Annotated in this window: 34 protein-coding genes and 1 pseudogene (1 of these 35 running past the window's edge); 23 read left to right on the plus strand and 12 right to left on the minus strand. The window is 64.4% G+C overall.

Annotation, left to right across the window (positions count from 1 at the left end):
* On the minus strand, positions 1-165 hold the start of the coding sequence (locus GEV06_05130; protein MPZ17281.1) for a hypothetical protein. Its footprint begins 846 nt before the window's first position; only the first 165 of its 1,011 coding nucleotides appear in the window; it begins with the start codon at positions 163-165; its stop codon lies beyond the left edge, outside the window.
* Between the two features lie 61 nt (positions 166-226).
* Positions 227-2,314, minus strand: a complete 2,088-nt coding sequence (locus GEV06_05135; protein MPZ17282.1) for a hypothetical protein — start codon at positions 2,312-2,314, stop codon at positions 227-229.
* Positions 2,315-2,600: 286 nt separating this feature from the next.
* On the opposite strand from GEV06_05135, the gene GEV06_05140 reads away from it, so the two are divergent.
* Positions 2,601-3,599, plus strand: coding sequence for a dihydrodipicolinate reductase (locus GEV06_05140; protein MPZ17283.1), 999 nt, complete (start codon positions 2,601-2,603; stop codon positions 3,597-3,599).
* Positions 3,600-3,766: 167 nt separating this feature from the next.
* Here GEV06_05140 and GEV06_05145 read toward each other — a convergent pair whose 3' ends face one another.
* Positions 3,767-5,347 (minus strand): thiol oxidoreductase, encoded by a 1,581-nt coding sequence (locus GEV06_05145; GenBank protein MPZ17284.1) that lies wholly within the window; start codon positions 5,345-5,347, stop codon positions 3,767-3,769.
* Positions 5,348-5,492: 145 nt separating this feature from the next.
* On the opposite strand from GEV06_05145, the gene GEV06_05150 reads away from it, so the two are divergent.
* The 3 genes from GEV06_05150 to GEV06_05160 all read left to right on the plus strand — a co-directional run bounded on the left by GEV06_05150 (position 5,493) and on the right by GEV06_05160 (position 7,071).
* Entirely contained in the window at positions 5,493-5,738 is a 246-nt protein-coding gene (locus tag GEV06_05150) for an AbrB/MazE/SpoVT family DNA-binding domain-containing protein (GenBank protein ID MPZ17285.1), read from the plus strand.
* On the plus strand, positions 5,735-6,121 hold the full coding sequence (locus GEV06_05155) for a type II toxin-antitoxin system death-on-curing family toxin (protein MPZ17286.1): 387 nt from the start codon (positions 5,735-5,737) through the stop codon (positions 6,119-6,121). Before GEV06_05150 ends, GEV06_05155 begins: the two co-directional genes overlap by 4 nt.
* Before the next feature lie 113 nt (positions 6,122-6,234).
* Positions 6,235-7,071, plus strand: a complete 837-nt coding sequence (locus GEV06_05160) for a phytanoyl-CoA dioxygenase family protein (protein ID MPZ17287.1) — start codon at positions 6,235-6,237, stop codon at positions 7,069-7,071.
* A 43-nt stretch (positions 7,072-7,114) separates the two neighbouring features.
* On the opposite strand, the gene GEV06_05165 is transcribed toward GEV06_05160, so the two are convergent.
* Complete coding sequence (locus GEV06_05165; protein ID MPZ17288.1) at positions 7,115-10,762, minus strand: hypothetical protein; 3,648 nt, start codon at positions 10,760-10,762, stop codon at positions 7,115-7,117.
* 37 nt (positions 10,763-10,799) lie between these two features.
* On the opposite strand from GEV06_05165, the gene GEV06_05170 reads away from it, so the two are divergent.
* The gene (locus GEV06_05170; GenBank protein ID MPZ17289.1) at positions 10,800-13,709 is read left to right on the plus strand and encodes a hypothetical protein; all 2,910 of its coding nucleotides are present in this window, start codon (positions 10,800-10,802) and stop codon (positions 13,707-13,709) included.
* Here GEV06_05170 and GEV06_05175 read toward each other — a convergent pair.
* Positions 13,655-13,945, minus strand: coding sequence for a hypothetical protein (locus GEV06_05175; protein ID MPZ17290.1), 291 nt, complete (start codon positions 13,943-13,945; stop codon positions 13,655-13,657). The two genes, GEV06_05170 and GEV06_05175, sit on opposite strands and share 55 nt — an antisense overlap.
* 31 nt (positions 13,946-13,976) lie before the next feature.
* On the opposite strand from GEV06_05175, the pseudogene GEV06_05180 reads away from it, so the two are divergent.
* The 3 genes and pseudogenes from GEV06_05180 (at position 13,977) to GEV06_05190 (ending at position 18,180) form a co-directional block, all read left to right on the plus strand.
* Positions 13,977-14,610: pseudogene (locus GEV06_05180) on the plus strand (DUF2278 family protein).
* 889 nt (positions 14,611-15,499) lie between these two features.
* Entirely contained in the window at positions 15,500-15,985 is a 486-nt protein-coding gene (locus tag GEV06_05185; GenBank protein MPZ17291.1) for a hypothetical protein, read from the plus strand.
* Positions 15,986-16,137: 152 nt separating this feature from the next.
* On the plus strand, positions 16,138-18,180 hold the full coding sequence (locus GEV06_05190; protein MPZ17292.1) for a hypothetical protein: 2,043 nt from the start codon (positions 16,138-16,140) through the stop codon (positions 18,178-18,180).
* A gap of 41 nt (positions 18,181-18,221) precedes the next feature.
* On the opposite strand, the gene GEV06_05195 is transcribed toward GEV06_05190, so the two are convergent.
* Positions 18,222-19,457, minus strand: a complete 1,236-nt coding sequence (locus GEV06_05195; GenBank protein MPZ17293.1) for a DUF1343 domain-containing protein — start codon at positions 19,455-19,457, stop codon at positions 18,222-18,224.
* A 90-nt stretch (positions 19,458-19,547) separates the two neighbouring features.
* Here GEV06_05195 and GEV06_05200 point away from each other — a divergent pair, with 90 nt between their 5' ends.
* A complete protein-coding gene (locus tag GEV06_05200; GenBank protein ID MPZ17294.1) occupies positions 19,548-21,371 on the plus strand; it encodes an amidohydrolase family protein in 1,824 nt (607 codons plus the stop codon).
* A gap of 236 nt (positions 21,372-21,607) precedes the next feature.
* Here GEV06_05200 and GEV06_05205 read toward each other — a convergent pair whose 3' ends face one another.
* A complete protein-coding gene (locus tag GEV06_05205) occupies positions 21,608-23,914 on the minus strand; it encodes an AAA domain-containing protein (GenBank protein ID MPZ17295.1) in 2,307 nt (768 codons plus the stop codon).
* Between the two features lie 740 nt (positions 23,915-24,654).
* A complete protein-coding gene (locus GEV06_05210) occupies positions 24,655-26,385 on the minus strand; it encodes a S8 family serine peptidase (protein ID MPZ17296.1) in 1,731 nt (576 codons plus the stop codon).
* A gap of 266 nt (positions 26,386-26,651) precedes the next feature.
* Between GEV06_05210 and GEV06_05215 the strand changes: the two genes are divergently transcribed.
* The 4 genes from GEV06_05215 (at position 26,652) to GEV06_05230 (ending at position 31,639) form a co-directional block, all read left to right on the plus strand.
* Positions 26,652-28,346, plus strand: a complete 1,695-nt coding sequence (locus GEV06_05215; GenBank protein MPZ17297.1) for a hypothetical protein — start codon at positions 26,652-26,654, stop codon at positions 28,344-28,346.
* The gene (locus GEV06_05220) at positions 28,343-29,305 is read left to right on the plus strand and encodes an ABC transporter permease subunit (protein ID MPZ17298.1); all 963 of its coding nucleotides are present in this window, start codon (positions 28,343-28,345) and stop codon (positions 29,303-29,305) included. Before GEV06_05215 ends, GEV06_05220 begins: the two co-directional genes overlap by 4 nt.
* Before the next feature lie 60 nt (positions 29,306-29,365).
* Positions 29,366-30,340: an ABC transporter permease subunit gene (locus GEV06_05225; protein MPZ17299.1), complete on the plus strand. Its 975-nt coding sequence runs from the start codon at positions 29,366-29,368 to the stop codon at positions 30,338-30,340.
* Between the two features lie 129 nt (positions 30,341-30,469).
* Positions 30,470-31,639 (plus strand): aminotransferase class V-fold PLP-dependent enzyme, encoded by a 1,170-nt coding sequence (locus GEV06_05230; GenBank protein ID MPZ17300.1) that lies wholly within the window; start codon positions 30,470-30,472, stop codon positions 31,637-31,639.
* Positions 31,640-31,698: 59 nt separating this feature from the next.
* Here GEV06_05230 and GEV06_05235 read toward each other — a convergent pair whose 3' ends face one another.
* From GEV06_05235 to GEV06_05245, 3 genes are all read right to left on the minus strand, one after another.
* The gene (locus tag GEV06_05235) at positions 31,699-34,068 is read right to left on the minus strand and encodes a ScyD/ScyE family protein (GenBank protein MPZ17301.1); all 2,370 of its coding nucleotides are present in this window, start codon (positions 34,066-34,068) and stop codon (positions 31,699-31,701) included.
* Positions 34,069-34,536: 468 nt separating this feature from the next.
* Positions 34,537-35,157, minus strand: coding sequence for a sigma-70 family RNA polymerase sigma factor (locus tag GEV06_05240; protein MPZ17302.1), 621 nt, complete (start codon positions 35,155-35,157; stop codon positions 34,537-34,539).
* Positions 35,158-35,176: 19 nt separating this feature from the next.
* On the minus strand, positions 35,177-36,589 hold the full coding sequence (locus tag GEV06_05245) for a hypothetical protein (protein MPZ17303.1): 1,413 nt from the start codon (positions 36,587-36,589) through the stop codon (positions 35,177-35,179).
* Positions 36,590-37,207: 618 nt separating this feature from the next.
* Between GEV06_05245 and GEV06_05250 the strand changes: the two genes are divergently transcribed.
* The 9 genes from GEV06_05250 to GEV06_05290 all read left to right on the plus strand — a co-directional run bounded on the left by GEV06_05250 (position 37,208) and on the right by GEV06_05290 (position 46,662).
* Positions 37,208-37,999, plus strand: a complete 792-nt coding sequence (locus GEV06_05250; protein MPZ17304.1) for a hypothetical protein — start codon at positions 37,208-37,210, stop codon at positions 37,997-37,999.
* The gene (locus GEV06_05255) at positions 37,977-39,107 is read left to right on the plus strand and encodes a matrixin family metalloprotease (protein MPZ17305.1); all 1,131 of its coding nucleotides are present in this window, start codon (positions 37,977-37,979) and stop codon (positions 39,105-39,107) included. Before GEV06_05250 ends, GEV06_05255 begins: the two co-directional genes overlap by 23 nt.
* 128 nt (positions 39,108-39,235) lie before the next feature.
* Entirely contained in the window at positions 39,236-40,249 is a 1,014-nt protein-coding gene (locus GEV06_05260) for a hypothetical protein (GenBank protein MPZ17306.1), read from the plus strand.
* Positions 40,221-41,732, plus strand: coding sequence for a sodium:proton antiporter (locus GEV06_05265; protein ID MPZ17307.1), 1,512 nt, complete (start codon positions 40,221-40,223; stop codon positions 41,730-41,732). The genes GEV06_05260 and GEV06_05265 overlap by 29 nt, the downstream gene beginning before the upstream one ends.
* Before the next feature lie 199 nt (positions 41,733-41,931).
* Entirely contained in the window at positions 41,932-42,288 is a 357-nt protein-coding gene (locus GEV06_05270; protein ID MPZ17308.1) for a hypothetical protein, read from the plus strand.
* Complete coding sequence (locus GEV06_05275) at positions 42,285-42,833, plus strand: hypothetical protein (protein MPZ17309.1); 549 nt, start codon at positions 42,285-42,287, stop codon at positions 42,831-42,833. The genes GEV06_05270 and GEV06_05275 overlap by 4 nt, the downstream gene beginning before the upstream one ends.
* Positions 42,805-44,427 carry a helix-turn-helix transcriptional regulator gene (locus GEV06_05280; GenBank protein MPZ17310.1) on the plus strand — a complete coding sequence of 541 codons (1,623 nt, stop codon included), beginning with the start codon at positions 42,805-42,807 and terminating at the stop codon, positions 44,425-44,427. The genes GEV06_05275 and GEV06_05280 overlap by 29 nt, the downstream gene beginning before the upstream one ends.
* Positions 44,428-44,557: 130 nt before the next feature.
* On the plus strand, positions 44,558-45,499 hold the full coding sequence (locus GEV06_05285; GenBank protein ID MPZ17311.1) for an alpha/beta fold hydrolase: 942 nt from the start codon (positions 44,558-44,560) through the stop codon (positions 45,497-45,499).
* Positions 45,500-45,519: 20 nt separating this feature from the next.
* On the plus strand, positions 45,520-46,662 hold the full coding sequence (locus tag GEV06_05290; protein ID MPZ17312.1) for a hydroxylase: 1,143 nt from the start codon (positions 45,520-45,522) through the stop codon (positions 46,660-46,662).
* 81 nt (positions 46,663-46,743) lie between these two features.
* Here the strand turns inward: GEV06_05290 and GEV06_05295 are convergent, their stop codons facing one another.
* Positions 46,744-50,049: a hypothetical protein gene (locus tag GEV06_05295; GenBank protein MPZ17313.1), complete on the minus strand. Its 3,306-nt coding sequence runs from the start codon at positions 50,047-50,049 to the stop codon at positions 46,744-46,746.
* A gap of 176 nt (positions 50,050-50,225) precedes the next feature.
* On the opposite strand from GEV06_05295, the gene GEV06_05300 reads away from it, so the two are divergent.
* On the plus strand, positions 50,226-50,947 hold a 722-nt coding region (locus GEV06_05300; protein ID MPZ17314.1), incomplete at its 3' end, for an FAD-binding protein.

The following is a 50,947-nucleotide window of genomic DNA, read 5'->3' on the forward strand; positions in this document are numbered from 1 at the left end:
CACCTCCGAGATCAGGCTATCTCCGAGCTGGTTCTGAATCTGGCGGTCGATCTCGGCGGCGAGCGGAATGCCCACGACGAGCGTCAGCAGCCACGCGCCCACGAGAACGGCCGGCGCGTCCGCCACCCGTTTCAAACCGTCGAGACATACGCCCCAGACAGACATATCTATTCCCAGACAGCCTGCGCTACGACGAATTCTTCACACGCTCCAAAGCCGCGCGTACCTACACGAAGAACCCGTACGTAAGCAACAGATCCTGCAGCCATGTCAGCCAGGTGAGCGACCAGCGTCGCGCAGCGGCTTCGGCCTGCGGCTCGGCCGACCATGAGTTGTTCGTGTAGTTCACATCCAGCGCGAGCACCCGCTCCGGGTCGACCCGCACGGATACCACCTGGCTGGGCCGCGCATATACGTAAGCGCGCCAGCGATCACGGCCATCCCACTGCTCGCGCACACGCTGGTCATCAGCGAACGTGACGACGACATCTACGGGAAAGATCCCCTCACCGTACCGTCGAACGACCACGCGCGTTCGATATCGCCCGCGGGGGTCAGGAGGCTCCTCTTGGAACGCGAGGCCTTGTGGTCCCTCGACGAAGCCTCGCTTGGGATCCGCCTCCGACTGGACGTCTTGCACCCCATAGTCGAACACGTTCGACGAGCGATACACCTGATCGAAGAACCAGCCCAGGTTGCGGCCGCTCACCTCGTTCGCGACGGCGAAGAAGTCCGCAGGTGTCGGGTGCTTGAAGCTATAGCGCGAGAAGTACGTGGACAGGATCTTCTGCAGCGTCGGCCAGCCGAGATAGCGCTCCAGCGTTTCGAGCCATAGCGCCGTCTTGCTGTATGTAATCGTCGCGTGCGTCGCGGGAAAGTACCGCCAGGTTGGCGTCTCCGGCACATCCGATTCGGCGTCGGTCCGATAGCGATCCAGTCCGTGAGCGCCGAGACGAGAGATCGGGAGATCGCGAATCAACCACGGGACGAAACTGCCGAAGAACCGCAGCGTTTCGTATCGCGGAAAGGCGATGGTCATCACCCGCGACGTCGAAAACGTGTTGAGTCCCTCGTCGAGCCAGGCATCCTCGAACTCGTTACTGCCGACCACGCCGTACCAGAACTGATGACCGCACTCGTGCACGGTCACCCCCTCGGGGCTGCCCGATCTCTGCGGCTGGAGCCAGCGAGTACCAGATGTGAACAGGGTTGGGTACTCCATGCCACCGCTACCACTCTCCCACGCGGGGTCGACAATCGTGAGGTGGTCATACGGGTACGGACCGTACCACTCGCCGTAGTAACGAAGTGCCGCACGAGTCGCCGCGAAGTGCCGGTCCGCCTGGTGGACGTGTTCCGGTTGCAGCAGCAGTCGCATCTCGACGGGGGGCAGCCTCGCGTGTTCGAACCGTGCTCGACGTTCCACGAAGTCGGGGCTCGTCGTCCACGCGAAGTCGTGCACATCCTCACCGAGGAATCGATGCGTCGTCGTCTCTCCGTTCTCCCGCACGCCGATCGCCCGGCCCGTCGCACCGACGGCCCAACCACGGGGAGCCCGCACACGAACATCGTAGGTGCCGTAGTCGGCGAAGAACTCCGTTGTGGAATGGAACTGGTGCGCGTTCCAGCCGTCCTCCGTGAGCACGCCGATCTTGGGGAACCAGTGCGACAGGAAGAAATAGTTACCGCGCGCACCCGTTCTCGCGAACGTGCGCGAAACCTGCGCGCGCCATTCGACCTCGAGGTTGACCGTGCCGCCCGGCGCGACCGGCGCTGGCAACGGCACACGCAGCAGCGTCCGATCCTCTCGATTGCCATCATCTGGCGAGATGAAGGTGATCTGGCGCGTGAGGTCGACCGGCGGCGCCGCTCCGAACAGGCGAACGGCGCGGACATCGCTCCACCCCCACTCGTCCGCCGTCAGATCGGCGAGGTCGGACGGCTCGATCAAGTCTCCAAGCTCACGCTCCCGCAACCAGCTCGAACGCGTGTTGCGCCACGCGTTGTAGTAGAGATGCAAGCGCAGCTCGGAGGTTGGCGAGCTCGTGATGTTGCGCCAGGTAATGACTTCGCGACCCTCCAGCAGCCGACGCGAGGGGAGAAGTGTGACGTCGATCGCATAGCTGGCGTTCCGAGGCGAGCGGGCGTGGCCTTCTCGTGTCTGGGCGCGGATCGTTGCCGACGAGGCACCACCTGGTTGGGGCTGCGCCCGCGCGGATGGACTTCCACCAGGGGGGACGAGCGACAAGGACGCGAGCATGCCGGCTGCGAGACCCGCTCCGATGATGACGCGAAGGGCGAGGCGATGTGCCATCTTGATACACAACCGGCGCCCTGCGCGGCACGACGCGCGGGGGCGCGAGTGTGTGACAGAGTATAATCCGCGTTTCGCGTCTGCCTACGCGCTTCGGCGGACAAGTCCGCCTCGAGTTTCTACATTTGGTGCTTCAACGTACGTAGCGAGGAGCCTTCAGGCCCCTCGCCCGCCGCAAGAACCCGTGCGGCGCTGAGGACTTGACTCTTGAGTCAAGTTCCAGTGCGTCAAGTGAACGTCGGGGAGCGCGGCCCTGGCCGCGGTCCGCAAGAACCTGAGGAGATAGATGCCGATTCGTGTTCTTCATGTGGGGCTCGGTCCCATTGGTAATGCCATTATTCGTCAGTGCGTATCGCGTCGCCGTGTGAAGGTTGTCGGCGCGGTCGATATCGACGCCACCAAGGTAGGGCGTGACCTTGCCGAGGTGGTCGGGCTCGACCGCAAGCTCAACGTGACCGTGGCGCCGGAGATTGTGCCGGCAATCCGTAAAGCGAAGCCTGACGTCGTCCTGCTCTGCACGAGCTCGTCGCTCAAGAAAATCGTTCCCCAGATCCAAGCTATCTTGTCCTGCCGTGTCCCGATCGTCTCGACGACCGAGGAGCTCGCCTATCCGTTCTACTCCAACAAGCGCCTCGCGACTCAGGTCGACCAGATGGCAAAGCGCGCCAAGGCCGCCGTCCTGGGAACCGGCGTGAATCCCGGCTTCACCATGGACGCCCTTCCCATCGCGCTGAGCTGCGCCTGCGAGCGTGTCGACAAGATTCTCGTGGAGCGTATTCAAGATGCTTCGACGCGACGCTTGCCGTTCCAGCAGAAAATCGGCGCCGGGCTCACCGAGGCGCAGTTCCAGGCACGCGTCGATGAGGGGAGCGTCCGTCACGTGGGCCTGACCGAATCGATTGCCATGATCGCAGATGCCATGGCGTGGAAGCTCGACAAGATTACCGATGTCATCAAGCCGAAGCTCGCCGTACGGCCCGTGAAGAGCGCCTTCCTGGCCGTCAAGAGGGGGCAAGTGGCGGGGATCATTCAGGATGGCGTCGGGCACCGCCGCGGCGAGCCGCTCATCACTCTCCACATGGAGGCGTATCTCGGCGCGCCGGAATCGTACGACGCGGTCACCATCACGGGCGTGCCCAATCTCTACTCGAAAATCCCCGGCGGCGTGCCGGGCGACATCGCAACGGCGTCGGTCACCGTGAACGCGATTCCCAAGGTCATCGCCGCCCCGCCCGGCCTGCACACCATGCGCACGCTGCCACTCCCATCCTGGTTCGGCGGGTAGGGACACGCGTTTGCAAGCTGTGCGATGGTAGGGACGCCTCGCCGAGGCGTCCTGGCCTTGCCGAGGTCAGGGACGGCGCGTTCCGCCTTCGCACTTAGCGCTACGGCGGACGAGTCGGCGAACGCGCCCTACCATGCTGAGGCCGAGAGCCATCGACGTACAGCCCACTAGGAGCGTCCTAGGCCACCGAGCGCCAGCCGCGGCATGCCGCGCTCGTCGACGACGAGGAATCGCGTGCCTGGCGGCAACACCTGCAGCGTCTTGAGGAACTCGATGAGCGCATCCTGCTCATTGGGCGGCAGCGCCTTGAAAAGCGCCCGCGTCCCCGCCGCTTCGCCGCCGTGGGCGAGCACCGCTTCGCGGAGCGTCGTGTATTGGCCGTGATGGAAGTAGGGCGGCTCGTTCGCCGCCCCCCAGAGCTTCCGCGTGAGGAACAGGCGATTCCCCTCGAAAAAGCCAGCCGACCCGTGTGGCTGGTTCATGTCGAGTGGCTCGATATTCGGGTCCTCCGGACCGTCGCAGATGTCGTGCAGCTTGAGGTCTGTGTAGGCGGGCACGTGCACGACGCCTCTCACCGGCCTGAGGCGGGGTTGGGGCAGCCGAGGATCGGTCAGGTCGACCGAGAGCGTCGGCGCGTCGCCAGGGCCGACGGTGTCGTCCGGATTGAACGGGTTCGGCTCGGTGAAGATCCAGCCCTCGTCGTCCAGCGGAAGGCTCGGACGATGACACGTCGCGCAACCAATCGCTTCGAACCGTTCCTCACCCAGCGCCACCGCCGCCTCGATTGCTCGGTCGCGCGGGATGACGCGGCCGGGGACGGCCATCGTCGCTTGGAAGATGGTCGCGGCGGTGATGTCCGCTCTGGTGAGCTCGTTCACGAAGGCGTCGCCGTCCGGGTCCGCCCCATCGCCAAAGCGCTCGGTGGCTTGCATCCCATGATGGTGGTTGAACGCTGTCACGGTGAACTGGCGGAGAGACACGACGTTGCCGGCCTGATGAAACGGCCGAATCAACAGGCTGGGCGGTTCGTCGGGTCCGGAGGTCGCCAAGCTCGCCGCTGGAAGCCCCTCAACGGCTGTCGTATCCCAGCTGCCATCCGGGTGCCTGGAGATGACCCCGTAGCTGATGCCCTTCGACGTCAAGTGGCTGCTGCCGCCCGGCGGCGTGGCATCCCGGATCCGCTGGAGGTCGATCGATACCTGACGCGCCAGCATCTCGATGAAGCCAGACCCGAACATGCCGAGCGTCGCGCGTGAGTTGGCGACCGATTGGAGCGTGGTCTGCTTACCGCTTTCGTCCACACTGCTGCCCGTCGTTGTCCCGTCGTTCGTATCGAACATCGCGAAATCGAAGCGCTGGCCGAGCACGAACACGTTTGCCACCACATCACCACCGCCGCCCGCCATGCCGAACGGCGCATTGTGACACCCGGCGCAGCCGTTGGCGTCCGGCGCCGACACACGATTGAAGTTGCGCGGGAAAACGAGCGGCCGCGTCGGATCCGACAGCGGTGCGCCCGTGCCCTTCACGAGCGGCCGGCCCGCGCCCTCCTGAATCGTCCAGTTGGCCCGAAACAACTGCTCCCCGAACTCGATGAGCCTCGTCAGCGGCACCCCTAGCTCCTCGCCATCCTCGAGATGGCGAGCGATGGCAACCTCACGACCAATCGGCGACTGGGCGAGGCCGGATGCGGTCAACACGATCGTGGCAAGCGCAAGACAGATGAAGGCACGCGCACACATAGACATCCTCCAGTTCTGCATATCGGCTAAGCATCACTAAATGTTAAAAATAGTCGATACTACAATCGCACTATGGGGGGGATCACCTCAGGCCGTGCAGCCATCGAGCCGGGGCCTTGACTAGATCGCTCCGTCAGTATTGAATATTGATATGAAGCGGAAAGTCGTTCAGACAGGAAGCTCGCTGGCGGTGACGCTGCCAGCCGAAGTCGTCGAGGCCTTTCGTCTGAAGAAGGGGCAGGAGGTCGACGTCACGATCCATCCGGTCACTGGCGCGATCGTCATCCGTGCGGGGATCAAGTACTTCGACGATGGGAAGGTGACCAAGCGGTTTCGGGAGCTCATGGAGGAGCTCCTGGAGCGGCGTGCGGACCTTTACAAATCCCTAGCTCAATGACGGTCTATCTCGCCACAGCGCAGGTGCGAGCGCTGCACGAAGCCCTTGTCCGCCAGTTCGGTGGTAGCCAGGGCATTCGCGATGCAGGCGCCTTGGAAGCTGCTCTCGCCAGGCCGGCCATGACGTTTGGCGGGGAGGATCTCTATCCCGACGTTCACACGAAGGCCGGCGCGCTCCTCCACTCGCTCGTCCTCAATCACGCGTTCGTCGATGGTAACAAGCGCGCCGGAGTGGCGGCGGCCGAGTTGTTTCTCCAACTCAACGGGTGGCTGCTCGACGCGACTGACGAGGAGTTCGAGGTGCTCACGCTCGACACCGCCCAGGGTAACATCGAGCCCGAGGCGCTTGCGATCTGGTTTCGTCAGCACAGCCGTCCGATGTAGGTCATACCTTAAGGTCGGGGCAGCCAACGATCCAAAGTCCAGCACACGCCGGTAGACTTGCCAGCATTGGCGTTTTGACAGCGCGCATGCCCTTTGGGTAGCATGCGCGTACTGTGCCCGAAGCACCCCGGTTTGCCATCACGCCCGATGAGCAACAGCTCGCCGCGGTCGAGCGTGACCTTCGCTTTCATCCGTCGCCCGTCACCGCGCCGCGCACGCTGACGGCCGCGCAGCTGGAATCGTTCGATCGCGAGGGCTATCTCAGGCCCATTCGTATCTTCGAGGATGAAGAGATCACCGCGATTCGGCGGTACTTCGACGATCTGCTCGCCCGCACCGTCGCGGCCGGCGGCGACAGCTACTCCATCAGTTCGGCCCACCTCCGCTACGGCCGTGTCTACGACCTGTTGACCGACGCACGTATCGTTGCCTGTGTGCGGGATCTGCTGGGCGAGAGTGTCGTGGGGTGGGGCTCACATTTCTTCTGCAAGATGCCGGGAGATGGCAAGGCGGTGGCCTGGCACCAAGACGCGAGCTACTGGCCGTTGACGCCATCGAAGACCGTGACGGTCTGGCTCGCCATCGATCGAGCGGATCGCCAGAACGGCTGCATGCGCTTCATTGCCAGCTCACACTGGGTCGGGCATCTCACGTACCGGCCGAGCGATGCGGCGGAGCACAATGTCCTCACGCAGACCATCGAGAATCCGGAGCAGTACGGCGCGATCGTGAACGACGAGCTGGAGGCGGGCGAGATCTCGATTCACGCAGATCTCCTTCTGCACGGCTCTGAGGCGAACGAATCGAATCGGCGACGGTGTGGCTTGACGCTGCGCTACTGCACGGCCGACGTCCGCGCCCACAATGGCTGGAACGCGAAAGGCGTCGTTCTCGTTGGCACCGACGCCGACGGGCATTGGGCGAACCCGCCCCGTCCGGCTGTTGACTAATCCCGGCACGCTGTTTCGCTACGCACCGGTAACGGGTTCCGCTTCACTGAGCGCCCGCGACGTCGAGCGTCAGGATCCCTTGGGGAGGTACCGCATCGTTGGGGCGCTTGCCTTTCACGGGCTCACCGTTTGCGTTTACCACGGTAACGGTGCGCGGAGACGTCCGCCAATCGAGTGAGGGCCGTACGGGTGCCGTTCCGGCGTTGAAGAGACGCACGCGCAGAGATCCGCCATCTGGGGCTCTCTTCACCGACGTAACAACGAGGGTCGTGCCGCTCTCGCGACCTTGCACCTCGCCGCGGACCGTGACCAACGGCTCCGGCTTTCGGCTGGTCGGGCTCACTGCCGCTGTCAGCAGCGGGTGTCGGACCTCGGCGGCCGCACGATAGGCCGCCGCGCTATCGAAGGAGCCGTGCGGCACGATCGTATAGCGGAACGAAACCGCCCCCGATTGGCTGGCCTTGTAGTTGGTGCTCCAGAAGTTGTTCATCACCCATGAGTAGAGGAGTGGCGAGCTCTCGAGAGTCGACTTCCAGCCGACTGCGTTCGCGTCCGTGGCGATCGCGCCCACCTGAACCATGAGCGCGTCGGGGGTCACGAGCGTGACGCCCCGATCCTGAGTCGAGACGTCGACCCAGTCGCGCGCTGTGAGGTAGTTCATCGACGAGCCTGGTATTTGCTCTTCGCCGACCTGATAGTGTCCCCACGCCGTACCGACGCGTGTGACGGCGCCAGACAGATTGAATGGGAACGCGAAGGAGACGGATTCTGGCTGGCGGACATCCAGTTTGACGATCTTGTCGGTGATCGACACACGAGGCTGATCCCGAACCAGCCGGATACGCTGTTGCAGCGCGCTCGCGCCGGGCACCTGGTCGCTCGACACCACGAGCGTCCAGACGAGCGGTCCGGCATCCTCCACCACGATTCGCGGCGATTTGTCTGGGATCCTCGAGTTGCCCCCTTCTGGCTTGCGCCCTTCCTGATAGATATAAGTGTTGAGCCCCGGCCAGCGCGAGTGGTCCACCCAGTTGCCGTCCGCGCCCTGCATGCGCAGCTGCCGAATGGCGCCACTCTGCGGGTCGACATCCACAGAGATAGAACCGTTGTAAATGCCATGTGCTGACGTGTCGCCGACGACCGTAGTGACTGCGGGGTTGACCTGCAGTGGCTGTGTGGCCGTTTGATCGGGGCCAACCCGATGGTTCGCCTCATCGTCCTCCCGCGCTGCGACCGTTGCTCGACCGATGCGATAACGCGAGACGCCGAGTCCCGGCACGTTCTCGGCGAGGAAGGCGAGCTCGCCGGATGCGAGGCGCTGGGATGGCGCTTGCCGTCCATCGTCGTCGACGATCAGGTCGTTGGGCACGAGCAGACTGGCCGGAAGCAGAACCAGCTCCGTGCGTGGCCATGAGAGCGTGTTGTAGACGTCGATGGTCGTGGCTGAAGCACCAGGAGGCTCATCTGGGCTCGACGATGGCGCGGCAGTCTGCCCATCGCTGCCATTGGTGGCCAGCGCGCCCCCATCATCAGCGCTCAGGTCAGCCCCTCCGAGCGCCTGAGTCAGCAGCGCGCGAGACTGTGCGTCGGCTGCCTCCGCGAAGGCGCGCTTTCCCGCCCATTGCTCGTGAACGGACGGCTCGTCCGGCTGGCTGATGCTGTTCCACGCGCCCCATGTGTGCTCGTTGTACAGCAGCACATTCCGCCATGCGGAGCTGAAGTCCACACCCTCGGCTGGCCCAGAGGCATCGGGCGCGCTCGCTTCCTCACAAGCCTTCGCGCCACAGCGGATTGCGCCGACGGTCGCCGCCTGCACGAGCCGCGCAGACGAGGCGAGGTTCGTCACGGTTTCTGCGGCGGTGGAGTACGCGCCGTCCTCCCAGTAGGGCGTGAGCTCGCCGCGCCGTACCGGCAGCGACTTGCCGTACCGCGCCTCGAACGCTTCAAAGGCCTGCGAGGCCGTGGCAATCACGAGGCGCGGTGTCTCGTGCGTGGCGTTCCAGTTGTACACGGCGTTCGACAAGGTCTCGTCCGGCGGTCCATTGTCCGAGCCGATGTTGTAGCGAAGCAGCGTCAGATCGTACGGGAATTCCCTGCTCGTCAGCCCGTCGATGTAGTCCAGCAGTCGGCGCTCGTCCAGCCGCATGGCCTCCCGATAGCGAAGGCCGGTATGAAAGAGCGAGTACCCCGCAAGGTGCACCCACGCCAGCACGCGCTCCTCTCCAGATGGCGATTCCCAATAGAACGGTCGATCGCCGAGCGCGTTGATGATGTGCCCGATACGGTCTCCGCGGTTCGTGCCCATCGAGAAGTACTTCACACCGCGGCTGGCCAGAGTGGGCACCATGCCCCACGTGTAACCGGGCACGTCGCTAATCCACGCTGTTTGCAGCGGAACCTCGAGTGAGCTCGTCAGTCGGTGCGCTGCCTCGGTCATCTCCACCAGTTCCTCGCCGTTTGCGAGGCCTGTCAGCTGATTCGCGTAGAGCGCCGGGATTTCAATCAAACCGGATCGCACCATCGCTTCGAACTGCTGACGCTCTTCCGGAGAAGCGCGGCTCAAAAACGCCTCGATCGGCCAGATGCCCTCTTGCACCCAATGGAAGCGTGAGTCCGGCGAAGCGCCCGTCGACTGTGCCGCGAGCCGTGTCGCGCGCCGCAGGTTCTCGACTTGAATGTCCTCGACTTCGCGCTGCCGGTGCGTGTAGCCAATGTCCAGGTGCGAATGATGTAGCAGGTAGACGGTCATCCGCCGGACGGGCTCCATCCGCAGCGCCTCGTCCAGCACCAGCGTGTTATCGATAGCCACTCGCACCGGGAGCGTGGTCTCCGTCGTCGCCTCGGGCACTTGCAAGCGGATCTCGGAGTAGCCGCGCGGCACGCGTTGCCCCAGGCGAGCTTCACCGGCATCGATCGTCACGCTCTTCGATCTGCCAAAGTGCGCGACCTCCACGCGTAGCTCTTGCCGCGTGCCGTCCAGTCGCCGGATGATGCTCGGCAACCGACGAACGCGCGCGTGCGGCTGGACGTCGTAAGGGAACAACATCAGCCATCGGTCGCTCGCACCCGATTCGCCGGCCAGACGAAGGGTGATCGGAGCGCCCGGCCGATACGCGCCGGCGGGCAGCCGGAGCAGCCCGTGGCCCGAGAGGTCCCCGTTGCGATCGGTGTGAAAGAGGTCGACGATCAGCTCGGCCCCATTCGACGCGGTGAGAGCGATCTCGCGCTGCGACTCGCTCGCCGGGCTCTGCAGCTCGAACCGCGTCGTCGGCCCGGCCTCGAGCTGCCACTTGTGGACATCTTCATCGACGTCGACGCTCAGCAGAAAGGCGAGGGTCAGCCCGCGAGTCATCTCGAATGGGATCGTCGCGGACTCGCACGTGGCGACGTTCTCCCCCTTCGTGGCGCGTGAGACGATCGCCATCGTGGAGTCGCGGTGTGCCGACTCGTAGCGCTGGAGTCTCTGACCCTCCTGCGGACGAATACAGCCGCTGACGAGCGGCCGCTGGTCGCCTCCCCACAGCGAGTCGCTGACGTTCTGACCGCCGTCACCGGCTGCATGGAGAGGAGAGGCTGCCTGCTGCGTGTGAGCGAGCGTGATGACCGACGCGAGGGCGAGGATTCGTATGAAGAGCGCCCACGCGACACGCGCGGCGGGCCGGCTACCGGTCGTAGAGCCTCGAGCGACCATGCTTCGTATGCTACCGCAACCTAGCTACACTTCTACTGTGATCGCTTCAATCCGTTTTCTCGCGCCAGGGTTGCTCGCGGGCCTCGGCGCGTGGTGCACTGCGGCTCGACTCGATGTGGTTCCCGGCACCGACGGCCCAATCCGCGTGGCCCTGTTCGCGCCGATCTGGTGGCTCATCTTCTCGACCGTGGCGGGGGCCGGGCTGGTGCTGCTCGCAGGTGAAGCGCTGCCATGGCTGGCGCGGCGCGTCGGAGACCGCCACGTCAGTCGTGAGGCTGCCAGGGCTGCCCTGTGGCCGTTTGCAGCCGCCTCCCTCATCGCGCTCCCGTATCTGCCCTGGCTTCCAGACAAGCTTCCGGTGCTGACGGTCCTCGCAGGCCCTGGCCGGTGGCTCGTGTGGGGCATCGCTGTAGCCGAGACGGCTTGGGCCGTCATTGGTGCAGCGTGGTCGAATCGCGCACAGGTTTTGGTCGAGGCGGATGGGCGCCCGGCGGCCCCGGGATTCTCGCGAACCGCGCGTGTGAGGTTTCCAGTTGCAATCCTCATCCTTGGGCTGATCGCGACCGGCGCGGCCGCGGCCAAGCTCACCGGGACGGTGTTGTTCCCGGGGGGCGACGAGCCGCACTACCTGATCATTGCCCAGAGCCTCTGGCGTGATGGCGATTTGCAGATTGAGAACAACCACCAGCGGCGCGACTACGCGGAGTACTTTCGCGGGCGCGAGCTGCAGCCGCACACCCTCGCCCGCGGCAAAGACGAAGAGGTCTATTCCGTCCATCCAGTTGGGCTGCCGGTACTGCTCGCGCCGGTCTACGCGTTTGCCGGCTACGGCGGCGCCGCGTCCGTCGTTGTGCTGATGGCGTGCACGGCCGGAGCGGTCATGACGAGCTGGGTGGCACGCCTGACCGGTAGCGTGGGCGCGGCCGCCTTCTCCTGGGCAGCGCTTCTGCTCGGCGCGCCGCTGTTCTACAACGCGTTTGCCATTTATCCCGAGGTGCCCGCCGCGTTGGCGGTGACGCTGGCGTTCACCCTCTCGGCGCCCACGCGTCAGCGCACGGCTAACCCGTCCGAGCCTGTGATGAGCAGCCGACGAGCGCTTGCATGCGGCCTCGCCATTGCCGCGCTGCCCTGGCTCAGCACCAAATATGCGTTGATGGCCGGGGCGCTCGGTCTGGTTGTTCTCGGCCGGCTCTGGTTGCCATTCGGTCGCCTGTCCACTGCCTCCGCGCCTCCGCTCCAGCAGCCAGCACCCGGCACCCAGCAGCCTCGCTGGCGACGATGCGTTGTTCCGACCATTGCTGTGGCCCTGCCCTGCTTCGTGAGCCTGATCGGGTGGCTTCTCTTCTTCAAGCTCATATGGGACAGCTGGTCGCCAATGGCCGCTTATGGGACGCAGCGCGAGACGAGTCTCGCATACCTCCCGTACGGCGGACCGGGCCTGCTCTTCGATCAGGAATACGGCGTGGTGGCCTTTGCGCCCATCCTGTTCCTCGGCTTGACAGGGCTCGTCTCGATGGTCCGTCGGCCTGGCCATCTCCGCCGGCTCGGCATCGAGATCGCGCTGGTCTTTGCCGCGCTTCTCGGCGTGGTCGGCGCCTTTCATCTATGGTGGGGTGGGACCGCGATCGTGGGCCGGCCGATCGTGTCGGCGCTCTGGCTTTTCGCGCTTCCCATTGCGTGGCAGCACCGCCGCGCGGCCGGGCAGCCAGTTCGCCGCGCTGTGTATCGTCTCGTGCTATGGATCGGCCTGGCGATCACCGTGACCGTGGGCGTCGCGCAGCAGGGGCTTCTGTTGAACGCCAATCGAGACGGTACGTCGCAACTGCTCGACTATCTCTCACCGGCCTGGCCGCTGACGGCAATGCTGCCCACCTACATTGCGTCGGGCGTCGGACAGGCCTTGACGACGACCGTCTGCTGGGTAGCAGTGGCGCTTGGTGCCGGCTGGTTACTGAAGCGTGCTGATCGTCTGCCGGCGCTGGCGGCTCGCCCGCGGCTCGCGGCCATCGTCGCTCTGGGCGGCGCAGTTCTCCTGCTCTCATCGCTCGTGCCGCTGGTGACGAGCCGTCCGGTGAGCTCCGTCGCATCGATGAGCTCACGTACGCAAGTATCGCTGCTCGACGGCTTCGACAGCACAGTGCGGCCGTGGGCCATCCGGTACGATCCGATGCAAGCGATCGATCCCAGCGAGGTCCCATCGCTCTTCACGCTCACGGCGCATCCGGCTCCACAGCTCATGCAAGAGCGCGGTCTGTTGGGGGGCCGACTAACTCTGCCCGCGGGACGGTATCGAGTTGAGCTCCAGAGCACGGAGACACGAGGCTCTGTTGCAGAGGGGGAGTTTGGGCTTCAGCTAGGGCAACTCGGTGGGCCGGTCCAACGTTGGCCAGTTCGCCTCGGCCCTGGCGAAGCGTGGCAGGCTGAGTTCGAGCTGCCGATTGACGTCAACTACGTTGGCTTCGTCGGCTCTCGAGCGCTCGAGCAGCACTCGGCGGAGATCAGGGTGACGCCTCTCGCGGTCGTCAACGTGCGCGATCGACAGTCCCGCCTCGATGTTGCGAGCGCGCGGACGTATGGATCCGCGCAGGTCATTGCACACGACCATCGCGCTTGGCTGGAGCCCGCCGGACTCTGGGTGCAGGGCCGTGCCAGCGTACCGCTCACCCTCTGGCGTCCGGGGAATCGCCGCGCCAAGCTGATCGTGCACGCCCGGTTGGTGCCGGTTACCGTCACGGCGGTCACGGCTACGACCCGCGATCGCTACACTCTCGGTCTTGGCGAGAGCGCTGACCTCTGGATTCCCCTCGATGCGCGAGGTGTCGGTCATGTGCTCGTCACCTCCTCCAATGGCAGTCTGCCCAGCACGATCATCGAGGGAAGCCCGGACAGGCGCTATTTGGGTTGCTGGATCGAGATTGGGGACAGTGCCCGACAGATGCGGGGGTAACGGACACGACGAAGGAGCTCCGCAAGCTTGACGTGGGCCGCGAGGTCGCGTTGGCGGTCCTCGAGGTCCGGCCAGCCAGGACGCTGGCGAATTGCCTGACGCCGGAGCTCGTCTGCGATGCGGAGGCCTTCCGAGGGACCAAGCCGTCCGATTCGAGCGGCCCAATACGCATCTTTGGCGTCGCGGGCAGCCGACCAATCGCGCGACATGTAGCGCCGGATATCGCGTACGATCATGTCTCTATAGTAGTCCAGTTAGGAGGTCTTCGTGCCACTCCAGGATGGGTACGGCGTCTTTGATCGGGACGATCGATCGATACTTTCGTGACGACCCAGATGATTTTGGCCGTTATTACCATGGCAACCTCATCGTGGCCGCCCCCGCGGGCCACTACCGGTGTGCCATCGACGTCGACTCGAAGCAATCAGCGGTCGGCGTGGAATGGAGGACGGTGCTGCTAGGAGCCACGCATCTCGAGCAGGTACTCTCGCTTGGCTCTGGCTATCACCCGTTGACCAGCCGTCCGAGCGCCGGCGCGCTCGATTACATGCGAAGCCCGATGCTGGCCCTATCCAACGGATGCTCATTGCCCGACGCCACAGCCGTGTGGAAGCGCGGCACAGGGCTCGAGGCGCTCGAGGATCTCGAGCCGCTCGTGCAGGTCACGCAGGACGGCAACCTTGCCGTGCTCGTCTACGGTGAGCCTTTTGCCACGGGGCTGGGGATGCACAATGTCCATCAGGACCAGGGTGATCCACCAGGCTCTCCCTGGTCCCTGGAAAACGGCATCTGGCAAGACGGCTGCACCATCCTTCAACAAACCGCTGACACATACGTCGCCTTCATGAACAAGTTCAGCTCGCAGTCGTATCGAACCGACGAGGATGGACGTCCCGTGTAGCAATTGCCACGCCGCCCTGTGCCCCATCTCTCCGATTGCCTGCCGCCCATCGCCGCAGGTCGCGCGTATGTGTCATGTGTAGTACCTGATTCCGCACCTCGGGAAGTCTGTATTCTTGTTTGGGTTGCGCTGAACCGACAGCCCACGCACTTCGTTCCCTCATTCAGGCAGGTTCAGAGTCTACGAGCGCCGATGGTCTGGATTCTGCACCGGGCCCGCATGCACCCTGAATCGCAGCAGTTGTGGGCTACCCGTAGGTTGGCGTAGTAGCTTCCGCACCCGAGTAGTACGTACTCGCATTTACTGTGCACTAAGCAGTGCTAGCGAGCACTTCGTTCCCCCAAAGCACGAGCACATGGCAACGGCACCCCTCCAAAGGACTGGGCAGGGATCTTGCCTCCTCGCCAGACGTGCGCGGAGCACGACACAGGAGATGTCACCGATGGGGTGGGCCATGACGCGTTTCGGCAAGGGTCTACTGATTAGCCTCACCTGTTTCGCCGCCTGGGTCACTTCGGCCGATGTGGCTTCAGGGCAGTTCTGTACATCGACCCAAACATCGTGCGTGGCAGGGTGTACCACACCACCGCCTCCGCCAAACTGCGCGAGCGTATGCCGAGAACGGTGCGAGGGGAAGATTTGGGATGGTGTACCGCCCAAATGGAGTTGCGGCGGTTCAGCGTGCCCGTACCCCAAGACGCAGCATACGTGGTCATGTTCCTGTGTGGCTAATCCTTGCCCTGACGAGTGTGGGTGTCCCGACGGAACACGCGAGGCTGCCGACCCCAAGTACGATGAGTGCGGATGTCCCACGAACTGTATTCCGCAGGAGTGTGGTGGTGAACAGTGCACACCAATAGTGGTCGTGCTGGAGCCGGGCCCGCTTCGTATGAGCAACCTGGAAGAAGGTGTCCTCTTCGACATCGCTTCTCGAGGGACGATGGATCGTATCTCGTGGCCGGTGAACGCCGATCACGCGTGGCTCGCCATGGACCGCAATGGCAACGGGGTCATAGACGATGGCTCCGAATTGTTTGGCAATACTCGTGCGCTCGCCTCGGGCGCTTGGCCGAAGCACGGCTACGAGCTACTGGCCGAGCTGGATGCAAATGGAGATGGCAAAATCGATGCTTCCGATCCAGAATTCGGGTCGCTGCGCCTCTGGCGAGACGCAGCACGAGATGGTGTCTGCGATTCGTCTGAGCTACACAGCCTTCCATCTGTCGGCATTGCATCCATATCACTGGACTACCGCGGGCCACAGCGCACGGATCGGTGGGGAAACAAAGTGCTCTTTCGATCAATGGTCTCCGCTTTGGCACGACCACGCATACGCTTCGCGTACGATGTTGTTCCACTCCGAGAACGGCGTTAACAGGGAAGTCGATGCTGTGGGTGACCGGGGCTTGCGCGTTTGTGCTTCGGAAGTACGCAGCAAGCACGAAAGCAGGCGTATAAATGACGAGCAGCCTTGATTCGATGAGATACTGGAAGGGCCATTTCATAGCGCCCCATACGAGGTGACTTGTGGTGCGTGCCATCCTCTTGGTTCTCGCGGTGACTTCCATGATGCTCGACCCTTCCGGTCCGGGAGAAAAGCGTGTCACCCTGCCGGCCTGGGTGTCCGGCGCTCGATGCGATGTGATGCAAGATGAGAAAGTGTTGCTCCGGCAAGAGGGGCACGAGCAGCGGTTCGAATGTAGCGACGAGTCGAAGTGGGTATCGTGCAATTTCGACAACGCCGAACCCATCGACCTGCCGCTGGCGACTCTTTGTCGCGCGCGGGCCCTGCCCTTGTACGAAGCCGATACGCTGGTAGTGGAATCCGAAGAGGATGCCGAGTTGAAGATTGAGTGGTTGAATCTGAGCTGGGACGGTCCTGCGCCGATCGTCGCAACGCGTCAGATTACCTCGCAGGAGCAGACATCGATCCTTCTCTCGCGGCATCCGCAAAGGCTGATCCGCGTCTATCGGGAGGGTGCTTCACCTCTGACCGCGGCGTCGACAGATCTGCCGCGAGACCGTCCGTGGAGTTTACCTGCACCGGTTGCAGGCGCTGAGATAGCCGTCGGCATCGAACAAGCGGAGGTTCGCCCGGAGCTTCTCCGGATTACCGGACCGTCGACACGAGCAGCCGTCATCGGGAACGCTTTTTTGCTGTCGTTGCCGGCCGTCTGGCCAGGCGATTACGTCGTGACACCGGTGTACGCGGGGGGAGTCGCTGGTCGACCACGAGCGGTCAGCGTCGCTGAGGGACAGTCCGAGCTCCTGACCATGCAGGCTGAGCGTGTAGGTGCGGTGCAGGCTGTTATCGACCAAACGCTCTGCGGCCGCGTGTCGGGCGGCGTCATGAAGATCACAACGCCGCGCTTCAGAGAGATCGCCCGCACTGCGCTCGCTGGCACCTGCAGTCAAGCGGTGGCCGGCCTTTCGCCTGGCGCGTATGAATTGTCCTTCGAGCATTCAGGCGGCATCGTCGCGAGGCAACCTTTGACGATAGCTGCTCAGCAGGTCACGTCTCTACGCATCGGAGGAGCACGGGCCTATGGCGTGGTCCTTGTGAATGGACAACCCGCGCCGGGCGTGACCGTGGAGTTCACCGCGCAACCTCAGGATGACAGGATGCAGAACATCACGGCCGTTAGCGACGCCGCGGGTGGATACGAGGCGATTCTGCCTGAGCCAGGAACGTATCGAGTCCGATTTGAGCGGAAACGAGTGGAACTGATGGGGCAGGACCAGCTTGCCACGATCAGCGCTGGCGACAATGCGCTCGATTGGTCCATTGAGGGTGGCACGCTCGAGGTTCACCTCAGGGGCCATGATCTTCACTGGCCCGTCGATGTGGTGTTGAGAAATGTACGGCCGACGGGGCCAGGAACCATTCGACTGGGTGTGGAGGTCACAGAGTCGCAGGACTTGCCGCTTGTGGTAGAAGGCTTGGGCTTTGGATCCTTTGAAGTCCAAGCGCGCGAGCGGCAGAGCGCGTCCGCGCAACGCCAGAAGTCATCTTCCTATCAAACTATCACTCTCGATGAACAAGAACACACGGCGACTGTGACGCTGGAGCTTCGAGAATACAACAGCACCCTGGTGCTTCGGGATGCCGCCGATAATCCCATTAGCGGGGCACGCGTGTGGTCTTGGGACGCGGAATGGGACGAGGTGGCACGTGGAAGCTATTCACAGGAAGGCGCCTCCCCTGGTGATCAACTGAGCATTCGAGCAGAAGGCTTCATGCCGACTTGCAGGCGCGTCACGAGCGAAGGTGAGACGATCGTCACACTCGAGCGAGGGGCTCCCGTCGAAGTCGTCTTTGCCGGCTATGGCGCGCTAACAGAACCCGCGGGCCTAGTCAGATGGCCCGGTACGGACTGCCCAGTGCCACTCGAGGGCTTTGCCTACGTCCGAATCGGTGCTGGACAGCATGATGAAATGAAGTTTGCCTTTCCAGGGTTTCCGCGTTCAGCCGAGATATGGCATAGCGTTGATGATTTTTACCCCCGTCATTGGGAGAGGATCTACGTCGGACCAGATGGCGCAGCGCGCGTCGACCAGGCCAAACAATGAGGCAGGCCCACTCCGAGCGCTCGATTCGCCGATGGAGTAGCTCAGGGATAGAGCAGGAACGGTTTGCGGGTCTCGAGGAACTCCGTGGCCTGCTGGTCCCAATCCTCGAGGAGGGACAGGAGCCGACCCTCTTCGATAGCAAGCCTCACCCTGTCCGAGCCCGTGAGGCGATCGATCGTGGCGCCCCAAGCGAAGTCATGCGGGTGCTGCCTCCGGATCTGGTCGATGAGCAGGAGCGACGTACGGACCGGTCTGTACGCCTGCCGGTCCGTGATGACGAAGCGGATAGCGGGGATCGTCTGTCCAGGGAACTTGGCAGCCGAGTGTGCCACAGGCATCGTGATCGCCTCGAAGCGGATACCTGGAAGCTGCATCTCGTTCATCAGCTTGACCACGTCCGGTGCGTTCAGCCACGAAGCCCCGATCTGCTCGAAGGGGCTGTCCGTGCCCCGGCCCTCTGTCAGGTTCGTGCCTTCGAAGTAGACGGATCCCGGATAGCTCTCCAACGCGGCCAGCGAGCGAAGGTTCGGCGAGGGGTTCACCCAGGGCAGTCCGGTCTGGTCGAACCATTGTGAGCGCCGCCAGTTCGCGACCCGTACGACGATCAGATCCGCACCGAGTCCGTGCCTCTGCTTGAACAACGTGGCCAGCTCGCCGACCGTCATCCCGTGACGTGCTGGGATGGGGTACATTCCTACGAAGGATTTGAACTTGGGGTCCAGCAGGGCCCCTTCGACGATCTCCCCCCCAATTGGATTGGGTCGATCGAGGACGACGAACGGAATCTTCTTGTTCGCCGCCGCCTGCATCGACAGGGCCATGGTCGAGACGTAGGTCCACGTGCGACTCCCCACCTCCTGGAGGTCGTAGACCAGAACGTCCACGTCCTTCAGCATCTGTGGCGTGGGACCGCGATCCTCGGCGATATAGAGAGAAAAGATCGGAATGCCCGTCTTGGGATCGGCCTCTTCGACGATCTTCACACCCGCCTCGACGTCGCCCCGAATGCCGTGCTCCGGCGCGAGGAGCGCCACCAGCTTCAAATCTTTGTGCTGTGCGATCAGATCGACGTCGGAGGTCCTCGACCGGTCGATCCCGGTGTGGTTGGTGATGAGTCCGACCCGCTTGCCGTGCAGCGCGGGAGGCAGGTCGGCAAGGAAGACCTCAATGCCCGGGTGAACCGCCCCGAGCAGCGGATCAGCAAGCGGCGTCGGGGCTTGGGCGGTCCTCGGCGCGCAGGACGCAAGCAGCAACAGAGCAGGAAGGAAGACTCTCATCGTCTCTCGTGATCGTCAGGAACGGAAGGATAACGATACTATGTCGCTGATTTGAGGGCTCGCACGATTGCAGGTAGCCTATAGGACAGTATGGGATGGAGCCCTGGAGCGTTCCGCTCTGCGGCCAGCACTGCCGGATGGAGAACGTTGACGCCAATTGGAGGATCTGCCATGCCAAGCGCGCGGAGAGCGAGTGGGTTGCCTACGATCGCAGTGACTCTGGTGGTACTTGCGATCGCGTTCTCCGCCGTGGTCGTGGGGCAGCAGCAGGCCAGCGCAGATCTCATCCTGTTTGGCGCGCGCGTGTGGACCGGTGATGCCGACCGCCCGTGGGCCGAGGCGATTGCCATTCAGGGGCGCAAGATTGTTGCCGTTGACGGTGAGGAGGTGTTCCGCTTCCGCGGACCCAAGACGCGCGTCCTCCATTTGAACGGCCGGTTCATCGTACCTGGGTTCATCGACAGCCATACCCACTTCGACCGCGCGGGTCGGCTGCTCCTGGGCGTGGACCTGCTCGACGTCTCGGACGAGGCGCAGCTCGTCGAGCGCGTGCGCGAGGCACGGGACCGGCTACCCAAGGGCGCATGGCTCCTGGATGGCGACTGGGGGGCGTACGACGTATGGGAGCGGGGATCCGTGGGGCGCGGCAGACCGCGATCCGAGAAGCAAGGCGGGTTTCGTCCGGACCGCTTCGCGATCGACGAGATCACTCCTGACACACCGGTGCTGCTGTCGAAGTGGGATGAGTCACTGTATCTCGCGAACGGGAGAGCGCTCGCGCTTGCCAAGGCTTCGTGCGAGTGGGAAGGCGTCGAGTGCGACGCCAAGCAGCAGATGACGGGCCGTCTCAGCCCCGAGGCCGCAGCGCGCATCCGCCGCCTCGTACCGGCGCCCTCCCTCCAGCAGCGATTGGACGAGGCGCGCGCGGCGATGGCCCAATTGCGACGCTACGGCGTGACCACCATCCATGACAACACGTCGCCGCCCGCGCTCCAGGTGTTTCGTTGGCTGCGCTCATCGGGTGAGCTGACGGTTCGCGTGTACGCACGACCACGGCTCGACGAGTGGTACGAGGCGAGCAAGAAGGGCGACAAGCTCGAGCCCGGTGACGACTGGATCAGGTTTGGCGGTCTCAAAGGATTCGTCGACGGCATCATGGGCAACTCGTCTGCGCGCTTCTACGAGCCGTACGAGACGACCGGTGAGCGCGGCAGTTGGCGAGAGATGATGCAGCCGCGCGACAGGATGCTGTCGCTGTTGCTGGCGGCGGATGCCTCTGACCTTTCGCCGCAGGTGCATGCCATTGGTGACGAAGCCATCGACGTGCTACTCGACCTGTTCGAAGAGGTGGTGCGCACCAATGGGTCGAAGCCGCGGCGGTTTCGCGTGATCCATGCCCAGGTGCTGCGCGACGCGAAGGTCGCGGCGCGCATGGCGCGCCTTGGTGTGATCGCCGAGGTCCAGCCGTATCATGCGATTGACGATATGCGCTGGATGGAGGAGCGCATCGGCCGCCGGGCGCGCGGGGCGTACGCCTTCCGGACGCTCAAGGACGCCGGTGTGCGGCTCGGCTTCGGCAGCGATTGGCCGGGCACGAATGCCTCTCGGTACTCCGCGAGTCCCCTGCACGGCATTTACGCGGCGGTCACCCGGCAGTCACTCGATGGCCGGCCACGCGGTGGGTGGTTTCCTCAAGAGCGGATTGACGTCGAGACGGCTCTCCGCGCCTACACGGTGAACAACGCGTGGGCGGCGGGCGAGGAGGCCGTGAAGGGCTCGATCACCGCGGGCAAGCTCGCGGATCTCGTCGTGCTCGACCAAGATCCGTTCGAGGTGGAGTCCTCGGAGCTCAAGGACATCAAGGTCCTCTACACGATTCTCGACGGCCGCATCGTCCACCAGGCAGGCAAGTGAGAACCGGCGTCGAGACGCTGCTCCTCGACCAGAGCGCCGTGGCGGCTCTTTTTTCTTTTTCTCACGCACGACCCTAATGTCGCTTCCTGCAGTAGCCGATACAGGGTAGGGGGCTAACGCCTCCCACTCCCCCTTCTCGGCCCCGGTTCCGCACAGAGCCGGGGCTCTTTTTGTCTTTTGACCCCAGTAGATCGTGCATCGGCTGACCACTGACCACTGGCCACTGACCACTGCTTTTAAGAGGTTGGCGGCTCGTCGGCAATCTCGGCCGACGGCTCGTCCAGCGGCGACCAGCGGTCCTCGCCGTCGCGCTTGATGCCGAGGCGGCGGCGCTTCATGAGAAAGCCGCGGCGGGTCACACCGAGTTGACGGGCGGCGGCAGCAAAGGAACCGCGCGAGGCCTCGAGGGCATGCGCAATCATCGCACGCTCGAGCTGCTCGATTGCATGGTTGAGCGGCTGATTCAAGCGCAAGCGGACCTCGTGGCCACCGGCGGCACGTGCCGCACCGGTCTTTCGCGCTTCGAGGATCTCCGGCGTCAGCATATCCGGGGTGACGGTCTCGCCCGGAGCGGAGAGGGACACCGCGCGGCGGACTTCGTTGGCGAGCTGCCGGACATTGCCGGGCCAGTCGTACAACAAGAAGTACTCCATGACTTCGTCTGACAGCGCGGGCACGGGCCTCCGGAGCTCGGTGGTTTGCACGCGCGCGAAATGCTGGACCAGCGCGGGGATTTCCTCCGGGCGCTCTCGAAGGGGAGGGATGATGATGCGGCAGACGTTCAACCGGTAGTAGAGATCCTCTCGAAAGCGGCCGGCGCGGAGTAACTCGTTCAGTGGGGCATTGGTTGCGGCAATCACGCGCACGTTGGTGGCGACCGGCTGTGTGCGCCCAAGTGGATGGATCTCGCCGCTCTCGAGAAAGCGTAAGAGCTTTGGCTGGATCTCTGCGGTCATCTCGCCAATCTCATCGAGAAACAGCGTGCCGCCGTCCGCGCCGCGAATCACACCGGGGAAGTCCTCTTGCGCACCGGTGAATGCGCCTCGACGATAGCCGAAGAGTTGACTGTCGAGCATGTCGCGAGAGACGGCCGTGCAGTTGAACGGCACGAACGGGCCGCTGCTACAGTTCGAGAGGCGGTGAATCTCGCGTGCAATCACTTCCTTGCCGGTGCCGGTCTCGCCGAGCAGGAGCACCGGCAGGTCGGTCGGGGCCATGCGGCGCGCGCCGTCGAGCACTTCATGCATGGCGGGCGCGATGAAGATCCCTCGAGTATCGGCGAGCTGTTCCTCGATCGGCCAGAGGGACGAGCGCAGCCGCTCCTCGCGGGCGGCCGCGTCGAGGCGCGCGGCGGCGCGTGCGAGACGGCAGAGACTGACCACCGACGTGTGATCCTCGAGCGTGTCGTGTGGAATCACTTCGAGCTCCAACGCGCCGTCGTGGTCACGTCGCAGCGGCACCGCTGGGACGCTGGACCTCTTCCAGGCTCGCTCGTCCGCAACGGCGCCGATCGATTGCACGGTGCGCGGTACGCCACGAGGGGAGCGACGAACCAGACGTGCGGCGTGAGCCACGCCGAGCGTCTCGAGCAGGGCGAGGGTCTCTTCTCCGAGCAATGCCGGGCGGGATGCGGTAGCGAACAGATGGGCGGCTGCAGTCAGCATCTCCGTGCCGGAGGAACGGAGCGCGGACGCTGCATCGCGCGCTGGATCGGTCTCGACAGCAGCCGTTGGTTGCAAGGCTGCTGCGTGCTCGCGCTCCGCCTCGCGCAGCGCCGGGACATCGCGCACCGAGCGAAGGATGCGGACCGTGCGTTGGAAGCCGAGCTCCGCGGCTGCGGGCTGCCCGAGCTCGGCGAGGAGCTTGCTGCGAACGCGCTCCGCATCAGCGAGCACGCCAAGCGGCGCATCGTCCAACAACGTCAACGCGGTGATCAGTGCCTTGCTGGCTTCATCGGTCCGGCCGGCGCCGATGAGGGCTTGCGTGCGCAGCGACTGGAACTGTGCTCGCATCAGCCGGTCGGATCGCGGGGTGACTTCAGCAATGCCGTGATCAGCGACGCGGAGCGCTTCGTCGGGCCGGCCGACACGCAGCAGATATCGGGCACGTGTCAGTGAGATGTTGACGAGATTCCACGTCTTACGCGTTGGCTCAGAAGCAAGCGCATCGATTCTCGCGAATAGCTCGCCTGCCCCCTCCACATCCCCTTCGGCGAGACAGAGCTGTGCGGACGTGTCGAGCAGCGAGATCTGCACCTGCGGCAAATGTCCCGAAAACTCAAGGCCGCGCGCGATATATTTGCGCGCTTCATCGAACCGTCCGAGCTGGAGAGTGATGAGCCCAAGGTTGCCGATGCAGGCGATCAAGGTTCTTGCTTGGCCAGAGCGCTCTGCATCGAGTAGGGCAGTCTGCGCCTCACTGAGCGCTTCTTCTAAGCTGCCGTCTAGCGCTGCTACACAGCATACGCCGACACCAATGAAGGCACTGAGGACAAGGTTAGGGCTACCGATGAGTAGATCACGAGCGGCCAGAAAATGCCTCATCGACTCGTCTAAGGCCCCTCGTTTGCCCTCTATTTGGCCGATCCACGCGTGTAGCCAGGCCGTTAGCTGTGGGTCGGCACAGCGAAGCACGAGCCGACGTGTCTCCGAAGCGAGGTTCTTGGCAGCTTGTGTATCACCCAGATCATCGAGCGCCGAAAAGAGACGTAGGCGTGCCCGACAAGAAATGACTAAATCACCAGCGGAATCCGCGAGCTGAACCGAATGTCTGAGGTCGGAAAGAGCGTCTGGAATACGTGCTAAATTGAAGGCCGCTGTTCCGTGTATAAGATATGCGACGGCGAGTTCTTGGTCTTCAAGCTGCCCGCGTTTAAACTCGCTTTGTAAACGGGTAATTGCTTCAGAGTTGCTTCCGGTTTGCTGCAGAAGGTCTGCGACTCCGAGGCGGGTCCTGAGGTCAGGCTTACTTAGTGCGCTCAATCTGCGCAGCGCAGCAAGAAGACGCCCTGACCTCAGATCACCACGAACGGATGGAGGGTATTCGTAGCCCACGGGGAACCAGTACAGTACCGAGGCTTGTCACTCGTCAAAAATTGCCCCAGGATGCTCTGGCTCAACCCCTCATGTCAACCAATGTCCTGGCTGACAGACCGAGCTAGCGGAGTTCTAATGTGAACGCGAAGGCCAAACCGTAGCGCAGAGCTCCCTGCCCTCGCCACCTACCCGCGCGGACGCCGCGCTGCCTTCGGTTTCACCAAGACGCTCCGCTAGTCACCTCAAACTCAATTCTCATTCGAGACCGCGCTTGTGCCCCAGACCCAATTTGTACCCCAGACCCAATTAGTGCCCCAAACCAAGTTCGTGCTGGAGACTGCGGTCGTGCCCCAAACCAAATTCGTTCCCCACACCCAGTTGGTGCCCCACACCCAGTTGGTGCCCCACACCCAGTTGGTGCCTTGAACTCGGACTGCACCACGGGGTGCCTGCTCGCCGTGCTCCGTCGGCACCCACGCAACTCCCTGACCAACTACCCGTTGAGTTGCCACCCTGACCACCGGTACTTTGTCCCGATGAGTAGCGAGCAAGACCGCTCCTGGGACGTTTAACTCTCCGGCGCCACTCGTGAGGACGCCATCTCGGGGCATCAGGCTCGCGGTGGTTTGCAACATGTATTTGACCTGCGCCGGGCTCAGCTCTGGATTCGACTCCAGCAGCAGCGCTGCGGCGCCAGCAACAACGCCGGTCGCCTGACTCGTCCCCGACAGCGTCAGGTATCGGCGGTCCGGAGAGACGTTGTCCGCAAACTTACTTGCGAGCGTCGTGCCAGGTGTGGTGAGCGACCGGATGAGGCGGCCAGGAGCCACGATGTCCGGCTTCAGAAACCCGTCGAGGTAGCTCGGTCCCTTGGAGCTCCAGAGCGGCACCACGTCATCGCTGCGCTCCGGCGTCTCCCGGGTGTCCACGGCGCCCACGGTGATCACGTCCGGCGCATTCCCCGGTGAGCTGATGGCGCCGACAATGCCCCGGCCGTCCTTCGTTTGCCCCTGATTGCCCGCTGATGCCACTACCACGAGACCCGCTTCCACGGCGCGCTGCGCAGCCTGCGAGAGCGGATCATCCCGCCAAGAGGAGGTGGCCGCCTTGCCGACCGAGAGGTTCAACACGCGAATCCCGAGCCGCTCCTTGTTCGCGATCGTCCACTCGATGGCCTCGATGACCGTGCTCGCCACGGCCTTGCCTTCCTCATCCAGCACGCGCAGGCTAATGAGCTCCGCTTCGGGCGCCATGCCCTTGAAGTCGGTCCCATTTCCCGCCACAATGCCCGCGACATGTGTGCCGTGGCCATAGGCATCACGGCCATCTCCACCGGTAAAATCAACGTGCAATACCACTTGCTGGCCGAGCGCAGGGTGGCGATCCACGATGCCGGAATCGACCAGCGCAACACGCACGCCGCGGCCCGTCAGGCCTGGTACTCCAGCAATGCCCTCCCACACTTGGTCCGCGCCGGTCGACGCATTTGTCACCGCCATCGTCGGAACGACGAGGTCGTCACCGGAGATCGCGTCCAGGGACGAGTCCGTCACCAGCGACTCGAGCGCCCCTTGCGTAACAGTCAAGACAGCCCCTGCGCGGAGCCGCTTTTTCACGCGTGCGCCGTACGCCTCCGCCAACGCTGCCAGGCGATCCGCGTCGCCGCGAACGATGACGTCTGTCGTCGTAAAGCCCGCAGTGACCTTCGTTTGGAGCGACGAGGAGAGGCGCGCTCGATGTGGGCCAGGCGCAGCCAGCGCCGAGGCGGACACCAGCAACGCCAGCGCCAGCGTGAGCAGAGCGCTCGTCAGCCAAGCGGTCCGACGATATTCCAGGGACGACGAGCGAAAACCCAACAACTCCATGCGATTAGCTCCCAGTCTCAGCGGTGTTGACAACGACTCCAGATGGTGGAGAGAGAGGCTACAGTCGAGGCGTAGAGGAGCACGGAACGTACCAGATCGCAGTTTTTGCAACATCTCGTGCGGGGCGACAATTGCAGAAATTGCAACGTCCGCGCCCTCGGATGCCGATTGCAATTTCTGCAATGAGCCAGGAGTGGGGCTGCCGCCTGTTGCAAAATCGGCCAAGATTTTGTCCGGCTGCCACAGGTATCGACAGGATCTAGAGATGGTTAGGGACGTAACTTATACAAGTTAAATAGGTTGCGTCGTCAGTCAACTCGTTGTCTGCGGTGGGCAAGATCTTGACCGGAAAAAACCGCCTTCGGAGAAGCACTTTTGCTGTGGTCGCGCTCATGCTCGCCGGCACCATTGGTGCCGCGCTCTGGTGGACGGCCGCCTCCCCGTCGCCGCCTGACGCCGCGCCTGATGGCCGGGTCGCACGTGCGACATTCCGCAATGAGCCGCGCTCGTTCAATCGCATCGTGGCCGGGCACGCTGAGACACTGGCTGTAAGCTGGCTCATCAATGCCCCGCTCGTCACGTTGGACCCGCGCACGTTCGAGGTCATCCCCGCCCTCGCGGAGAGCTGGACACGGTCCGATGACGGCCGGCGATGGACGATCAGGCTGCGGCGAGGTGTGCGTTTCTCGGACGACACCCCGTTCACGGCAGACGATGTGCTGTTTACGTTCGACGCCATCTACGATGAACAGGCGGCCAGCCCACTCGCCGGTGCGCTCCAGGTGGGTGGGCAACCACTTCAGGCCGAGGCGGCGGATCCCCACACGGTCATCCTCACGACGGCGGCACCGCTCGGCGCTGGCCTACGGCTGTTGGCCGACATCCCCATCCTTCCGAAGCACAAGCTTCGGGACGCGCTGGATCGCGGACGGTTTCGCGACGCGTGGAATATCGGGACACCACCGAGCGAGATCGTAGGATTGGGACCATTCGTCCTGCGTGATTACCGGCCGGGTGAGCGGCTGCTCCTGCGCCGAAACCCACACTATTGGCGGCGAGATGTAAGCGGCCGCCGCCTTCCGTACTTGAACGAGCTGGTGGTCGACATCGTCCCGGATCAAAACGCGGAGGTCCTCCGGCTGTTTGCGGGTGACAGCGACATGATGTTCGGCGCCTTGCGCCCCGAGGATCTGCCAGAGGCGCGACGTCTCGAGCGGGCGGGACGCCTCGGCTTGCACGACGCGGGAATCGGCCTCGACGCCGACTTCCTGTGGTTCAACCTCATCTCCGGCGCAAATCGCACCAAGCCGTGGCTGCAGCGGCTCGAGCTACGTCAGGCCGCCTCGCTTGCGGTCGACCGTCAAGCGTTTGCAGACACCGTCTACCTTGGTGAGGGCGTGCCGATTGCGGGGCCGGTGACGCCTGGGAATCGCGCCTGGTCCGCCTCCGATCTGCCGGTGTCTCGTCCCAATGTGGCACGTGCGCGCGAAACGCTGGCCTCGATCGGCCTGCGCGATCGAGACAGCGATGGCCTTGTCGAGACCGCGGCGGGTGGGCCGGCGCAGATCACGCTGCTCACGCAGCGGGGCAACACGCTTCGCGAGCGTGGTGCGTCGGTCATCGAGCAAGACCTCCGCGCCATCGGCCTTGCGGTGAACGTCGTTGCTCTCGATCGGCCGGCGCTCATCGAGCGGCTGATTGCCGGGGAGTACGAGGCGCTCTACTTCGGCGCCGTGACGAGCGACACCGACCCCGCCTCGAACTTGGACTTCTGGCTCTCGCGTGGCGCGTTTCACGCGTGGCATCCCGGCCAGGAGCATCCAGCAACGGAGTGGGAGGCGGAGATCGACCGGCTCATGCTGCAGCAGGCGGTCACGCTCGACCCGGCGGCGCGCAAGCGGATCTTCAATCGCGTGCAGCACATCTTCGCCGACAACGTTCCCGCGCTCTTCTTCGCTGCGCCGCGGCTCACCGTCGCGACCAGCGCGCATGTTCAGAACGTCGTTCCTGGATCCCTTCACCCGTATCTCCTGTGGCAAGCGGCCGGCATCCTATTGGGCGAGACCACCGAATGACGCGCCTGATTGCTCGCCGCGCTGGCTTTGCGCTGCTGCTCGTCCTGACCGTCACGATGTCGGCTGCGGCACTCGTCACGGTGGCGCCTGGAGACATCACCAGCGAAACCTTCGGGAGCGGGGCAAGCGCCGAGACGATCGCGCGGGAGCGTGCTCGCCTCGGCCTCGATCAACCGGCCAGCACGCGGTTCGCCGCCTGGTTGCAACGCGTGCTTCGCCTCGATTTCGGGCGATCGTTCAAATACGAGCGCCCGGTCGCGCCGCTGGTCATCGAGCGCGCACGGAACACCGCCGTGCTCGGCTTGGTGGCGCTGCTGCTCGGCACGGCGCTGGGGGTGCCGTTGGGAGTCATCGCGGCCGGTTCGCGTCATGTGTGGCTGCGGCGGGCCGTTGCCACCGTCTCGACTCTGCTGCTCTCGCTCCCGCCTTTGGTGTTTGCCCTGCTGCTCTTGTTCCTTGCGCTTCGCACGCGCGTGCTGCCGGCGGGCGGTATGAGCGCACCAGGGCCAGACGAGGCGGGCTGGCTCGTGGCGGGTGGCGATCTGGCGCGGCACCTTGTCGTGCCGTCTCTCGCGCTCGGACTGCCGCTTGCCGCCATGATCGAGCGGCTGCAGGCGCGCGCGCTGAGCGAGAGCTTGCGCGAGCCGTTCATGCTCGCGGCAGCCGCACGCGGTCTGCCGCGTCGGCGATTGCTCTGGCACCACGCGTTTCGTCACGCGCTCGCACCGGTTCTCGCCGTCTACGGCCTCGTGGCCGGCAGTCTCCTCGGCGGCTCGTTCATCGTGGAGATCGTGACGGCCTGGCCGGGGCTCGGCAGACTCACCTACGACGCGCTGGTGTCACGCGACCTGAACCTCGCGGCCGGCTGTGCGGCGGCGGGCGCAGTGATTCTCGCCGTCGCGACGCTTCTGTCGGATGTGGCTTTGGCATTTGCGGATCCGCGGAGCAGAGACTGGTAGGGCGGGGCAGTAACAGCGCGACGAGGGCGCGTCGGGCGCGAGCTCGAGCTGGAGAGGTGCGTGTCCAGAGCAAGACGAGTCGGTGCGGTCTTATTGGGTGTCATGGTCACCGCCTCGGTCCTTGCGCCGTGGCTTGCGCCCAATCCGCCCGGGCTGCAGTTTCGCGGCTACCTGCTCGCGCCCCCCATGCGACCGCGTCTCGTCACCGCCTCTGGGCAGATGCGGACGCCGTTCGTGTATCCCCTCGAGCTGCGCGATCGGCTGACCCGGACCTTCGAAGAAGACAGGAGCCGGCTGGTGTCGCTCAGCATCGCGCACCAGGGTCGACTCGTCACCAGCGTGGATCCGCGTGTGCCGCTGCTCTTGCTTGGCGCAGATAGCCTTGGTCGCGACGTGCTGGCGCGACTGCTTCACGGCGGCCGGCTCTCGCTCGGCGTCGCAGGGGTGGGCGTCGCTGGAGCCCTGCTCATTGGACTGATCATTGGCGTCACGGCCGGCATGGCTGGCCACGTCGCGGACACGCTCCTGATGCGCGTGACAGAGCTGGTCATCGTGCTTCCGGTGCTCTACGCGGTGCTGGCGCTGAGGGCCGCTCTGCCGCTCTTCCTGCCTACGGCCGCGGTCTTCGCCGCGATTGCAAGCGTACTGGCGCTCGTGGGCTGGCCGACAGTCGCGCGCGGCGTCCGCACAATTGTTGCGACGGAGCGCACACGTGAATATGTGCTTGCGGCGCGTGCCGCAGGCGCATCACCGTGGCGTATTGCCGTGCATCACCTGCTGCCTGCCACCCGCAGCTTTCTCGGGACGCAAGCGCTCTGGCTGCTGCCTGCGTTCATGCTCGCCGAGGTCACACTCTCGTTCGTGGGCCTCGGGTTCGGCGGGCCAGTGCCGAGCTGGGGCACGATGTTGCAAGAGGCCGCGAACGTACAGGTCATGCGAGACGCGCCCTGGGTGTTGAGCCCGGCGCTGGCGATTGCGTTGACCGTGCTCGGTGTGAATCTCCTGCTCGAAGCGGCCGACGCGCCCCGTTCGTGATGCACGGTCCGCGCAGCCTGAAACCGCGCGCTACCGGGTGTGATGGAATGCGTATGGCAGGCCGCTACGATCGAGCTTCAGCCGTAGCGCAGCCGTACCCGCCCACCTTCTCCGATACAATCGTTCTTCATGCTTCCTGATATCGAACGTATTCTCCTTGGTCCTGGTCCTAGTCCGGTGACGCCACGCATCATGCGCGCGATGGCGGCACCCATACTGAGCCATCTCGATCCTGCCATGCTGGCGCTCGTCGACGATGTGCGGGCGCGGCTGCGGTGGGCGTTTCGGGCGCCGCAAGAGGCGTTGACCTTGGCTGTTTCAGGTACCGGGACGGCCGGCACGGAGACGGCGGTCGCAGGCCTCGTCGCTCCGGGTACGCGCGTTCTGGCCGTCGTGTCGGGCTATTTCGGCGAGCGGCTCGTGGAGCTCTGCACGCGGTACGGTGCAAACGTCACGCGGGTGGACACATCGTGGGGACGTGCGGTCGATCCAGATGCCGTCCGGCGCGCCCTCAAAGCGCACGGCGCCGACATCGTCACCATCGTGCACGCGGAGACGTCGACCGGGGTGCTCCATCCAGTCGAGGCCGTCGCAGCGGCAGCACGCGAGCAGGGCGCCCTGACACTCGTCGATGCGGTGACCTCGCTTGGCGGGCATCCGCTGGAGGTCGCCTTGTGGCAGATCGACGCCTGTGTCAGCTGCACGCAAAAGGGTCTTGGCGCACCGTCCGGGCTCGCGCCGTTGACCTTTGGCGCCCGCGCCCGCGAGCGTGCCGCAGGGCTCGACAGCCCGCGTAGCTTCTATCTCGACCTCGGCTTGCTCGAGAGCTACTGGGTTCGGCGCAAGTACCATCACACGATTTCCGCACCACTGGTCTACGCCCTCCGCGAAGCGCTGGTCGTGATCGAGGAGGAAGGCCTGGAGACTCGCTGGCAGCGGCATCGGCGGCATCACGTCGCGCTGGCTGCAGGCCTCGGAGCGATGGGGCTCGAGCTGTTGCCGCCCGAAGGGGAGCGCAGCTGGACGCTCAATGCGGTGTGTGTGCCCGATGGGATCGACGACGCGCGGGTGCGTCGCCACTTGCTGGATGTGTTCAATATCGAGATTGGCGCGGGCTTGGGGCCGCTCGCCGGCCGGATCTGGCGCGTCGGGCTCATGGGGCACGGCGCAAACGCGCAGTATGTGCTCGTCTTCTTGAGCGCGCTCGAGCGCGCGCTGCGCGAGCAGGGCTTTCGGGTCCCCCCGGGTACTGGGACGGCGGCCGCCGGGGACGCGCTTGCCTCCCTTGCCCAGCCGTAAGGGAAATGGAACCGGGTACCTTTTCGGGAGCGAAAAGGTACCCGGTTCCTTTTTCCATTCTACGGAATCGACGCCAGCGGCAGCGCGGGCACCGCACGGCCTGTGGTCAAGGGCTGACCGCTCGGCGATCCGTAAGCGGTCCCTTCGACGACCAGCGGCAGCGGCATGTCGCCCGCACTCTCGACGGTAACGGCTGCGCGTGCGCCAGCCGCGGCCGGAAAGAGATCGGCGAGCTGCACCGTGACGCGGCTGCCCGCGGCCAAAGGCACGGTGGCTTCGAGCGGCTCCGTGTCATCCTCGAAGGCCAAGGTCAGACGTGCTTCGGTTGCCTCGGCGTTGGGATTGGCGAGGAGTATATACGCGACCTCGTCGGGAGCAGTGCCGAGTCCCGCAAGTGCCCACTTGAGCGCCGCCTGACCCACACCGGTGCTGACGTGACCGGCGTCCCAGACGCCGCTGGCGCCCCACCACATGGCGCGCTCCGCCGTGATTGGCGCTGAGCTCACCACCTCGATTGCCACGGTGGTGTCGGTAAGCTGTGCATCCTCCTCGTTCACCCAGAGCGTCTGGCGGCTCATTGGGTCGAGGGTGTACACCTTCTCGATTGGCTCAGACGCCGGAAGCAGATAGCGCACCGTGGCCTCGACCTCCTCGGTGGTTGGGTTGGCGAGCAGCAGGAACAGGTTGAAGAAGCCGGTAGCGCCTTCTGCGAACGTCCACCGGTCCGAAGCGAGCGGCACCGCCGCCGCGAGCGTTCCTGCTGTGAACGGCTGCTCGGAGATGCTGTCTAGATACATCGCCCGTTCTGCGACAACGGGGACGTCATTGGTCGACACGATGTGGGCCGACACGGCTGTGTTGCCGAGCTCTGGATCGGGCGTCATCCCATCCGCGCTATTGACGAGGATGGTGCGTCGCGTCTGCGCGCCCACCGTGTACGAGCGCGTCACAGGCGCTTGGCCACCTGGCCGGAAGTACGTGATCTCGATCTCGGCAGGTTGGTCACCGGGATTGTGCAGGAGATAGAACAACGAGTAGACACCCGTCGCGCCTTCCGTGATCCACCACTCGGGAAGCGGAGACGCCACTCCCGCGCCAGTGTCACCGCCGTAAGGGCCCTGCTCTGGGCCCTGCCCCCACGACACGGTGCGGGACGTCACCAGCGGCTGGTCCGCCTCGATCACCGCCGCAACGCCTACCCATGAGGGGGGCACCAGCGGATCCACGTCGACGGTCACCTGCTGTCCCGCCGGGATCGTCCTCACGTGCGAGAGCACGTCGCCCGTCTCATTCGCGAACCGCAGTGTCGCCGTTACGGGTGTGTCACCCGGGTTGAACAGGGCGTACGTCGTATCGAAGAAGTCGCCCACCGCACCTTCAGCGAAGTAGCGTGTGTAGGGGAGGGTGATTTGCAACACCTCGCCTCCGCCGATGGACACAGCATTGTTGGTCACGTAGATCGTGCCATCCGGACCGAGAGCGACGGATGTCGGACGGACGAGGTCTTCCACCACGACGCTGCGCGTGCCGTCACGGCCCACTCGAATCAGTTGGCCCGGGTCTGCGAATCCGGATCCCGTTGCATGCTGGAGCACGTAGAGGCTCCCGTCCGGTCCGAAGGCGAGATCGACGATCGTCGTGAAGTCTTCGAGGAACACTGTCGGCTCCTCGTCAGGTACCACGCGGAAGATCTGCGCCTCACCTTCGGCAAACGGGACGCCCGTGAGCACGCCGACGTAGTACGCGCCATCTGGACCAATTGCAACGGCGGTGGGCACGGGGTTCTCTGGCAAGACCGCGAACGTGGTGATATCGCCCGCTGCGTCCACGCTGACGAGGTCGTTGCCGCCGGCGTCGACCACGAGACGGTTGTCGGCTTCCGCGAGCAGGCCGTATGGATTGGAATCTGGCCCGGCTTGGTCGGGGTCCGCATCTGCTTCGTACTGTGCGACGTCCGCGATGATGCCCCCTTGTCCGCTTGGTGCCACCTGGAGGAGCGTGCCAAAGAACGCGCCTGCAGGTCCAAAGTCCGCACGGAGCTCGGGGTCGGCACCGAAGCCAATTGTCACGTAAGCCTCGTTGCCAAAAAAGGAGATGTCGTGCGGGCCGGTCGCCTCACCTGACTCAGCGGCATACGACGGAAGCTCCCCTACGACCTGTTGCTGCTCGCCTTGCCACAGACGACTAACTCGACCGGTCGCACCATAGCATTGTTCAGCTCCGCGCAGCTCTTGACACGGTCCCTCACCGCCCCTTCCGGCCTCGACGACATACAGCGCGCCGTCTGGACCAAAGGCGAGACCACGCGGATTGTCCAGCTCGCTCATGACAACGGTGACGTTCGGCTGGGCTGCAGCGCTGCCTGCGAGCACCGACAGCCCGAGGATCATTCCAATCCCAAATCGTAAACAGACGAGATTACGAATCATGTTTTCCTCCCGCTCTGGGGTTCGTATCGATCACTGCGGAGCCGTATACGCGTGAAGCAGGGGAGGGCCGTCGGCACGCGGATAGCTTCCGACTCCAACAAGGTGGCGAGGCGGATTCTAGCATGCAAGCGTGGGCGCGGCCCTCCCCAAACATGTAGTTGTGCAGAGCTCGGCAAGAGCGCTAGATCATCAGTGTGGGGTGCGGCGCTTCGTGCGTAGAAAGCTCTCGAACTGTTGGCAGCGCGGCGGACTCGTAGCGAGCGGGCTAAGTGCCGGTTTGACTTGGAATAGCTCGTTACGTCTACGGTAACTCAGGAGGAGGTAGAGGCCTAGCTGGTCCACGCGGACTGTCGTTCGATTTGCCGTTCACGCTGCGCCATACGTTGTCATTCTAGTGGGCTGTCTAACGTGGCGGGACAGGACGGTCCGTCAGCCCGCCGCGGTGCGGGCGCAGGTTGTCCGCTTCACTTACTTGCGCACGATCTCGGCTTTGAGCCATGACCGCGCGCGCGCCCAGTCGCGCTGGACCGTGCGCTCGGACACGCCGAGCGCCGCCGCCGTTTCTTCCTCACTCAGGCCGGCAAAAAAGCGACACTCGACGACCCGGGCGAGGCGCTCCTCCTGCGCCGCGAGTCGCTCGAGCGCATCGCCAAGAAGCAGAAGCTGCTCTGCCTCATTTTCGACCGCGATGCGCCCTTCATCGAACGTGACGTGCACCTGGCCGCCGCCACGCTTCAGGCGTTGGCGGCGTTTCGCGTAGTCGATGAGGATGTGACGCATGGCGCGCGCGGCAGTTGCGAAGAAGTGACCGCGGTCGCGCCACCCGGACGGTCGTTGGCTCGCGAGCTTCACGTAAGCCTCGTGGACGAGGCCTGTGGTCGTGAGCGTCTGTCCCGGTCGACGCGCCCAGCGTTGCCGATGCGCGAGCCGTCGCAGCTCGCGATAAATCAGTGGGATGAGCCGGTCTGGCGCGCCTTCGTCTTCGCGCAGGAGCGACCTGAGCACCTCCGTGATGTTGTCTTGGCGGGGCATGTCATCGCTCGCCAATGGAATACTCTGGGGAATACTCTGGGGAATACTCTGCGACACCGCTTCACTCCACTTCACTTCACCGTAAGCCGGTGACGAGCACGAGGTCGTGTGTCCGCGGACCGCGCGACCATGCCAGGTAGCGACCGTCGTGCGACCAGGCGAAGTCGTGGGTGTGCCCGCTCGTGAAACGCGTCAGCTGCCGGGGGACACCGCCATCGATGGGGAGGGTCCAGAGATTGTGGTCCTCGGTGCGTGAGTCCACGTAGGTGAGCCCACGCCCATCTGGCGTCCACCGCACAATGGTCCACGGAGAGCTGGGAATGTCGTCGAGCATCCCTAGCACCCGCCCGCTCTCGAATGACAGGAGCGCCACCTTCCATCGCCGTGCCTCTTTGTCCCAGAGGTTGCACGCGACGAGCCGGCCGTCGGGCGATACGCGTGGACGTGTGGCGCGCTCGGTGGTGAGCGGCGTGCGAAGCGCACCATCTGCCGACACTTTCCAAAGACGGTGATGGCCGCCGAGCTGATACACGATCCAGCGGCCGTCAGGCGTGATATCCGGGTAGGTGTCCTCGTCTCCCGCCGTGAGCGCCCGCTGGCCGGCGCCGTCGATTCCCATGGTCCACACATGTCGTCGGCCGCTCGACGCCGAGACGAAGAAGACCGACCGTCCATCCGGCGCCACCGTCGGGAATGCGCTCATGCCAGTACGCGCGGTCAAGCGTGTCGGGTCGCCGCGCCCGGGTGCGGCAATCCACATGTCGGCCCCGTCGCCCATTGACGACGTGTAGAGAATCCGGTTGTCAGGGGTCCACGTCAGGCCGAACACGCCGTGCCGTCCGTTCATGCCGCCAGGGAGCTCGGTTGCTCCTGCGAGGTTGTCGGCCGGCCCCACCCAGACGTTCGCCACCCGCTCGCGCTGGATGGTCAGCAGCATTGTCGCATCCGCGCTTGCGCTCACGCCAGCGTAGTTGCTGAGATCGTGTGTCAGGCGTTCTGCCTGACCATCGGGGTACGCGACGCGCCAGAGTTGGTGCGGTTGGAGCCACACTTCGCGCGCATCCATGACGAGAGCGCTGCCATCCATGTGCCAGACCAGCGCTCCGATGTTCTCCCACGTACGCGTGGTGAGCCGTTGTTCGCGTTCGGTCGCGACGTTCAGCAGCACGATGGTCATCTCGCGCGCGACGTTGCCCGTTGCCACGGCGATCAGCTCGCCGTCCGGCGACCAGGCCGGCCCCTCCCGCGAGAAGTACTCGCCCCCGCCACGCACGGCCACCACTCGCTGGCGCGAGCCATTGATCCGGGCGACAACCAGCTCATACTTGTGTGGGTCACTCCAGCGCACGAACGCCAGCTGGTCGCCGTGAGGTGAAAATGCCGAGGCGCGTGCCGGGGGCCATGGCGCCGCGGCTGAGCAGCGTCTCCGATAGCTCTCGCCACAACACGCCGCGCAGCGCTCCACCCGAGCGCAGGAAGGCATCGTCATCCAGTTTGTGGGTGGCTTCGTTCATGGACGATGATCTCGCCAGAAACGGGGCAGCCCCGGACAGCCCCATTTTCCAACATACGAAAAACGGGGGCAGCCCTCGTTTTACGAATTGTGAAAGCCTGGACAGAGGTATTCCGTGGTGATCAAACGTTGGGACGGGGCTCCTCGAACGCCGGCTCGGCGGTTTGGCGCCCATCACCAGCGTACGGCGAGCCTGATGCTCTCTGGGCGCGCGGACAGTTGGCGTGCACAGCGACGTTTCGCCGTGATCTCAGGGTGACCGACGATCCCGACGGTACGGTCACACCGTGTTTGCGCGGTTCCGTTGGGGCGACTGTGCTCTGTGACGGCGGACCCGCTCTTTCATGTCAATGCGGCACGAGAACCCCACCCCTGTTCCGTTTCAAGTTCGTTGGCGTTGATTAGGGGTAGGAACGGTAACACGCGACGGACGCCGCATCCATGAGCGCCGCGCCACATTCAAGCAGGGAGGTTCGTCCGACCGCTCGACTTGTTTTCTTCCGGGTCCGGACGGCGACGCTCAGCTCGCTCTAACGCCTGACAGTCCAACGTCAAGAACTCGGACAACGCGATCAGTTGTCCAAGGAGGATTCCGTGTGTCTGTTATCTCGAAACGTAAATAAGCTGCTTCTGTTCTCTGCCTTCGTCGGGGTGATCTGCCTCGGCGCCGTGAGTGAGGCAACCACCATTGTCAAGAAGAACCTGGACGATCTCCTCGTTGAAGCCGACGGTGTCGTCCTGGCAACAGTCGATGACGTCACTTCGCGCGTGCGTGATTCACGCAAGGGCGATATTGACACGTTCGTGTCCCTTTCGAACCTCCAGGTGCTGCATGGTCGTTATGCGGCCGCCACGCTGGTCTTGCGACTCGAGGGAGGTGAGGTGGAGGGTGTGGGCCTCTGGCTTCACGGCAGCCCGCGCTTCACGCCCGGCGAGCGTGTCCTGCTATTCGTGCGTGACAACGGTAAAGCGATTGTGCCCATTGTTGGATGGACGCAGGGAGTGTTCCGCGTAGCCACCGATGCAGGAACCGGCGCGGAAGGCGTGTTCGACCATGACGGAAACCGCGTGTTCGGCGTGGCGAATGGCGAGATTCTGAAGGAGCGCGCGCACCCCTCCGAAGCCATCATCGTTGATGACCCCAGCGACCCCCGGCAACGAGGAGCTCACGCTGGCACCACCGATGACGGCTCTCCGACGTCGTCGCCTGAAGTCGCCGAGAAAGCTGCGACGCAACAGGCCATCCCCCTGGTGAAGTTCCTGGGTCTCCTCCAGCAGCGGTTGAAGGCCAAAGGGATTCAGGCAAGAACGCTCACGAGCGTCGACCCGACGGGCGCTGCCCTCGAGCGTACGCCACAGCGCGATGCCCCACCCCCCAAACAGTAACGCAGTCGCCCTTCATGCACCAGATCATCAATCAAGGAGTCTCACAATGAGCATGCACAGCAATCGTTTGGCACGGGCGGCGCGCTGGGCCGCCGGGCCGGTGGCGTTTCTGATCGTCTGTCTGAGCGCCAGCGTGAGCCATGCCTATGGTTACCGCACCTGCGACGGCAACCCCATACGCTATAGCTCCGGTTGGACCAACATGTACATCAGCACGACCTCGTTTCCAGCCGGTGGCAATGGGGATGCCCGTCTCCAGAACGCCATGTGGCACTGGAACAACGTCAAGGGCTCAGGGTTCAATTTCTATGTCGGCCGGGACACGGACGGAACCCACAACGATGACAATGGCAGGAACGAGGTGTATTACGACACCAGCCTCTCGGGAAGCACCCTGGCCGTCACCCGCACCCGCTATCACTGCTACTGGCTGTTCGGGTGGAACTACGGTATCGACGAGACCGACATCGGGTTCAACAGCAATAGATCTTGGACAACGGGCACGTTCAACTACGGCTCATTGGGGTCACCCTACAGCCTCGAGAGTGTTGCCCTTCACGAGCTGGGACACGCGCTTGGTCTGCTGCACGAGGACCGTTGGATGGCGACGATGAACTCGTACTATCCAAATAGTGGGCCGCTCGGGTATGGCAAGGAATGGGATCCGCTCCCAGACGACAGGCTCGGCGAGCGTGTTATCTACCCGGATAGCACCACTGAAGTCGATGTCGCCGGCTCGGCATTCAAGCGAACCGGTTCGGGGTCATCCGGGTTGGTCTCGAGCACGCTCTCCGCGGCGCGCGGCTCGAATGTCACGATAGATGTCACCTTCTTGAACCAGAGCACGTCGACGCAGACCTTCGACATCAACTTCTATCTGTCGACAAACAGCTATCCGAGCTCGGCAGACACGTATCTGGGCAGCAATTACGGCGCCTGGGGCTCAGAGGGAGCGCAAATCACGTTCTCGCGCACACTGACGATCCCCTCGTCGGTTTCTCCCGGGACGTATTACCTCGGCTACGTGATCGACCCGTCCAACGCGCTGAGCGAGAGCGACGAGTCGAACAACCCGCAGCCCATGCCGAGGACCATCACGATCTACTAAGGATCGACGACCTGCCAAGCGGTCCCTGATCGCCCTCCCCCGATCAGGGCCGCCCATATGGACCTCATCACAGCTTGCGTCCCAGTTTCCGGCGCGCATAGAATCCTCCCACATTCTTGGAGGTGCCCATGCGTCGAATGCTGGTACTCGTGTTGCTGCTCCTCTCCGGGGCTTTCCTGTCCGCCCAACCAAAGAAGGTCGTTGTGCTAGACCAGTCCGAGGACGTTCTCGCGGATTGGCGATCCGCTTCCGCCCAGGTGGAAATCGTCCAGGTGTCGGAAGACACCGTGTTGGACGAGATCGGGGATGCCGATGCCTTTATCGGTAGCATCAGGCCCGAGTGGGTTCGCGCCGGCAAGCAGTTGAAGTGGGTCCAAACGTACAGCGCCGGCGTCGAAAGAGTCTTGCATCTATCCGGGTCGGATGATCTGCGCGATAGCGATATCGTCCTGACGAACAACCAAATCGTGCAGGGCCCCGAGATCGCCGACCATGCGATGGCCATGCTGCTGGCCTTGACGCGCGAGATTCCGAGATGGCTCGATCAAAAGGCAGACGAAGTCTGGAAGGGTGGGACGCATAACCTGATCGAGCTGAATACGAAAACCGCCCTTGTGATTGGCGTTGGAGGCATCGGCACGCAGATCGCCATTCGTGCGTGGGCTCACGGCATGCGCGTGATTGGCGTTGATCCGGAAGATATTCCAATGACGCCGTTCATTGAGAGGGTCGTGAAGCCAGACCAACTGGACGACGTGATCGGCGAGGCAGACGTGGTGTTCGTAGCCGCGCCGCACACGCTGGAAAGCCACTACATGATCGGCCCGGACCAATTCGAGCGCATGAAGCAGGCCTCGTACTTCATCGCCGTGAGCCGCGGGGGCACATACGACCTGGACGCCCTCGCCAAATCACTCGAGAGCAAGAGACTGGCCGGCGCCGGCGTCGACGTGACCGATCCTGAGCCTCTCCCCGAGGGCCATCCATTGTGGAAGTTTGACAACGTGATCATCACGCCTCATATTGCGGGCCGCTCGGATCTGGACCGCGGGCGTATGTTGAGTACGATCAAGGCTAACATTCGGCGCTTTGCCGAGGGCTTGCCGCTCATCAATGTTGTCGACAAGCAAAAAGGCTACTAGAAGCGGCCTGGCCGGCGTCGCGGCGCTCGCCGCCGCCTTCATCCTGCTCGCGCTCATTGCGCCGCGCAGTGTGCCGGAGGAAGGCGAGCACACTGGATTCTTCAGCGTGCTACCCGCGCTGTTGACGCTCGTGCTCGTGTTCATCACGCGCAACGTCGTCACATCGCTGTTCCTCGGCGTCGTCACCGGCGGTGTCGTGAGCGGTCAGTTCAACGTGGTGGATAGCTTCATGATCCCCGCGATCGGATCGTCTTCGTTCGCGACGATCCTGCTGGTCTATCTCTGGGCGCTGGGCGGGCTGATTGGGCTGTGGACGCGCACGGGCGGCGCACAGGCGTTCGCAGAACGTGCGGGCCGAACGATCGTGCGCGGCCCACGGACGGCGCGCGTCTTCGCGTGGCTGGTCGGCGTGATCTTCCATCAGGGTGGCACGATCTCGACGATCCTGGCCGGCACGACCGTGCGCCCGGTCACCGACGCGCAGCGCGTGTCGAAGGAAGAGCTGACGTACCTCGTCGATTCGACGGCGTCGCCGATCGCGACCGTCGTGCCATTCAACGCATGGCCGGTCTACGTGGCCGGCCTCGTGATCGGGACGACGCCGCTGTTCCCAACCGAGGCCGCCGCCATCTCGTTCTTCTTCAGCTCGATACCGTTCAATTTCTACGGCATCTTCGCGGTGCTGTCGACGCTGCTCTTCGCATTCGGCTGGCTGCCGTGGGTGGGCGGCAAGATGAAGCGCGCGATCCACCGCGCCCGCACGACAGGCCAGCTCAACGCGCCGACGGCGCAGCCGCTCACGGCCGGCGAGTTGACGACCCTGCGCCTCCCGAAGGACTACCCGGTCGGCATCGCGGACTTCGTCGCGCCGATGGGCACGCTGCTCGGCGTCGCGATCATCTCGTACATCGTGACGGGCGAGGTGCGCATTGCGGAGGCGTTCGGTCTCGCCGTGCTCGTCGCGATCGTGCTCGCGCTGATCAAAGGATTGCCGCTGAAGGAGGCGATTGACGGATTTGTCGACGGCTGCAAGGGCGTGACGGTCGGCGCGCTGATCCTCGCGCTCGCCGTGACGCTAGGCAAAGTATCGGAGACGCTCGGCACCGCAGCGTATATCGTCGAGACGACGGCGCCGCTCGTCGTGCCGCCGTTGCTTCCCGCTATCTTCATGGCGATCTGTATGGTGATTGCGTTCTCGATCGGGACATCGTTCGGTACGTACGCCGTCGTGTTCCCACTCGCAATGCCGCTCGCCTACGCGATCGACCCGAGCCCGCTCTACATGCACCTCTGCTTCGGCGCCGTGCTCGGCGGCGCGGTGTTCGGCGACCAGTGCTCGCCGATCTCGGACACGACGATCCTCTCCGCGCTCGCCTGCGGTGGCGACGTCATGGACCACGTCACCACGCAGCTTCCGCTCGCGCTCGCGGCGGCAGGGTTGGGCGGGATCGTCGCGACCGCGTTGGCGATGTTCCTCCTCTGAACGCTGCCAGTCGCCGCTAACACTTTCTAACGACGGCACCGGGCCGCCAAGCTCTGGCCTCCACTACCGCTATGCAACCCGATGCAGGAACAGCACCTTCACGGGTCCGTCACACCTCCGTGGGGTGATCACGACGAACCGACCTGGTCGTGGCGGCTCCTGGAGAACTTCGTCGTGATCTAGCGATGATGGACAGCCCATGGTGCGGCGCGTCGCGCTCGCTCGTGGCGCAACTCGCCGAGGCAGGCTGTTTCCGAATGCTCGTGCCCCGCAGCCATGGCGGCGCCGAGCTCGATCTCCCGAGCTGCCTGGTCGCGCCTCATGGCCCCCGGCCGCCGCCGGTGCGGCGGGCGATCGACAGGCTGGACCGGTCATCCCGCCGGTCACCGTCACCGGTCGCCGCATCGGCAGCACAACGTCCGGCCTGGAAGCCGCGCAGGCCGAACCCAGTTTCAAGCGAAGGGATCGCGCGCTGCGCGACCTCGAGCGACGGCCCGCGCTCCGCACTGCGCGGCGCGAGGTCGATGACGTGGCAGACATACAGGAAGCATCATGAAAGCAGATTCACTGTGGAGACATCGATCGATTGCGAACGTCGCGCCGACGCGCACGCGTGTGACCCAGACGCGTTTCGCCTTCGCTGGCGTGGCACTGTGGCTTGCGCTGGCCGGGCCACCCACGCGCGCGCAAGCGCCACCCTCCTGCGAACCCAGCTTGCCGTGCAACCTGACCGCGAGCCTGCCCGCGTCCCGCGGCGGCTTCGTCGACTTTCGGCTTGCACCGAACGGCGAGCGCGCCGTATTCATTCACGTCGGCGAAGACGTGAGCCGCCAGCTGTACAGCGTGCCGGTCGCGGGCAACGGACTGCCGGTCAAGCTCAACGTGTCGGGGGTTGATCAGATCCACGACGTTGTGATCAGCGCCAACAGCCGGCGGGTCGTCTATACGGCCTCCGAGCCGCGGTCGCCGACGACGAAGACGCTGTTCAGCGTGCCGATTGACGGCCCTGCTCGGAAATGTGTAAGTCATGAGACACTGAGCGAGCGATTCACCTCGAGTAACTGTCCATCGTATGCGCGACTACCTGCAACACGCACGTGAGTGCTACGGGCGTCGCACTTGGGCTGCCGCCTACGAGGCCTTCTCGGCCGCCGATCAGAAGACGCCCTTGGACGTGGATGATCTGGAACGGCTGGCCACGTCGGCGTACCTAATTGGCCGCGACCTCGAGTTCGAGCGCTGCCTCGATCGTCTTCATCGCGCCTATGTGGAGGCTGGTGATAGACCCCGCGCCGCTCGCTCTGCGTTCTGGCTCTGTCTCAGCCTCCTGCTTCGCGGAGAGGTGGCGCAGTCCAGCGCCTGGGGCGCACGGGGCCAGCGGCGCGTTGAGGGTGTTGACTGCGTGGAGCGAGGCTACCTACTCCTCCCCATCGCCGAACTGCAGCTCCATCAGGACAAGGCCGAGGCGGCGCACGCAACGGCCGCAACCGCCGCCGCGACTGGCGAGCGCTTCAGAGATGCGGACCTCACGGCCGCCGCCTGTCACGTACAGGGCCGCGCCCTCATCCAACAAGGCCACGTTGTGGCCGGCCTGGGGCTCCTCGATGAAACGATGCTCGCGGTCATTGCCGGAGAGCTGTCGCCCATCATGACGGGCTTGATGTACTGCAGCGTGATCGAGGCGTGTCGTGAGGTGTGCGCCACGCACCGCGCCCGCGAATGGACCTTCGCGTTGTCCGGATGGTGCGAGCAGCAATCCGAGATGGTGGCCTTCACCGGCGTGTGCCTCGTGCATCGTGCCGAGATCATGCAGTTCCATGGTGCGTGGCCGGAGGCGCTGGCAGAAGCCTGCCGGGCGTGTGAGCGTGCGAAGCGGGTCGGTCGCAAGCCTCCGGCCGCCGCGTTCTATCAACAGGCGGAGATCCATCGCCTGCGCGGCGAGTGTGCCGAGGCCGAGGAGGCATACCGCGCCGCGAGCCGGTCGGGATGCGACCCACAACCTGGACTGGCACTGCTGCGAATGGCCCAGGGGCGCACCGACGCGGCGTCGGCAGCGATTCGCCGGCTCGTGACCACCACCGCCGACCGGCGGCAGCGCGCGCGGCTCCTCCCTGCCTATCTCGAAATCATGCTGGCCACGGGCGATATCCAGGAAGCCCGCAGCGCCTGTGGTGAGCTCCAGGCGCTCGCCGAGACGTTCGACGCCGACGTGCTCCGGGCTACGGCTGCTCGGGCGCATGGCGCCATCGAGCTCGCGGAAGGTGATGCGCGCGCGGCGCTCGGACCGCTGCGCTGTGCATTCGAGGTGTGGGCACGTCTCGACGCGTCGTACGAGTGCGCCCGCGTGCGCGTCCTCCTCGGACAGGCGTGTCGCGCACTCGGTGATAACGAGACGAGCGCGCTTGAATTCGGTGCGGCCCGAGCCGTGTTCGAGCACCTGGGAGCGCGGCCAGAGCTGATGCGCCTCGACACTATCGACACACGTACAGCCTCCAGCCAGCAGCACCCGCTCACGGCTCGTGAGCGTGATGTGCTTCGCCTAATCGCCGCCGGCAAGACGAACAAAGCCATCGCCGCAGCATTGTGCGTCAGCGGGCGAACCATCGACAGGCACGTCAGCAATATCCTCAACAAGCTCGATGTCCCGTCGCGGGCCGCCGCCACGGCCTACGCGTACGACCACAAGCTCCTCTGACGCCTGGCGGAAATTACCCATGCCGCCATTCGCGGCAAATTGGGTTGTTCTACCGAAGCGGGCGCTGTGGCTCCTGTCGCACTCTTGACTTGCGCGACCACCGCGCAGATCAGACGAGAAGAGGAGAGCCATGGCGAACCAAGACACGCACGTCGCGAATCGCACTGCCCCGCTGGTGCGAGAGCATCGAGGGAGCGCGCGGGAGGGACCCCGCGAACGACTACTGGCGGCGTTGCCGGTGACCGAGCGGCGATTGTCGCTGAACGGCGTCCAGACTGCGGTGTTGGAAGGCGGTGACGGCCCACCGATCGTGCTGCTGCACGGCCCCGGAGAATACGCGGCGAAGTGGCTGCGCGTGATCCCGAATCTTGTGACGACCCATCGCGTCATCGCTCCTGACCTGCCAGGGCACGGCGCCTCGGAGATGTTCGATACACGGCCTGATGGAGATCGCGTGTCCGGATGGCTCGATGACCTGATTGAGTGCACTTGCCCCATCCCGCCCGTTTTGGTGGGGCAGATCCTTGGCGGTGCCATCGCGGCGCGCTTCGCCAGCGAACGCAGTGAGCGACTGGCTGGCCTCGTGCTCGTCGACACGCTCGGGTTGAGCGAGTTTCAGCCGACGCCCGCGTTCGGGCTGGCCCTGAGCGAGTTCCTCTCTGACCCCACCGAGCACACGCTCGACCGTCTGTGGAGCCGGTGTGCGTTCGACCTGGCAGCCCTGCGTCGTGGCATGGGTGAGCAGTGGGAATACGTCAGAGAGTACGCGCTGGATCGCGCCAGGACGCCAAGCGCGCAGGCCGCTCTGCACAGCCTCATGGAGCAGTTCGGGATGCGGGCAATTCCGCCAGCGACGCTGGCGTGCATCACGGTTCCCACGACGCTCATCTGGGGACGGTACGATCTCGCGACACCCCTGACAGTCGCACGGGAAGCCAGCGCCCGTTTTGGATGGCCCCTGCAGGTGATCGAGGACGCCGGTGACGATCCACCGATGGAGCAGCCCGAAGCGTTTCTGAAAGTGCTGCGTGCAGTGCTCGAAGCACCAACCGGGCGGGAGATTTCACTGTGATCACGAGTGAGCAAGTGACCATGCAGTCGACTGAAGGAAACAAGATCATCGAAGCGATACGACCAATGGCGCCGAGCATCTCGGCCGGCGCCGACGAGATCGAACAGGAGCGCCGACTACCTCTGGACCTCGTTGCGCAGCTCACAGCCGCTGGCTGTTTCCGGGCGCTGGTGCCCCGCAGCCACGGCGGCGCCGAGCTCGATCTCCCGAGCCAGATGCGGGTCCTCGAAGAGCTCGCAAGGGCCGACGGCTCGGTTGGCTGGACGGTGATGATTGGCTGCGCGGCGCCGGTACTGTTTGGTCTGTTGCCACGCAAGACATTCGACGCTTTCTACGCCGACGGGCCAAATGTCATTCTTGGTGGCGCCTTCAATCCAACGGGAACGGCGACGCCGGTCGACGGCGGGTTCAAGGCGACCGGCCGATGGACATTCGCGAGCGGCTGCCAGCATTGCCACTGGTTCCTCGCCAATAGCATCGTGGACGATGGGCGGGAGCCGCCGATGCGGACGATGGTCCTTCCGCCGTCGGACGTGGAGATCGTGGATACCTGGTCAGTGTCCGGGCTCTGCGGCACGGGCAGTCACGACTTCGTCGTCAACGACGTCTTCGTGCCGGCGGAGCGAACGTTCCAACTGGGAGGCGAGCCGTGCCTGGACGCGCCGCTGCTCAGGATACCGGAGCTGTCGCTCTCGACGCTCATGTTGGGTAGCGTCGCTATGGGGATCGCACGAGCTGCGCTCGAGGACGTGACGACCATGGCGGCGAAGAAGGTTCCTGCGTTCACTCGTGGAGCTCTGGCGTCGAATCCGTTGTTTCAGTACCAACTCGGTGAGGCGGATGCGCGGCTCCGGGCGGCCCGCGGACTGCTGTTCGCCGATGCGGAGCAGGTATGGGCCACCGCAACTTCCGGCGTGCCATTCACGCCGGAGCACCGGGCGAAGATCCGTGCGACGGTCACCTGGGTCACGAAGACCGCCGCCTCGGTTGTCGACACGGCGTACAACGCCGGCGGTGGAAGTGTCATCTACGCTCGCAGCCCCCTCCAGCGTCGCTTTCGCGACATTCACGCCCTGACGCAACACTTTGCCGTGAAGCAGGATACGTTTACGCAGGCGGGCGCCGTGCTCGCCGGCCAGGAGGTCGATCTCACGTTCTTGTGAACGCGACGCTCGGCCATTGGTAACACCCGCACGCTCGAGGGATATCTCATCGGCTTGATTGGCAGCGCGGTGTTGTGACCCTTACCAACTGATGCCCGTTTCGTTGGTGCCTCCACCGAGGAGCGCGCCGCCGCCGTTCCAGTACATCGCCCGCTCGACGACGATGGGACGTGTCGAGATGACGCGGAGGCCGAAGCGCTCGCCGTCGGTGAGCCCGTGGCTCCTCCACTGATCGGCTGCCAACGTCACCCGGTTGTTGGCCGAAACGCGCTGCCGAGGCAATGTGATTGGCGCCCGGCCACCGCTACGGAGAATGGTGATCTCCACCGATGCTGCTTCGTTGCCCGGATTGGCGAGCAGAAGGAAGCTGTTGAACGCTTGAGACCCCCCCAGCTCGCCTTCCGCCAGCGCCCACCGAGTCGCTGCGGAGGTGACGCCAAAGCTGTTGTGCGCTTCGGTCCAGGACCCTTGCGGCCAGTACATCGCCCGCTCGACGATGATCGGGCCACCGTCGGTCGTGATGGCCGCCGATACTTCGGTGTCGGCAAGGCCCGGAACATCATCCACCAGCACGGTCCTGCGGCTGTTTGCGTCGAGGCGGTAGGTTTGCGGGACGACCGCCGACGGCGTGAGATAACGCACGGTCACAGTCGTCGGTTCGTTCCTTGGATTGGCCAAGAGCAGGAACGTATCGAACCATGGCCCGGTCCGACCCTCTGCAACGAGCCAGCTCGCCGATGGCGCTTCAACGGCGGGCGACGCGTGCGCGATGTTGCCGAATGGCCCAATGGCGACATACATCGCGCGCTCCACCGTTATGGGCCCCGTGCTGTCGACCTTCAGCGAGAAGGCGCGGCCGCGCAGCGGCACGCCGTCGATGATCAGATCATTTGCGTAAACGGTGCGTCGCGAGGTCGGAGGAAGCGTGAACCGATGAGGGAGCACGCCACCTCCGTCCAGCAGGTACGACGCAGTGACCTCGGCCGCCTGCGTGCCCGGATTCACGAACAGGATGAACGTGTCGAATGGGTGACCACCAAACCCCTCCGCGAGGAACCACTGCTGCCGGGCTCCTGCCACCGCCTTTCCGGTATGGCCGCCAGGACGACCGCCGCCGGCAAACATCGTGCGCTCGGCGACAAGGGCGCCGCTGATGGTGGTGATCTCCGCGCCCAACGCCGTGCTGCTGAGGCCCGCCACCTCGTTGACCGGAATGGTCATGCGCGACAGCCCGTCGATGGCGTACCGCCGGGTGACTGGATTACCAGCCTCTGGTATGTACTTCACCTGGAACTCGGCAGGCGCCGCAGCCGGGTTCGCAACGGCAAGCCGCTCCTCGAAGAATCCGGTGGCGCCTTCCGAGAAGATCCAGCGATTCGGCAGCCGCGGGTCAGTGCCACTGCGGTACTCCGCGAGGTTGTTCACACCATCGGCGTCCTCGTCTGCGGCCGCTGATTGAACGCCGTGACCAGCTTCCCAGGCATCGGAGAGACCATCGCCATCCCCATCGGTCGCGCTGGGATAATCACCACCCACCCGCAGCGGTCCAGTGGAATAGCGGCCCCTCCTCTGGACGCCATCGTCTACCTCTACGTAGACGTAGTAGAGGCCGGGAGTCAGCGTGCCGGCGTGCCACACATACGCGGCGTCACTGGCGTCGACACCCGACGCAAAGCGCACCCGTCCCGACGCCGGGTTCGTATCCGTGTCGTAATAGAGATTCACGGTCGCTGGGCGAGCCGAGATCTCGCCGCCCGTGAAGAGCGCAGGCGACACCCTCCATCGCACCGTGAAGAAGCCGCTTGCGTTGGGCTGATCGTCTTCGGCCAGCCGGATGTCCGCCAGCCGGAACCACCGTGGCGTCTCCGCCTCATAGGGGTCGATACTGAGGTTGGTGATCTGACCGCCCCATGGGTGCCTCGCCTCACAGGCTGGCGGCTGGTCGCAGATTTCGGTGTCGTAGGTGCTTTGGCTGCCCGCACGAAGTGCCTTCAGATCGAAAGAGTACGTCCGGGGCCAGCCGTCGTAGACGATGAAGCCGTGCGTTTGGGTGAAGGTGCCGCCGTTGTTACTGCGCTCGCGCCAGATGACCCGCGCGAGTCCGCCCCAGGTGTCGGCGAGCGCCGCGTTGATGCCCAGCTCCTTGTGGTCGTACTCGATGGTGAATGACAAGCGATGAAACCTGTCGGCGTCGATGACCAGCTCAGTGCCAGGTGGATCATCCCAGTCGTCGGCGAGGATGACCGCCGGGTTGTTACCATCCGACGTACCGGTCATGCCGCTAGCGCCGAACGCCGCGTTCACCGTCTCCCACAGTCGGCCGTGGCGGAGGTCCTGGGAATTGGTGAGATCCCAGCCGTCAGCCAGCAGCGTCTCGGCGAAATCACGCCCGCCGGCCTCGTCTGGGTCGAGGACGGTGACGAGCGGCGCCGGCGCGATGTCGACGGTGACGGCGTTGCTCTGTCGCGCCTCGCTTGCCGCCGTGACACGCCACGTGCCCGGTGGCAGGTAGCCGTAGTCCCAGGTGTACGAGCTGTCGTCTGGAAACGTCACGCTCGACGCGCTCTCCGGATAAATCTGGATGACGTCGCCAGTCTGCGTATGCCGCGCCGTGAGCGTAATCGCGCCGCCGAGATTCGACCAACTGAGGTGCACCGTTTGGCCGCGTTCGGTGAGCCGTACCCAATCCATCTCGATGGTTGCGCCCGCGAGCCCGCTGCCCAGACCCAGGTTCAACGCGCGTGCGATGCCGGTGGCGTTCCATGGCTGCCCCGCGCTGAACGGCGCCGCGAGACGTCTATCGAGAATGATCGTGTAAAGGTGCCATCCGGGCGATGTCTGTTGTGACACCGGCGACTGATTGACCATGCGACTGTCGGGACCGACACCGCCAGCCGCCTGCCCTTGCTCGATGCCCCAGGTGGCCGCTCCGCGGGGCACGCCGGTGAGGTATTGAGCGCCAACCAACTCGTCTGGCCGCGGCGCCGTGGAGCGTCGCATGCGAAACGACAGCTGAACGAAGCGGCGCGTGTCGATCGGATGGCGTACCCCGGTCTTTTCGAGCCGGTTGACGGCGCCGGGCATGCCCTCGAACAGCAGGTACAGCGTGGGCGCGGCCAAGCGTGCCGTGGCGCGCAGCACACCGCCAGAGACCGCAGGAACGCTCTGCCAGCTCTCGCTGCCCTGCGTCTGCTCGAGCATGTAGACGTGATCGGTCGTCTGGTCGAAGTCCCACGGGTCGCCTATCACGCTGGCGGCGTAGTCCTCCGCGCTGCCCACGGCGACAGCGGTCGTACCGTTGACGCTCAAGGTCTGCGCCAGAGCTGCCGGCGTGGCGGCGACCATGGCAATTACCAGAGCAAGGAAGGATGTCGCGAAGGATTGCACGTTCGTAATTTCGTTTCACCAGGGGGAACAGCGGGATACCGCGGAAGCCGGTAAATTCCTCATTGGTTTGGGGTGATTTTCCGCAAAGTCCCCCCCGCCGCTCTGCAACACACGACTGAGAGAGCAAGTTGGGTGCCAGTCCGAGCTATCATGAGGACATCGTGAACACAGACGCGTTGTTGCAGTCGTTAGCTCGTCTCTACCCACCGCCTCGGCTTCTTACACGGCCTGGTGGCCTCCTTCCGTACGAGTCCGACGGCCTGACGGTGTTCCGCGCGCGACCCCGCGCGGTCGTGCTGCCGGAGTCGCGGGAAGAGGTCATCGAGACAGTGCGCTTGTGCCACCGCGCGCAGATCCCCTTCGTCGCGCGAGGCAGCGGCACGAGCCTTTCCGGTGGTGCCCTCCCGCACACCGACGGCATCGTGATTGCCCTCAACCGACTCAATCGCATCATCGAGGTCGATCCGGTGGATCGCATTGCGGTTGTCGAGCCGGGCGTCATCAATCTGGATGTCTCGAGTGCGGTGGCCTCGCATGGCCTCTACTACGCGCCGGATCCTTCGAGCCAGCCCGTGTGCACCATCGGTGGAAACGTCGCCTTCAACTCCGGCGGGGCGCATTGCTTCAAGTACGGTATGACGCTCAACCATGTGTTGGGACTCGAGGCGGTGCTGCCAGACGGCACCGTCGTGACCCTTGGCGGGCGGAGTCTCGAGCTGACTGGACCGGATCTCGTAGGCGCTTACGTGGGATCCGAAGGTCTCTTTGGAATCGCGCTCGAGATCACCCTGCGGCTGCTGCCGCAGCCCGAGTGCTCGCGAACCGTTCTTGCGGCGTATCAATCGCTCGAGGCAGCGGGCGATGCCGTGTCGCACATCGTGGCATCCGGTCTGCTGCC

Source organism: Luteitalea sp. (assembly GCA_009377605.1).
Taxonomy (GTDB): domain Bacteria; phylum Acidobacteriota; class Vicinamibacteria; order Vicinamibacterales; family Vicinamibacteraceae; genus WHTT01.

What these genes read in the sequence shown, in the direction of transcription:
- GEV06_05135 (MPZ17282.1), bottom strand. Translation starts at nt 2,314, where the DNA reads ATGGCACATCGCCTCGCCCTTCGCGTCATCATCGGAGCGGGTCTCGCA.
- GEV06_05140 (MPZ17283.1), top strand. Translation starts at nt 2,601, where the DNA reads ATGCCGATTCGTGTTCTTCATGTGGGGCTCGGTCCCATTGGTAATGCC.
- GEV06_05145 (MPZ17284.1), bottom strand. Translation starts at nt 5,347, where the DNA reads ATGTCTATGTGTGCGCGTGCCTTCATCTGTCTTGCGCTTGCCACGATC.
- GEV06_05150 (MPZ17285.1), top strand. Translation starts at nt 5,493, where the DNA reads ATGAAGCGGAAAGTCGTTCAGACAGGAAGCTCGCTGGCGGTGACGCTG.
- GEV06_05155 (MPZ17286.1), top strand. Translation starts at nt 5,735, where the DNA reads ATGACGGTCTATCTCGCCACAGCGCAGGTGCGAGCGCTGCACGAAGCC.
- GEV06_05165 (MPZ17288.1), bottom strand. Translation starts at nt 10,762, where the DNA reads ATGGTCGCTCGAGGCTCTACGACCGGTAGCCGGCCCGCCGCGCGTGTC.
- GEV06_05175 (MPZ17290.1), bottom strand. Translation starts at nt 13,945, where the DNA reads ATGATCGTACGCGATATCCGGCGCTACATGTCGCGCGATTGGTCGGCT.
- GEV06_05185 (MPZ17291.1), top strand. Translation starts at nt 15,500, where the DNA reads ATGAGCAACCTGGAAGAAGGTGTCCTCTTCGACATCGCTTCTCGAGGG.
- GEV06_05195 (MPZ17293.1), bottom strand. Translation starts at nt 19,457, where the DNA reads ATGAGAGTCTTCCTTCCTGCTCTGTTGCTGCTTGCGTCCTGCGCGCCG.
- GEV06_05200 (MPZ17294.1), top strand. Translation starts at nt 19,548, where the DNA reads ATGGGATGGAGCCCTGGAGCGTTCCGCTCTGCGGCCAGCACTGCCGGA.
- GEV06_05205 (MPZ17295.1), bottom strand. Translation starts at nt 23,914, where the DNA reads ATGAGGCATTTTCTGGCCGCTCGTGATCTACTCATCGGTAGCCCTAAC.
- GEV06_05210 (MPZ17296.1), bottom strand. Translation starts at nt 26,385, where the DNA reads ATGTTGCAAAAACTGCGATCTGGTACGTTCCGTGCTCCTCTACGCCTC.
- GEV06_05220 (MPZ17298.1), top strand. Translation starts at nt 28,343, where the DNA reads ATGACGCGCCTGATTGCTCGCCGCGCTGGCTTTGCGCTGCTGCTCGTC.
- GEV06_05230 (MPZ17300.1), top strand. Translation starts at nt 30,470, where the DNA reads ATGCTTCCTGATATCGAACGTATTCTCCTTGGTCCTGGTCCTAGTCCG.
- GEV06_05235 (MPZ17301.1), bottom strand. Translation starts at nt 34,068, where the DNA reads ATGATTCGTAATCTCGTCTGTTTACGATTTGGGATTGGAATGATCCTC.
- GEV06_05245 (MPZ17303.1), bottom strand. Translation starts at nt 36,589, where the DNA reads ATGACGATGCCTTCCTGCGCTCGGGTGGAGCGCTGCGCGGCGTGTTGT.
- GEV06_05255 (MPZ17305.1), top strand. Translation starts at nt 37,977, where the DNA reads ATGCCCCACCCCCCAAACAGTAACGCAGTCGCCCTTCATGCACCAGAT.
- GEV06_05260 (MPZ17306.1), top strand. Translation starts at nt 39,236, where the DNA reads ATGCGTCGAATGCTGGTACTCGTGTTGCTGCTCCTCTCCGGGGCTTTC.
- GEV06_05265 (MPZ17307.1), top strand. Translation starts at nt 40,221, where the DNA reads ATGTTGTCGACAAGCAAAAAGGCTACTAGAAGCGGCCTGGCCGGCGTC.
- GEV06_05270 (MPZ17308.1), top strand. Translation starts at nt 41,932, where the DNA reads ATGGTGCGGCGCGTCGCGCTCGCTCGTGGCGCAACTCGCCGAGGCAGG.
- GEV06_05275 (MPZ17309.1), top strand. Translation starts at nt 42,285, where the DNA reads ATGAAAGCAGATTCACTGTGGAGACATCGATCGATTGCGAACGTCGCG.
- GEV06_05280 (MPZ17310.1), top strand. Translation starts at nt 42,805, where the DNA reads ATGCGCGACTACCTGCAACACGCACGTGAGTGCTACGGGCGTCGCACT.
- GEV06_05285 (MPZ17311.1), top strand. Translation starts at nt 44,558, where the DNA reads ATGGCGAACCAAGACACGCACGTCGCGAATCGCACTGCCCCGCTGGTG.
- GEV06_05290 (MPZ17312.1), top strand. Translation starts at nt 45,520, where the DNA reads ATGCAGTCGACTGAAGGAAACAAGATCATCGAAGCGATACGACCAATG.